We start from the raw sequence: 57,671 nt of genomic DNA on the forward strand, positions 1-57,671 counted from the left end.
CTAAGCAAAACAACTTTATTTAACATAAATGTTACTATTTTGTAATATTAAACCCTAAATCGCTGGATAGCAAGGAGAAAAATTTTAAACATTTGTTTGAGGGGTTGGGTTTGAGGGTTTGAGAGGGGGAGAGTTTGGGGATGAGAGGGGGTTTCATCAGTAATGAGTAATGAGTAATGAAAGGTATCCTATATATAAGAGGAGATCTCTTTCCAGAAAGATTCGTTTCTAAGTTGGGGAGCCAACAAGTTTTTTTTATTAAACGGGATCCATTCCTCTAAACTCAGGATTATAGACCGCTTCTATTGAATTGTCAGGTACAAATAACCACAGATCGCACGGATTTGCACAGAGGATAATGGATCTATATATAAGAGAGAAAGGTTGATAGTACAGAATACACTTATTCTATAGCCCAGACAGCATTGTCACTCAGTAGGAGTCTATACAAAGCCTTTTCCATACAATTAAAATAACAAAAAGGAATTTATCATAAGTAAAATAATTCGACTAAGCTCAGCATGACACTGCTAATACTAACGGCTAAAAAATCTTTGACATTATACTACTGTCATTTTGCTTCCTTTAAGATTATCATCAATAAGTCTGGATTCCTGCGGAATGACACAATGGGAATAGAGTGATGTATCTGTACACCGGTTATTGTATAGCAATTATAGATGTAAGAACTTCAGACTGATTATTCAAACCCCACAACCAGAAACTCGTAACTTTAAAACCCGAACCCCGAAGCTCATCATTCATCATTGGCCTCCCTACCCTAGCCCTGATAGAAATGGTTACCCCGCAGTATGGGTGGGAGCGTGAGAGGGTTTGGGTACGGGAGCGGCTGGTGCGAGGAGTATGAATGGATAGCAGGATAAAGCTCCTGAGAATGTTCGAGAGTGAGAGGGCCTGAGAGTTCGAGAGGGCAAGGGTGAGTAGGTTTGAGAATAAGACGGTGTGGGAGTGGAAAGGCTATAGCTGTTCCTTATATATGATGAATGTTGGGAGCCAATCTCATTATCAAATGATCATTAATATAGCAATGTTGAAAAAGGATTTTACTTATACTATATATAATATATGTAGAATCGCTTCATACATTATGATTAATCAAACAATCTCAATTGCTGATCACGGGTTCCGGTGAAATTGGAGGTAGAAAGTTTTGGAAATTCCTTCCCTTCAAAAAACTTCTTTTTTCCTATTTTAAAAGTTGTGTGAATCATTTCTGCGATATTCCCTTCTCCCCTTTGTCTTTCAAAATATCTTTTATCGCCTAGTTTCCCACCTCGCATAGATCTGATAAGATTTAAGACTTTCTGCGCTCTGTCCGGAAAGTGAGCTTCAATCCAGTTAACAAAAACCGGTTCAACAGTATCATTTAGCCGCACCAAGGTATATCCGAATCCTAAAGCTCCAGCATCTGAAATGGCTTTTAATATATTCAATGGTTCATCACTGTTGAGCCCGGGAATGATAGGTGCTACCATTACATGCACAGGGATATTGTTTTCGGAAAGGATTTCGACTGCTTTTAATTTATTTTTCGCAGAGCTTGTTCTTGGCTCCATTTTTCGCCGCAGCTCTTCATTGATGGTTGGAATACTTAGAGAGACTGATACCAGATTCTGTTCTGCCATAGGTTTTAAAATATCAAGGTCTCTTAAAACCAAGGCATTTTTTGTCAGAACATTGACAGGATGTCTGTAATCAAGACAAACCTGCAGTAATTTCCTGGTGATTTCAAATTGTCTTTCAGCGGGCTGATAGCAGTCTGTATTTCCGGATAACAGAATCGGGGCAGCTTTATAGCCACTTTTTTGAAAAAATTTCTCCAACAATTCGGGAGCATTCTTTTTTACCATGATTTTTCTTTCAAAATCAATTCCGGCACTATAGCCCCAATATTCATGGGTAGGTCTCGCAAAACAGTAAGAGCATCCGTGCTCACATCCCTGATAAGGATTCATGGAATATTCCATCGGCAGATCTTCACTTTTGACCTGATTAACAATGGTTTTGGGAAATACTTCAGTGAAAGAAGTCTTTACGGTTTCGAAATCTTCTTCTTCTGGCTCATAGGTATACTTGTCGAAACGATTGACAACGTTTCGCTGAGCTCCCTGACCTTTTATGAAATTTTCGTTTTGCATTCCGATGTAAAATTAGAATGGAATTTTTATAAAATAATGAGTTTTAACATTAAAGTTTTCCACAAAAAATCCAACACTTTCAAAAGTGTTGGATTTAAACATAATTAAATATATTTTTTTACTACTTCATTGCGTAAAATTCCACGCCGTGTGTTTCGTCGTCGTGGTTCTTTTCATCAAAGTGTCTGTGATAATCTGAATAGGAATCACTATATTTTTTATCTTTTTTCGTTAAAATTTTTTTAATACTAATTAAGCTTAATACTGCCAAAAGACCAACTCCCCCCGCCAGTAAAACTCCAACTTCTTTTTTCATATTTTCTCTGATTTATTATTGATACCATTGCAAAAAGCATACCTCTTTTATTTTTTCAAATTATAAATTTTGTTAACATTAAACTTTATTTTTAGGAAAATTACAATCTGCTATTTTTCTTATATTTAAAAATTGTAATGGTTTAATTATTGTACTTAACAACAAAAATATTATTATGGAAAATTCAGGAAATTTTGATGCAATGACCACCTTAAGCCAAGTCATGAAAACACTTTCTGAGAGAGGAATACAAAGGGAATTCAGGATGAATGAAAAATGCGAAATGAAGTTTGAAAATTCGGACAAAGTTTATCAGCCTGCAGAGTTGGTTATTTTAAAAACATATCGTTTCGAAGGAGACAGTAATCCTGATGATAATGCGGTACTTTATGTGGTAAAAGATAATGCGGGAAACCGTGGAATGATTATAGATTCTTACGGAGCAGACAGCAATTATCCCGGTGAAGAGTTTGATAAATTTCTGAGAGATATTCCTGTATTGGAAAGCGATGAATTTAATTTCTGAGTAAATTCTTCTTTATATTGATTTTTTAAACCATTAAGTTTATTTTAATTAAAACCGATTTACTTCTATAGACTCAATAATCGATGATTCGATCTGATCTTAATGGTTTAAAGAATTATTCTTCAGATTTTTCCTTTTTTCTGAATATATTGTTCAGGAAACCTTTCTTTTCTTTTTTTTCTTCTTTTGGTTTGGAGGTTTTATTTTTGATCTCCTGTTTTATTTCTTTTACAGACTGCTTCATTTCTTTCACAGAAGACACTGCATTTTTCACCTTCATTTCTGTTTTTTCTACATTAGCACCAATCAACGTTTTCTTTAATCCCTGCTCTATTCCTTTCCAGAAGAGATTGAAGAAAGACTTTGTGGGATCGCGTTCTACATTTTCTACAGCAACAGATTCCGGGTAGCTCCCTGAATCTGATTTTATAAAAATATTGGCTACAGCTGTCAGGAAGCCTTTTTTCTCGTTATTGTTTTTATTTAATACTGCAATTTTCAGGTCTTTATGCTTAAGATTAAAAGTTCCGTGTAATCCAGCAGGATTTCCCTTAAAATTAAAGAGCATTTCCTGAATTGTTCCTGCAGTAGCTGTCACATGAAGATAAGGTCTGATAAAAGGATTGATTCCACTGGCCGGAAGATTAGTGGTTTTTCCGGAGATGGCAAATGCGTCGTTCTGATCGGCCACATCAAAGTTCCAGTTGACAGAAAGCGGAGACAGGTTCATGAAAGAGCAATTGATTTTAATATCCACTTTTATGGGCTTTCCTTTTATTTTAGCGGAATTCAGGTTTTTGACCTTCATATTAAAATTACTGAAAGTGAGTTTTCCCGGCCCCATACTTTCCGGAGTATCTTCTTCGTATACCAGGACAGAATTTTTCAGATCGAGATTCTGAATTGTCATCGGAATTTTAATGGATCGCAGCATTTTGGAATACAAGGCCTTTATTTTGGGATCGTCTTTCGGGATTTTACTTCTGAAAATATTGGCGTTTGCCGACTCAATGCTTACGTGGGAAGCATTCACCATTTTATGTTGAGAAAACAGCTCCCACTCTCCTTCTGCTGTTATTTGCGCAGCTTTCAGATCATACAGATCCCTCTCAACGGGTATCATTTTGATAAACTGTGCTCTCGAAACGAGAGGTTTCATGACAAAATTACTAATCTGCACTTTATTCTTATTGAGCTTTAGAAGCCCCAGGCTCATGTTATAAAATTGTGTCTTATAAGCCAGGTTTCTGGTGGTAAGATAATAGTCTTTTACTTTAAAAGACAGCCCAGATTGATTGGGTTTAGGTGATAATTCAATATTATTTACGGTGGCATTCAAGTCATGAAACGCTAAAGGCTGTTTTCCGCTCTCATAAATTATATTTGAATTTTTCAAAGACATTTTTCTTACAATAAGTGACTGTATAATCTCTGATCCGGAAGTTTTATTTTGTTTCTTCTCCCCAGCTTTGATGGTTCCGTTTATATTATTTACAAGAATATCTTTGATGTCCAGATTGAGTTTTTTATCAACAAATTCGAGTTTATTGATATTAAAAGCAATATGATCTGTTTTTAGATCCATTGTTGTTTTTCCGATTGCAGAAGAGCCTGGTGTTAATACGGCATCCAGAATTTCACCGTTTGCAGGCTTCAAGGCAAGACTTCTGATCGCAATATTCTGATGGTTAGAATATAAAATATCCTTTCCGGAAAGCAGGAAATCTTTATATCCGAAAGGAATGATTTGTTCTGAAGTTTCCTTATTGAATATCAGCTGACTGATATTTAAACTCAATGCTCCGACAGACAAGAGTTTATTTCCATCCGGTTTGTTGATCTGTACTACAGCATTATTGAGTTTAAAATTATTTAAATCAATCTCAAAGTTTGATTCTTTGTTATTCTTTTTGGTTTTTATACCCGTATTATATATTGTAAAGATTGGATTTTGAAAATCTGCGTTGGTAAGTGAGACTTTATTTTTCTTCAGCACAACGTCTTTAAATTCCATTTTGGGAATATTACATGCAAATAGTTGAGATTTTTTAGGGTAAAACTTTTTAAACTGAGCAAAGGAAAGCAGCGGAGTCAATCTGAAATTCTCAACAGACATTTGTCCATCTGTAGTATTCACAGAATTTACGGTAATGGCATATGTTTCATTGGGACGTACAAAAAACTTTTCTCCCTTGATGCTATAGCTGTCAAATTCGATGGGTAATTTATCTTCTACAGATTCTTCTATCATCTGCAGGTTCTCTACCAACAAATTCAGCTTCTGTACGGATACAAATTTCTGTTTAGTATGCTTGAAAACGGCAAATTTACCATCGTGGATCCTTATATTTTCAAGTAAGAACGGATTTTTTTTCTTTCCGGTTTTGTGATCACGGGGTTTTGCAAGAACAATATTTAGCTCAGGTCTTGCCAGCAATACATCCGATGAGCTGATTCTTTTATTGAAAACAGCATCATAAATTCCAAAGCGGCTTATCTTCAAAGTGTCAACAGTTCCCTGTAAACCGATAACGTCTGTATTTTGCGGATCTTTGCTGTTTACTGAGATTCCAGTTGCGAAAATATTTCCTGTTCCCAGATCCACATCCAAGGTTTTGTAGGAAACTTTATAGTTTGTATTCTTTTTTATATATTCGGGAAGTTGGGTTTTAAGCCATATATTCAGTCCGAAATTCGCAGCAAGAAGAATTCCTGCCAGGATCCCGAAACTTATTAATAGTCTTTTAACCCATTTCCTCATATTCTGTGATTTGGTCTTTTGTATAAATTAATTCTTTATTTCAAGCTCAATTACATATCCTTCATGTCCTCTTATATTGATAAAGTTTCCTCCTTCAAATCCAAGATACTGTCCTTTGATTCCTGTAAGTTTCCCTGTAAATTCAGGTTTTTTATCTAAAGTAAATGAATTTACTTTCTCTGGTTTTTCAAAAGGATAATCGAATGCCCACAATTCTTCACCTTCACTGTAAAATTTCTGAAAATCTTCAGGGAAATATTCTTTTATCTTTTGTCTGAAGTCTGCAAGATCTATTTCTCCTTCAAAATCATCCTGCAGCATTTTTCTCCAGTTGGTTTTATCTGCCAGATGTTCTTTTAAAGCAACTTCTATCATTCCTGCTTCATAGCGGTTCTCTGTTCTTGCAATGGGTAATGCAAAAGTTGCACCCTGATCAATCCACCTTGTAGGAATCTGTGTATTTCTGGTCACTCCTACTTTTACATCTCCGGTATACGCCAGATAAACGGTGTGTGGCTGCAGCTGAATTTGTTTTTCCACTTCAAGATCACGTTCTGCAACTCCTAAATGTGCTGTAGAAAGTTCCGGACGTATAATGGTATCACTGGCATAAGGGCTTTCAAAAAAACAACTTTTGCAGAATCCCATTCTGTAAATAGGCTTATTGAGTCCACAATTTACACATTGGAACCCTGTATGTTTGATGCTTAACTCCTTCCCAAACAGCTCATTCATATGGATCAGATCTCCTGAAAGATTAAGATAATACTGAATGGGTTTTGCGTCGAAGCTTGTCATTTTTAAAATTTGCCCTTGAAACTGCATAATGATGTTTTTAAGTATAAGTAAATATAGAAATTTTATTTGATCTTTTTTTGCGCTTTAATCTGGTCCAGTTCCTTTTTCAGAGCAGTTATCTGGCTTTGAAGTTTTTGCAATTCCGGATTATTTATATTTTTTGACTGAGGCGAATACTGCCATATCAGATGAATATCCTTTACTAATTCATTATGCTCATCCAGTCTTTTTTTACTGATGGTAATACTGTCATTCAAAAGGGTGATTTTTAAAAAATTCTGTTTTTTTTCTTTAAATGACTCATGATTAATAATAGCCAGCTCAGGATGGCTTTCCTTGATAATTCTGATATATTTTTCCGACCTCTCTTTCAATGTTTCTTTCTCCCACTTTTTTTTGGTAAGCAGTATACTTGGAATCAAAATAATAACGGAAAGCAAGCTTATCCATACAGAAACTTTACGATTATTGCTGTTTTTTTCTCTGTAGTATTTTTGATATCCTAATACGAGACTTAGTATCCAGGTCCCCACCGCAATAAAAAAACAATTGATAAGATAAAAATAAAATCCCCCCCAAAAATATTCCCAGTTTCCATTGGCAATACCAAATCCTGCTGTACACAAAGGAGGTATACATGCTGTAGAAACGGCCACCCCTGCAATAACTTTGATTGCTTCTTTCCTTACAATCCCCAAGAACCATGCAAGCCCTCCAAGCAACGCTAAAAAACAGTCAAAAATAGTTGCCGCTTTAAAGCTTTCAAGCTGTGAAGTTTCTGAATGAAAAGGAGAAACCAGAAAATATAATGTGGAAGAACAGATGGCCACTACTATCATCAAAAGCCAGTTAAAAACACCCAGCCTTATAAGCCCATTGTTTCCTATAGAAAACCCAAATGCAATTCCAACAACCGGTCCCATTAATGGAGAAATAAGCATTGCACCAATTACCGCAGCCGGACTATTAACATTTAACCCAATACAGGCAATACCCATAGAAATTACCAGAAGCCAAAGATTGTGACCGCGGAAATAAATGCCTTCCTCTATCTCTCCAAATGTAAATTCTTCTTCTTCTTCTTTAGGAAGTACAAATAGCTTTTGAAGATTTATCATTAATTTATATTTTCTGACAAAAGTATAAAAACGTCATTCAAGTTTTATTAATAAATTTGTCAATTAAAATCAACAAATGAATTATCTTGTAACCGGAGGAAGCGGTTTTATTGGTTCCCACCTAATAGAGAAATTATTAAGAAATGGACATTCTGTCATAAACATTGACAATTTTGATGATTTCTATGACTATCAGGTAAAAATTAAAAATACTTTAGAGTCAATCGGTAAAAATTCGGATTTTGAATTCTCAGATAAAGAGACCGATATCCCGCATTTGGTTTCCCTTACTCATTCTGATCAATATTCCCTCTATTGGCAGGATATCCGGGACAAAAAAGGTTTAGAAAATATCTTTAAAAATCATCCTATTGATATGGTAGTTCATCTGGCAGCCCTTGCTGGTGTGCGCCCTTCTATTGAACGTCCTCTGGAGTACGAAGAAGTGAATGTACGCGGTACTATGAATCTTTGGGAACTTTGTAAGGATTTCAATATTAAAAAATTCATTTGCGCCTCCTCTTCAAGTGTTTACGGAAACAATGAAAAAATTCCTTTTTCAGAAACAGATAATGTTGATAATCCTATTTCCCCCTATGCGGCAACTAAAAAAAGCGGTGAGATCATAGGACATGTTTACCATTCATTATATAATATAGATATCATCCAGCTTAGATTCTTCACCGTATATGGGCCAAGACAGAGACCGGATCTTGCCATACACAAATTTGTAAAGCTTATTTCAGAAGATCAGGAAATTCCTTTCTATGGGGATGGAAGCACAGCCAGAGATTATACTTATATAGATGATATTATTGACGGCATTACCAAGTCTATCCTTTATCTGGAAAACAATTCCGGAGTTTATGAAATTCTTAATCTCGGAGAAAACCAGGTGATCACATTATCTGAGATGGTGACCACCATAGAAAATGCACTTGGAAAAACTGCCTCCAAAAAAATTCTGCCAATGCAGCCGGGAGATGTCACAAAAACAAATGCCGATATTACCAAAGCAATGAGTTTAATTGGCTATAAACCGGCCACAGACTTCCAAAATGGCATAAAAAAATTTGTGGAATGGTTTTTGAGAAAACGACATTAAGTAAATTGCTGACACAGCTGCCAGTCAGTTTGTGACAGCCATTTATAAGAAAAAATTATAAAAAGAATTGAAAATCAAGTATAAAAAAGTTTATTATACAACCTATTTTTATACTTTTGCAAAAAATTAGAAAATTATGTACTGGACATTAGAATTAGCTTCATATTTAAGTGACGCACCTTGGCCAATGACAAAAGCAGAGCTTATTGACTACGCAATCAGAACTGGTGCACCAATGGAAGTAGTAGAAAACCTTCAGGCAATTGAGGATGAAGGAGAAATTTATGAATCTATCGAAGAAGTATGGAGTGACTATCCTACCGACGAGGATTTCCTTTGGAACGAGGACGAATATTAATAAAGCGATAAGCTTTAGGCTGCGTGCTTAGAGCTTTTTTGCCCTTTTTATATATTAATTTACACGATAAGTGTTATTTAAAACGCTTAAAGCATTTTGCATTAAGCATAAAGCAAAAAATTTATGAGTTTTTTAAACAAAGTTCTTAAAGGGTTTTTGGGAGACAAGAAAGCGCAGGACCTAAAAGAAGTAAAAAAAGTTGTAACAAAAATCAGAGCTGTGGAACCTAACATTCAACAATTGTCAGATGATGGGTTGAGACAAAAAACGGCTGAGTTTAAAGAGAATATAAAATCTGCAACCAGCAAGATCACAGCTCAAATAGAACAGATAAAAGAGCAGATAAAAAATTCAACCAACGTTGACGAAAAAGAAGCTCTTTTTACCAAAATTGAGTCTCTTAAAAAAGAATCATACGAAATTGAAGAAAAAGTTCTGATTCAGGTTCTTCCCGAAGCTTTTGCATTGATCAAAGAAACGGCAAGAAGATGGGCTCAGAATGGGGAAATCCGTGTAACTGCAAGCGATTGGGACAGAGAACTTGCTGCTGCAGGAAAAGATTTCGTTAGCATTCAGGGAGACACAGCTGTTTGGAAAAACTCATGGGACGCTGCCGGAACTCCTGTAGTTTGGGATATGGTCCACTATGATGTTCAGTTTATCGGAGGGGTTATCCTTCACAGCGGTAAAATTGCTGAGATGGCAACCGGTGAAGGTAAAACTTTGGTAGGAACATTACCTATTTATTTAAATTCACTTCCGGAAAGAGGAGTACACGTTGTAACCGTGAACGACTATCTTGCAAAAAGAGACTCCGCTTGGATGGGTCCTCTTTATCAGTTCCACGGAATGTCTATCGATTGTATCGATAACCACCAGCCGAACTCAGACGGAAGAAGAAAAGCATACAACTCAGATATTACTTACGGAACGAACAACGAATTCGGTTTCGATTATCTGAGAGACAACATGGTGACATCACCTTCAGAATTGGTACAAAGAGAACTGAACTTTGCGATCGTGGATGAAGTGGACTCTGTATTGGTAGATGATGCAAGAACACCATTGATCATCTCTGGTCCGGTTCCTCAGGGAGACAGACAGGAGTTTGATGTTCTTAAGCCTTCTATCGACAGAATTGTTGAAGTACAAAAGAAGACCGTTTCTACTATTTTCAATGAAGCGAAAAAATTAATCGCTGCAGGAAATACAAAAGAAGGAGGTTTCAAATTACTTCAGGCGTACAGAGGTCTTCCAAAAAACAGACAATTAATTAAATTCTTATCGGAAAGCGGAAACAGAGCATTGCTTCAGAAAGTTGAAGCACAATATATGCAGGACAACAACCGTGATATGCCGATTGTAGATAAAGATCTTTACTTCGTAATCGAGGAGAAAAACAATCAGGTAGATCTTACAGACAAAGGTGTTGAATACATGTCTCAGGGTAACTCTGATTCTAACTTCTTCGTACTTCCGGATATTGGAACTGAGATTGCTGAAGTAGAAGCTAAAAACCTTTCTAAAGAAGAAGAATTTGAAGCTAAAGAAAGACTTTTCTCTGATTTTGCTGAAAAATCTGAGCGTGTTCACACGATGAGTCAGCTCTTGAAAGCGTACACATTATTTGAAAAAGATGACGAGTATGTAGTCATTGATGGTGAAGTAAAAATCGTTGATGAGCAGACAGGTCGTATCATGGAGGGACGTCGTTATTCTGATGGTCTTCACCAGGCGATTGAAGCAAAAGAGAATGTAAAAATTGAGGCAGCGACTCAAACTTTTGCAACAATCACCCTTCAGAACTATTTCCGTATGTACAACAAACTTGCGGGGATGACCGGTACTGCTGAAACTGAAGCTGGTGAGCTTTGGGAAATCTACAAATTGGACGTTGTGGTAATTCCTACCAATCGTCCTATTTTAAGAAATGATAAACAAGATTTAGTTTTCAAAACGAACCGAGAAAAATATAATGCTGTAATTGAAGAAGTAGAAAAATTAACAGAAGCAAAAAGACCAGTATTGGTAGGGACTACTTCAGTTGAAATTTCTCAGTTGCTTTCAAAAGCACTTCAGTTAAGAAAAATTCCACACCAGGTACTAAACGCGAAGCTTCACAAGAAAGAAGCAGAGATTGTAGCTGGAGCAGGACAGCCGGGAGTTGTAACCATTGCAACCAATATGGCAGGTCGTGGTACGGATATTAAGCTTTCTAAAGAAGTAAAAGATGCAGGAGGTCTGGCGATCATCGGTACAGAAAGGCACGATTCAAGACGTGTTGACAGACAGTTAAGAGGTAGAGCGGGACGTCAGGGAGATCCGGGAAGTTCTCAGTTCTATGTATCTCTTGAAGATAACTTAATGCGTTTGTTCGGTTCTGAAAGAATTGCTAAAATGATGGACAGAATGGGTCATAAAGAAGGAGAAGTAATTCAGCACTCTATGATCAGTAAGTCTATTGAAAGAGCTCAGAAAAAAGTGGAAGAAAATAACTTCGGAACAAGAAAGAGACTTCTTGAGTATGATGACGTAATGAACAAACAACGTGACGTAATCTACAAGAGAAGAAAGAATGCTCTATTCGGAGACCACTTGAAATATGATATCACGAATATGATTTTTGATGTTGCCAATTCTATCGTTGCGAAAGGAAAAGCATCAGGAAATTATAAAGATTTTGAATACGAAATCATTAAAACATTCACAATGGAATCTCCGGTTTCTCAAAGTGATTTTAATAATAAAAACGTTCAGGATCTGACAAATATCTTATTCAAAGCAGCTCAGGAAGATTACAGAATGAAGCTGAACCTATTGAAAGAAAAATCATTCCCAATCATTGAGAATGTATACCAAAATCAAGGTTCAATGTTTAAAATGATCCAGGTTCCTTTCACAGACGGGCACAAAACAATGACGATCGTAGCAGATCTTAAAGAAGCTTATGATACTCAGTGTGAAAGCTTAGTGAACGATTTTGAAAAGAACATCACTTTATCAATTATCGATGAAAACTGGAAGCTTCACCTTCGTGAGATGGATGACTTAAGAAGATCTTCTCAAGGAGCTGTTTACGAGCAGAAAGATCCGTTGGTAATCTATAAGCAGGAATCTTTCCACTTATTCAGTGAAATGATCGATAAATTAAACAAAGAAATTATTTCTTTCTTATACAAAGGAGAAATCCCGGCTTAAGAAAATTTTAATAAAATAATATAAAAACCGCTCTGGCATTGACTAGAGCGGTTTTTTGTTATTCAATATATAATATTTCATGATAAATGTCAAGCTTATTATTTATTTAGAATACTTAAAAATAATATATTTGCAAAAAATTTGACTGCTTCATGAGGCTAAAAACTGCAAAGCGCTGGTTTAATTGGCATAAATGGACGAGCCTTATCTGTACCGTTTTTCTGCTGTATCTCTGTTTAACGGGGTTGCCGTTGATTTTTCATGAAGAAATAGAGCATCTTTTAGAAAACAATAAAGAAGCTATAGCTCAGAATACTCAGAAATTAAGCTTAGATAAACTTGCTCAGATAGCAGAGTCAAAATACCCGGGAGAAAAGGTAAGATATGTTTTTTGGGACGAAAATGAAAAAAATAAGGTCCTTTTTGATGTTGTTGACAAACCTAATGCTCCTTATGAAAAAAGCAAATATTTAGTTTTAAACGAATATACCGGTGAAATTTTAGGAGCTCCCAGAACGGATGGACTAATGAACATTATCCTCAAGCTTCATACAGATATGTTTCTCGGAATTCCGGGAAAACTTTTTCTAGGACTGATGGGAATGCTTTTCATGATTTCCATTGTATCAGGAATCGTTTTGTACGGCCCTATTATGAAGAAATATGATTTCGGAATGGTTCGTAAAAACAAATCAAAAAGACTTAAATGGCTGGATACGCACAATTTACTAGGTATTGCCATCACAGCCTGGATGGTTGTGGTAGGATTTACAGGGATCATTAATACCCTTTCCGATGTTATTGTAGGTCTTTGGCAGCAAGGACAGCTTGCAGAAATGACAGCTCCTTACAAAAATCAAAAACCATTGACAGGTGATTTCAGTTCATTGGAAGATGCCAAAAAGTCTGCGGAAAATACAATAAAAGATATGAAAGTATCTGTAATAGCCTTTCCCGGAACAGATTTTACAAGTAAGCACCATTACGCAGTTTTTATGCGTGGTAATACAGAACTCACCTCAAAACTTTTAAAACCCGTACTCATAGATGCCAAAACAGGAACCGTAACAGATTCCAGAGACATGCCATGGTATGTGAATGCACTTTTTATATCAGAACCTCTTCATTTTGGAAATTATGGAGGAATGATCCTGAAAATTGTATGGACGGTTTTTGACGTTTTTACCATTCTTGTTATGATCACAGGTCTGTATCTGTGGATTGCAAGAAGAAAAGCTGAAAAACAGCAAATGAGAATATTAACCCCAAAAGAGATTTAAAATGAAAAGAACATTTCTAAAACTTTGGGGAATGCCCATCCTATTGGCTCTCTTATCCATTTTTGGATTAATTGCAGCATTATTAGGTGACGGCATATGGGATATATTAGGATGGCTCACGCTTTCTGTCCCGCTATTTTTGATTATTAAACACTATTATAAATAATCCTATCCAATGAAAAAGATAATACTGAGTGTATCTATACTTTCAAGCGTAGTTGTTCTTGCACAGCAGAAAGATACTCTGAAAACGAAAAGCATTGATGAAGTAATCATCAACACTTATGTGAAAAAAGACAGTGAATACTCTAATAAGATGCCTTTGAAAGCAATAGAGGATCCACAGGTATATTCTTCCATTGACAAAGGAGTGTTGGAGAATCAATTGTTATTTACTGTAGATGATGCTTTCAGGAATGTGGCAGGTGCACAGAAAATGTGGAGTGCTACAAACAGAGCCGGAGACGGAGGTATTTATCTTAACTTAAGAGGTTTTGTAGCTGGAAACTCTATCAGAAATGGTATGGTTGCTCCTATCACTACTTCTATGGATGCTATTAACGTAGAAAGAATTGAAGTTTTAAAAGGTCCTTCTGCTACTTTGTTCGGAAGTAATGTGACTTCTTACGGAGGTGTTGTGAACAGAGTCACTAAAAAACCATTTGAAACTTTTGCAGGTGCTGTTTCTCTGGCAGGAGGAAGTTATAACTACTACAGAGTACAGGCAGATGTGAATGCACCACTTACAAAAGATAAAAAATTATTATTCAGATTAAATACAGCCTATACCAACCAGGGAACTTTCCAGAGAACCAATGCTAAGAACTCTTTCTACGCATTCACTCCATCTATTACTTATCGTCCTACGGATAATTTAGAGATTAATGCTGAGCTGGAGATGTTTGAAACCAATTCATATCCTGAAACAGCTTTTTTCTTCTATGTTCCGAGTGCACAGCTTGGTGCAGACAGTATGGACAAACTGGAAAAATTGGGTTATAACTATAAGCAATCTTACACAGGAGAAGGTCTTAAAACTATTGGTAGAGCCAGAAACTTCTTTGGACAGGTTAATTATAAGATTAATGAACACATCAAATCCTCTACTAATGTAAGTACTTCTTATTCTTACTCAGACGGATTTAATCCTTATTTCTATTTTGCTCCAAAAGGCATGGTAACAGGAATTCCTACAGATACAGAATTGGGAGTTGTAAGAGCGGACCAGTCAACTAAAGACAGCAAAAGAACGTATTTCCAGGTTCAGCAGAACTTCAATTTTGATTTTAATATCGGAAGCGTAAGAAACAGAACGGTTGCCGGTTTCGATTATATGAGACTGAATGACAACCAATACTTTATGTTCACTAATTTTGACTGGGTTCCTTTCACTGGTACAGACTATACCAATATGAACAGGCAGACATTAGGAGCAATGTACGACAACCTTAGAAGCCAACCTGATTTTGAAAAAAACAACACCTATATAAGCGCTGGTAAAAAAGACACTTATAGTGGTTATATTTCTAATGTTATTACACCTGTAACAGGGCTTAACATTCTTACTTCGGTACGATATGAAACGAATAACTACAAAGGCGGACAGGTAGGACAAAATAAAACAGCTGAATACAAGCAGGGAGCATGGTCTCCAAAATTTGGAGTTGTATACCAAATTCTTCCTGAAAAGTTATCCGTATTTGGAAATTACCAGAACAGCTTTACGGTCAATGGATATTATACTTCAGACAAAGCTGGAAATGTAACGCTTTCAACTCCTGAAAGAGCTAATCAGTTTGAAGGTGGTATCAAAACAAACCTTATTAAAGGAAGAGTTAGTACAACTTTAAGCTACTACAATATTCAGGTAAAAAATACCCTTCTTAATACGGGTGAAATGACAGGAACAGGACAGGCTGTACAAAACCAGGCCGGTTTATTGAGAAGCCAGGGAGTAGAACTGGAAGCAAACGCTTATCTGATCAAAGGATTCTCTGTAATTGCCGGAGTAAGCTACAACGATATGAAATATACAGAAGCTGATAATACGGTAATCGGAAGAAGACCTGCTACAGCATCATCTCCATGGTTGGTTAACTTCAATGCAAGCTACCAGTTCCTTGATGGAAAATTAAAAGGTCTTGGGTTCGGAGTCGGAGGAAACTATGCGAGTGACAACAAGATTGTGAACTCAACAACAATGGGAACTTTCATCCTTCCAAAATATCTGGTATTAAATGCTAACGCTTTTTACGATACCAAAAAATTCAGAATCGGGGTAAAAGTAGACAACTTTACCAACGAACATTACTGGAGCGGATATACAACTGCCAATGCTCAGGCTCTTGCCAATGTATTAGGAAGCTTCACTTATAAATTTTAAAACTGTTAGAATAAATTACTCCCTTTATAAACAATGAAAAGAATAACAATAGGAGCTGCATTATTAACTTCCATGTTAAATTTTGCACAGGAAAAAAAAGACACCATCAAATCCAACGATATTGAAGAAGTAGTTGTTAACGGAAGATACTATAAAAAATATGTAGAAAAACAGGGTTCTTCTTCTCTTCGATTGGATGAAGCTCTTATCAAAATACCTCAAAACATTTCAATTATTACTAACAAAGCTTTAGAGGATCAACAGGTAACAACATTAAGCGATGGAGTTCTAAGAAACGTTGCCGGAGCTCAGAGATTAGAACACTGGGGAGATATGTATACAAGAGTCAATATGAGAGGTGCGAGAGCAGCAGCTTTCATGAATGGAGTAAATGTAACTTCAAATTGGGGACCTTTAAGTGAAGACATGAGCTATGTGGATCACATTGAATTTATCAAAGGGCCTTCAGGATTCTTAATGTCAAACGGTGAACCAAGCGGTATTTATAATATTGTGACTAAAAAACCAACTGGAAATGCGTTGAATGGTACCGCAAGAGTAACATTCGGAAGCTTTAATATGTACCGCGGAGAGGCAGATGTTGATACTAAAATTACCGATAAAGTTGCTTTTAGATTAAATTTAATGGCTCAGAATAAAAACAGTTTCAGAGACTATGAATTCAATGACAGATATATTATCAATCCTTCATTAAAAGTAAAGCTAAGTGATAAAACAACTTTAACGGCTGAATATATTTATCAGAAAGCGAAAATGTCTGAGGTGGGTTCAGCATATGTATTCAGTTATCTGGGATATAAAGCAAAGCCTGTTGAATATACTCTTACAGATCCCGGCATTGATCCAACTAAAGTTGATAACAATACAGTAAATGTCAATTTACAGCATAATTTTAATGAAAACTGGAAATTAACCTCCCAGTTAACGTATGTAAACGAATATACGATGGGAAGCGACCTTTGGCCAAGTATGTTTGAAGGAAACTATATGATCCGTCGTTTAAATTATTGGGAAGCTGACAATACAATGAAATTTGGACAGGTTTTCTTAAACGGTCTTGTAAAAACCGGGCCTGTTTCACACAAAATATTAGCTGGACTTGACCTTGGAAGCAAAAAATATATGGCAGACTGGTCACAGGGATATAATTTGGATAAGTTTAATGCGAATGGAGATTTTGATGCCATCAATAATAATGTGGCTGATCACAGCTATTGGTATAACATTGATACCAATAATTATGATAGTAATGGAGAAGGTTCTTATTATGGGCCAAACAATACTGCAGCTTATAAAACATTTAACAAATCTACCCCACTTTCAGTAAGAGCAGGTGCTGGTAGTACAATCGATCAGAAATATACAGGGTTATACTTACAAGATGAACTAGGCTTCTTCAATGATGCATTAAGACTTACATTAGCAGCTCGTTACACCAATGTAAAAGAAGTAAACTATGGAACAAAGTCAGAAGCAAACAGAATTACTCCTCGTATTGGATTAAGCTACTCAATAGACGAAAATATGTCTGCTTATGCATTATATGATCAGTCATTTGTACCACAAGCAGGCCTGTTCAGAGATGGAACAACAGCATCACCACTTACCGGGAATAATATTGAGATAGGGTTCAAGAAAGATTGGTTTGCCGGTAAATGGAATACGGTCCTTTCATTATATAACATTAATAAAAATAATGAAATCACAGGTGATCCAGACTTTACAAATAATCCGAATGGCAAATATTCTATTCTTCTTGGAAAAACAAGAGTACAGGGAGTAGAATTTGACCTTAAGGGAGAAATTGTAAAAGGATTCAATGCTATCTTCAATTATGCCTTTACAGAAAATAAATTTACCGAAACAACAGCTACAAGAAAAGAAGGAGACAGAGTTCCCGGATATGCTAAACATACAGCAAATGGCTGGCTAAACTATACTTTCAGCAATAGTATTCTTGAAGGTTTCGGTTTAAGCTTCGGAGGAACCTATATGGCTGATAGAAGCAGCTGGGATTGGGGAAGCAAAAACACCTTACAAATGGATGATTATGTAAAATTTGATGCAGGGGCTTCTTGGGAAAATTCAAAATTCAGAGTGAACTTCAATGTATTCAATATCTTTAACAGGTATTTATATTCTGGTTCGCCGTATGCAGGATATTACTACTATCAAGCAGATGCTCCAAGAAATTTCAGATTATCAATCGGATATAAATTTTAAAAAAAATCAAAGGTTAGCCCCTCACGGGGTTAACTTTTTGCTATGACAAAAAAGCATCACCAGAAAAAGAAAGCTCCTTCAAAAAAATGGTCTGCCAAGCTGCATTTGTGGTTTGGTTTATCTGTTGGTTTGATTGTATTTATAGTCTCTCTTTCAGGGACTTTATATGTTTTTAAGGATGAAATACAGAATAGCTTACGCAAAGAAGCCATTTATCTGAAAAAAGAGGATATTGGGACAAAGCCTTTACCTATTAATCTGCTTCGTGAAAAAGTATCACTGGAACTTAATGAAAAGTATCCTGTAAGTGCTGTAGAAATTCCGTTGCACAAAAACAAATCCTATCAGTTTGAGTATTATGACAAAAGCAAAAAGGGATGGAATTATTTTCAGCAGGTACGTATCAACAAGCTGGTCTATGTGAATCCGTATACCGGACAAATTCTTGCTGTTTACAATGAAAAATATGATATCTTCAGTATTTTGAAATATCTTCACTGGGGACTTCTACTTAATTCAGAATGGGGACCGTATACCGTAGGAATTCCAACCGTTCTTTTTATCGTTATGCTGATTACAGGAATCATTTTATGGTGGCCTAAAAATAAAAACGCCAGAAAAGGACGTTTTTGGTTCAACTGGGAAAATGTAAAAAACTGGAAGCGTAAAAACTACGATCTTCATAATATCTTAGGATTCTATGCATCATTTATCGCATTGCTATTAAGTGTTACAGGGCTTTATTTTGCTTATCCCTATGTAAAAAACACTTTTACTTTTGCTTTATCCGGTTCATGGGAACTTCCAAAAGAAAAAGAAAGAAAATCTCCGGACTCCCTGATGGCAAAAAATGAAGCGGTTTTCGATCTTGCTGCAGCACAGACTGAAAAATTGTACGCAAAATCATCCAGCTTCAGAATTAATCTAAACGGAAAGAATAAAAAAGGAAAAGAGCTGAAAAACCTTCCGGTAACAGTTTACGGACTAGATGGAAGATACAGTGAAAGAAACATCCTGACATTCGACAAATACTCCGGAAAACTACTGGCCAACAAACCTCATCACAATCTCAGTACCGCCGAAAAATATTCCAACGCCAATTATGATATCCATACCGGATCCTACTTCGGAATCATTGGAAAAATCATCTGGTTTATGGCGGGCCTCACATGTACATCACTCCCTGTAACCGGATTTCTGGTTTGGTGGGGAAAAAGAAAGAAAAAAGGAAAGAAAATATAATGAAAAAAGCGCTTTTATCAGCTGCCTGCTTAGGAACTACTACCGTTTTTGCCCAGGTAAAAGATACCCTACAAACTAAAAATGTAGACGAGGTTGTCATGACGGCCTCCAGAAAAAAGGAAAACATCAAAGAAGTTCCAAGCTCAATCACTGTCGTAGGAGAAAAACAGATTCAGTCTCAGCTGACTGTGAACTCAGATATTACAAGCATCCTGCAGTATACCGTTCCCAGCTTAGGAACCAATTCAGGGCAGACCTCCAACTCGGGGCAGACGTTAAGAGGTCGTCAGGTTTTGGTTTTGATTGATGGTATTCCACAGTCTACCCCACTTCGTAACGGAGCAAGAGATTTAAGGACTATCGATCCTTCAGCTATCGAAAGAATCGAGGTGATTAAAGGAGCATCTTCCATTTATGGTAACGGTGCAGACGGAGGGATCATCAATTATATTACGAAAAGAAACAAATCAGATAAAAAGATCTCCGGAATTTCACAGATCGGTCTTACGGGACAGCCTTACGGCGGTACTTTAGGAGTAAGAGCCAGCCAGCTGTTATCCGGAAAGATCAATAAATTCGACTATACCCTTTCATTAGCCTACGAAAGAACAGGCTATACAAAAGACGGAGATGGAGTTTTGATAAGCCCAACCTACAGTATTGCGAAGATGGACAACTACAACGGATTGCTGAAAGTAGGGTATGACATCAACGAAAATCAAAGAATTGAAGCCTCTTACATCGGATATTCTTCAAGATCAGATCTGAATGTAGGATTAAAAACAGGGAAATACGGCATCACGCCCACCATTGGTGAAGGAATTGGAAAAGGATTGGAAACAACTCCTCAGGGAACTCCAAAAAACCATAACATCAGAGTGAGCTACGACAATAAAAACCTGTTTGCAGGAACGTCTTTGAATATCAACCTTTATTATCAGGATTTCAAAACCGTTTATGGATACAGTGACACCTTTTTCAATGGTGGACAGTCTAATGTGATTTCAAAAAAAGCAGGAGCAAGATTTAATTTTGATACCCAGCTTTGGAACTCGGCGAACTCTCAGGCAGAAATCATCTACGGAGCTGATATTCTGAATGATGAAACGGTTCAAAAGCTGGAAGACGGGCGTTTCTGGACTCCCAATATGAGCATGACCAATATTGCTCCCTTTGTATTGGCAAAAATTGATCTGTTTAAAAAGTTCACCATTAAAGGGGGACTTCGCTACGAAAACATCAAAGTAAATGTAGACGACTTCAATACGCTTTCCACGCTGAAAAGTGACGGAACTTTCACCAAAAGTATTCCTGTAGCCGGTGGAAAACTGAGTTATAATGCTTTAGTAGGAAATATTGGTCTCCGTTATAATATTGAGCCTTACATCAACCTTTTCGGAAGCTTCTCACAAGCCTACTCTATCAATGAGTTAGGAAGAATTTTAAGAACCTCAACTTCTGAAACCATCAATAGCCTGGAAACAAAACCAATTATCGTTAACAATTATGAATTGGGCGCCACAGGGCAGCTTTCAAGTTGGTTAAATTATGAATTAACTTCTTATGTGAGTACATCTAAATTAGGAGCCTCATTCGTACAAAGTCCAGACAGAGCATTAATGATTCAGAGATCACCGGAAATTGTATATGGTGTTGAAGGATTTTTACACTTTACTCCTACAAAATGGATTCAGTTTGGTGGAAGCTACAGCTGGATGGAAGGAATTACCTCTGTAAAAGATGATGGTGATTATTCTGCAAAGATCAACAACAGCAGAATTTCTGCACCTAAAGTATTGGCTTATGTTCAGGCAAGACCAGTTCCCGCTCTATCCGTTGGTCTTGATATGCTTCACTCTTTCCAGCAAAACAGATTTGAACCGAATGCTAAAACAGGATTGTATGCTTACGGTGAAGGATATGTTCCTGAATATACCATTTTTAACTTCAAATCTAGTTATGAAGTAAGCAATAACTGGAGACTGTCATTAGGGATTGAAAACCTATTTAACAAAGTATACCAGCCTGCAATTTCATGGTGGACTGCCAGAGACAGTGATTTCACGAATGCTCTTGGATTGAGAGGGACATTCATGATAGAATACAAGTTTTAATTAATCTAAATAAAAAGTAAAGCATATCTTTGCTTTACTTTTTACTGCTATATGAAGAAAAATCATCATAAAAAGAAACCCGGCTTTTTCAAAAAATGGTCTGCCAAACTGCACCTTTGGTTCGGATTGGGAATAGGTTTTCTGATCTTTATTATCTCTATTACCGGAGCATTATACGTTTTTAAAGATGAAGTGGAAAACATCACCCGAAAAGATGTTATATACCACCATGAACAAAATATCGAACAGAAACAGGTTCTTCCTATCCGAGTGATGGAAAAAGCTGTCGCAGAGCAGGTAAAAGAGAAATATCCCATCCATTGGGTAAATGTTCCTATTGACAAAACGCAGTCTTATATGTTCTTCTGGTATGAGCATAATACAGATGCCTGGAATTATTTTGATGAATTTCCCATCTACAAACAGGCCTATGTAAACCCATATACAGGGAAAGTACTGAGAGTATATGATGAGAAAAACGGTTTCTTCAATATTGTAAAAATGATCCACTGGAGCTACCTTTTGAAACAGGATTGGGGAACTTATGTCGTGGGGATTCCTGTTATCATTTTTATCATTATGCTGATTTCCGGGATTATTCTTTGGTGGCCTAAAAACAAAGCAGCAAGAAAACAACGTTTTGCCTTCAAGTGGAAAAACATTAAAAGCTGGAAACGAAAGAACTATGACCTTCATAATGTCTTAGGATTTTATGCCTCTATTTTTGCTTTAATATTCTCTATTACAGGACTGTTCTATGCATTTTTTGTAGTTCAGGCCATGATCTATGTGATATTTTCCGGTGGAGAAACCAAGTATCCGGACTTCTCACACATTAAAACAAAGGCTCCCATTGAACTGAGAACAGAAGGAACATTAGATAAAATCATTAATACGGTACAGACAAAATATCCGGATTCTTATGGTTTTGCTATAGATTTAGGTCATCCACACATGGATGATCATGAACATCCTAACTTTGAGGTATATGTGAAACATCTTTCCTATTCTTATCATAAAAGCAGCAGCTTAATCTTTGATGAAAACTCAGGAGAATTGCTTCATACTCATGATCCGAAAGATAAAAACTTTGGGGAAAAAGTTGTGAATGCCAATTATGATATTCACGTAGGAGCTATTCTAGGGCTTCCTACCAAGATTATTGCTTTTATTGTAAGTATTATCTGCGCCTCTCTTCCGGTAACCGGATTTATGATCTGGTGGGGAAGAAAAAAGAAAAAAACAGTAAAAACGGTTTAACATATTAAATAAAACGGAGTTAATAATCCATTAATACAATCTTTTTTATAATTTTAGCCCTTAGAATTTAATAATAGAAATGTCATTAATAGATTTATCAAAACAAGTTGCCCTTGGAGTTGACATCGGCGGAACCAATACTAAATTCGGAATCGTAAACCACCGTGGAGAAGTTCTGGATAAAGGAAATCTTAGAACTGATGCTTACGATAAAGTAGAAGATTTCATTGACGCTTTATATGAACATGTTCGTCCAATGATGGAAAAATATGGCGCAGAAGCACATTTTGACGGAATCGGAGTAGGCGCTCCCAATGCGAATTATTATAAAGGAACCATAGAACTTGCACCCAATCTACCTTGGAAAGGAGTAATTCCATTTGCTGAGCTGATGACTGCAAAATTCAATCTTCCTTGTACAGTAACCAATGATGCCAATGCTGCAGCCCTTGGAGAAATGCTTTTCGGAGCGGCAAGAGGAATGAAGGATTTCATCATGATCACACTGGGAACAGGAGTAGGAAGTGGAATCATTGCCAACGGAAGCTTAATCTATGGACATGACGGGTTTGCCGGAGAATTAGGACATACGATTGTAAAACCAGGTGGTAGAAAACACTGGAGTACAGGTTCTGAAGGAAGTCTGGAAGCGTACGCCTCTGCAACCGGAATTACCATTACAGCAAAAAAAATGAGAGCCGAATTCCCGGAATCTATGCTGAATCAGTACCCTGAAGATGCTATTAATTCTAAAACAGTATACGAGTGTGCTGTTAAAGAAGACCCTATTGCTATTGAGGTTTTCAGATATACAGGTCAGAAACTGGGTGAAGCATTAGCTAATTTTGTAATGTTTTCTTCACCGCAAGCTATTCTTCTTTTCGGAGGAGTGATCAAAGCTGGAGATTTTATTTTAAAACCTGCTAAGCTTCATATGGAAAGAAACCTTCTTCCAATTTTCAGAAATAAAGTAAAACTGGTATTCAGTGAACTTGACGAAGCAGATGCTGCTATTCTTGGAGCGAGTGCTTTGGTTTGGGAAAAATAACTGAACATCTTCTAAATAATACTGAGCATCCTTTTTTAGGGATGCTTTTGTTTTTCCCGCAGATTGCACAGATTTTCACAGATGATTGCGCTTTGTTTTCCTTGTGTTTATTTGTGAAAACATTGGTGATATTTGTGTTTAAAATTAAAATGGGAGAATATTATTCATCCTAATTGAGATGCTTCGACTACGCTCAGCATGACACCGCTAATACTACATGCTTTAAGAGACTTTTGACATTATTTCTGTCATCGTACATTTACAGATGAGTACGTTTTGTTTTCCTTGTGCTTATTTGTGAAAACATTGGTGATATTTGTGTTTAAAATTAAATGGGAGAATATTATTCATCCTAATTGAGATGCTTCGACTACGCTCAGCATGACACCGCTAATACTACATGCTTTGAAAGACTGTTGACATTATCTCTTTCATCTTAACCTCTTATATTCGTCTATAAAATGCTTCACAATCGAGTTGAAAACCATTTGTCACATCTATCATTGTAATTTGAGTTTAAGACATAAAATCCTGTTCAAATGAAAAAGTTTTTCATACTTTTGATCAGCTTTTTCCGGATCTGGAAAAGATAACACAACAATATAATTACCAAAAATGGACAACAATAATTTAGACCAGATAACTTTCGGTGGCGGATGCTTCTGGTGTGTAGAAAGCTGTTTCAATATGCTGAAAGGAGTACATTCTGCCATTTCAGGATATTCCGGAGGACATAAAGATAATCCGACATATCAGGAAGTTTGTACAGGAGAAACAGGACATGCAGAAGTGGTACAGATTACTTATGACCCTGCTGTTATTTCTTACGAACAGTTAATGGATGTATTTTTCTTCCTTCATGATCCTACTCAATTAAACAGACAAGGAAATGATATCGGGACTCAATACCGATCTGTAATTTATTATAAAGACGATGCTGAAAAAGCAAAAGCTGAAGAAGCCATCAAAGTGTCTCAGGAGTCAGGAAGATGGGCTGGAACTTATGTAACGGAATTAACTCAATTCGATACATTCTGGGCTGCAGAACAATATCATCAGGGATATTACAACGAAAACCCAACACAGCCTTATTGCAGCGCTGTGGTAGGTCCTAAAATCCAGAAATTCAAAAAACATTTCGGAGAGCTGGGAATGTTGAATGCAGAATAAAATGTGATATTTTAAGTTTCGGCTAAAGCCGAATTGATTGCATATATTTGGTTAAGAGAAATTGCATCAAAAGCTAAATAATTTGGCTTTTGTCATTCTGACAAAGGAAGAATCTTATTAAGAACCAAATCTATGAGATTCTTCACTACATTTCATTTCGTTTGGAATGACACTTTTGAGACAGCTTCACTCCTATTAATCTTTAATATCATTATCAAAATTTTAGCAGGATATTTACAAACCCATATAAAAATAACAGAAGCGAAGGGGAAATCTCTTCGCTTCTTGTTTGACGCAAAAAATAATTATTTATAAAAAGAAACTAATATCCTGGATTCTGGGTAAAATCTTTTGAGGCATCAATAGTTGCCTGAGTAATAGGGAAAATTCTTGTAGAATGTAATTGAGAATCCATCGCTCTCAGAATAGTAGGCTTTCCTGTTCCAGGATTCATAATTCCTTTAAAATTATGATCTGAAAAACTCCCGTACAAATCCTGAAAATGTACATCAGAAAGAAATGCGATTTGTACCGGTTTCTGTGCTGATAAAAATATAGATACAAAAATAAGACAGGAGAATATTATTTTATTCATCTTAAAATAAGACGAAAATACAGGAATAGAGAGAGAATTGTTTTAATTGAATTTTAAATAATTGTGAAGGAAATTCATTCCTGCTTTGTGATTTCTGGCTTTTCTCCGGAATATTTCCTGATGATGTATTCCGTTGCCCTTCTTAATTCTCTCTTATTCTCAGGATCAATTCCATCCATGGTAAAAAATTCGACCTTTCCATTCACTTTTGAATACCATGTTTTGCCAACAGAATTTTCAACATTCATGGTATCTTTTCTTGTTATTCTTTTAAAATACCTGATTTTATGTTCATTTCTGGCAACCACTTCAAAATCAGGACTTATATAGCTGCTATCCGTTTCCACAAATTCATCTCCGTTCCAATACATATAGCTCTTAGCCGGATTGATGAAAGACATTATTCCGAATGTCCTTTCTTTCCCGTTTTTATTATTGGATTTATTTGAGAAAACAAGACCTCCTGTAACCAGCAGAGCGATGAAAACAAATTCTATGACACCTAACCCGTTTTTTTTTACAAAATCCGGAACATTAAAATTGGAGTTATTCGATATTTTTATAATAATCTGCAAAATTTTCTCCGGCATAGAAACCTCTTCTCCATCTAAAAGAAACCTGACGGATGTGGTACTGTCTCCTTCCTTTTCCACTTTTTTTTCAAAAGTACAGTTAAAATATTTAAAACTTTCATAACCAATATATTGGCTAAGTTTATCAAGACGATCCGGATTAATATTCACTTCTTTATCATTTTCTAAAAAAGCCTCATAATATCTGATGAAAGTCTTGTCTGAAATAATATAATTCAGATGTTCTTCGAAATAAGTCCACAAATAGGATGCTATTCCGCTCTTTGTATCTCTCCCGGATTCTCTTTTAGCTTGTTCGAATACTGCCTGAATCAGTAGTTTTCTTTTAGACATAATTAGTTATTAAAAAGCGACTACAAAATAGGTGATTTTCTGCCGTGTCGCATTACGGGTTTCCGTAATCCGTTTCTGTCTATATCTTGTCTATCGATGTCCATGTTTTGTCTACCACTTACCTTTCTTTCCTCCCCATCTTTGCCATAACAAAATCAGTGATAAACAAAACATTAGAAAACAAATTCACAAAACTGATTTTATAATCGCCAGATAAAACGGAGGAGAACTCCGGGTTGGGAAGCAGATGTTTTTCCTCCGTTTTTGATGGTTCACTTCCCAAAAAAATAAGAAGCGCTTCGAAATTTTAATCGTGTACAGCCCGAGATAAAAATATCACGGGAGGAAGAAAACCAGTTTCAAACTTCAAAAATTTTAAGGAAATGATCCAAATTATATTGATGCTATTAGGTTTAGCATTCCCAAACGATAATGCCAATACAGCAAATGATAATACACCTCCCACAACGATAACGACACTATCTGCAGAAAGCGGAACGGATAGTGATACAGGCGGAGAAACGGGAACAACTCTTCCCCCAAAAAATAAATATTTTGACCACTCTTTTAGGGTGGTTTTTTTTATTTTAGTAAAATGTTACGAAATCTATTCTTTTCCCTTCTCTCTTTTTATTTCATTGCATCATGCAAAGAAAAGGCTGAAACGAACATTAATATCGTAAAAGCAGATGAGTTATATAATGAAGGTATTAATCTTCTTGAAAAAAACGATGTTAAAGCGTATCTAAAATTTCAAGAGGCAATAGGTTATTATAATAAGGAAGGGGACTTCTCTAATATCTCTAAAAGTTTGATATTGCAGGCAAACGCCCAAAAAACAGAGGTGATTTTTTAGGTGCTGAATCAACATTAGTAGAGGCCCTAAAAATGATGAAAGAAAATGATGAAAGTCTTTACGCCTTGTATGATACAATGGCTAATCTAAAATTAAGTCAAAATCAATATTCTCAAGCGATTGAATGGTATGATATGGCTTTATCCGTTAAAATTGAATCGGAACAAAAAAGGATAAGCATATTAAACAACAAATCTGTAGCAGAATACAAATTGAAAAGATATAAGCATGCTCTTAATATTTTACAAAATATTAATTTATCAACTCTTTCAGATTTAAATTTAAAAAATAGAATCCAAGACAATATTGAATACATACAATGGCTTGATGAAAACAATGCCGAGGCACAAGTGAATATAGAAAATATAGTAAAACTTAAATTAAAAAATAATGATTTTTGGGGAGCTAATTCAAGTTATTCTCATTTGGCAGAAATAACAAAAAAAACGGATGCGAAAAAATCACTTTATTATGCTAAAAAAATGCTTGATATCGCTCAAATAAACAAAAGTCCTGAAGATAGACTGGAAGCTCTTGAAAGAATAATTTATGTTGACAATCCATTAGATATCAATAAGCATTTTCAAATATATAAGAATCTGTCTGACAGTATTCAAGCCACCCGTAACAATTACACAAATAAATTTGCTTTTATAAAATATGAAAACACAAAAGTTAAAGCAGAAAAAGCGGAAAAAGAAAATCAGATTTTATTGCTTTCTTTAGTTCTTGCAGTAGTTGTTGCATTATTAATTATTATTGTTATTCTTTATAAAAAAAGACAAAGAAAACTTCAACAAGAAAAAGAAATAGAGATAAAAGAACACCAGCTCCATCTTTCCAAAAAAGTTCATGACGTTGTTGCCAACGGGATCTACCAAGTGATGACCAAAATAGAAAATCAGGAAAATTTTGATAAAGAAAAAGCGCTGGACGAACTAGAATTTGTGTATGAAAAATCAAGAGATATTTCCTACGAAAAATCAGAGTCAAAAATTATTGTAGAATTTGATGAGAAAATATCCGGTCTTATTGGCTCATTCAAAAATGATGAAATAAATACATTCCTTGCCGGAAATGAAAAAAATATCTGGAGTGGAATAAACGAATCTGTTAAAGATAATATCTATCAAATCATCCGCGAGCTGCTTGTTAATATGAAGAAACACAGCCATGCAAGCCTTGTTGCATTCAAATTTGAAAGAAATAATAATAGGGTAAAAATCCAATATACAGACAATGGAATTGGGGTTCCTGAAAACTTTTCGTATAAAAATGGATTGAGAAATACGGTTTCCCGTATTGAAACAATCTCAGGAGAAATTATTTTTGACAACACAACAGAAAAAGGGTTGAAGATTTACATTTCATTCCCAACATCGTAAAAACAAAAAAATGTTCAAAAAAATTTTAATAGCTGAAGATCACGAAAGCATCAGCATTTCAGTACAGAAAACCCTTAATGACCTTGCTATTTCCAATACAGATTATGTCTATTATTGTGATGATGCATTAGCAAAAGTACAAAAGTCTATTCGGGAAAATGACCTTTACGATTTGTTAATTACGGATCTTTCTTTTGAAGAAGATCATAATATACAAAAGCTTAAAGATGGAAAAGAATTGATACAAGCCGTTAAAAAACTGCAGCCATCTTTGAAAATAATTGTCTTTTCAGCAGAGCATAGATCCGGAGTAATCGACAATCTTTTTAATGAGTACGGTATTAATGGTTTTGTTCGTAAAGCCCGTAATGATTCGAAAGAGCTTAAAAAAGCCATTGCTTCCATCTATGTGGATGAAAATTATCTGTCTCTCGATCTTCAGCAGGAAGTAAAACAACTCAATAATTATGAGTTTTCCAATTATGACATTACACTAGTCTCTCTTTTATCCCAAGGTGTTTTACAGAAAAACATCCCTGTTTATCTTCAAAACAATGATATTAAACCCAATAGTTTAAGCAGTATAGAAAAAAAGCTAAACATCATGAAAGAAAATCTCCAGATAACAAACAATGAGCAGCTTGTTTCCTTTTGCAAAGATTTGGGAATTATTTAAATCTTGCCAGAATAATCTATATAAACCTTTCAAAAAATGAAAGGTTTTTCTGTTTACGGTTTTCCGTAAGGATTTTACTTTAATACAATATACTTTTGAGCTGAAAAACAATTAAAATATCAAATAATGGAAAATCAGACCCAGAATGAAACAATATTCTACCATGACAGTTCTATAAAAGTTACACAGTCAAGGTTTATAACATATTCAAAAACATACACCATGAGGAATATCTCTTCTGTTTATATTTTTGAGATTATTAAAAGTAAAACCAAAGCCATATTACTGATCATTTTAGGAGTTCTACTTCTTTTCTCAAAAGAATTTTTTTGGTTGGGAATAATAATTTTAATTCTAGGCTTTTGGTGGATCTATACTATTAAAAATGAATATGCAGTCCGAATAAGCACTAATGCCGGAGAAGTTAATAGTATTGTTTCAAAAGACAGAGATTATATTCAGAAAATTGTAAATGCTTTAAATGAAGCAATTATTCATCGAGGATAAACAAAATTAAACAAACACCATGAAAAAACTACTGTTTACAGGACTCTTAGGTTTAGGGCTATTACTCCCTCACAACTTCTCTGCTTCTAACTCAGTAAATATCTCTGCAAAAGAGTTTTCTGGCAAAAAGCCAAGAAAAAGCAAAACGAGTAAAAAAAGCAGGTCTAAAAGTTCATCTTCTTCAAGAACATTCACATCAAGCAAAGGCTGTAGCTATAATGGAAACCAATTGTATGTAGGATCCAGAGGAGGATGCTATTATTATTCAGGAAGCAGCAAACAATATGTAGACAGATCGTATTGTGCTGGTTGCAATTAATAGATTTATTTGTATAAATTTCAAAATTATTCCGTCAATTACGGAAACCCGTAAGGTTAATTCTTTTAATACACTTACTTTTGATCTCAGAAATAAGAAACACTAACAACAACCCAATATAATTTTATACAACAGTTCGAAAAAGAAGGTATCTCAAATGAGATACCTTCTTTTATTTTCTTATCATTTCCGTATGCGGAATATCATCTTCAAGATATTTATAACCAGTATCTTCAAATCCGAATCCACTGTAAAATCTTAACAGATAATCCTGTGCTGATATTTTAATTTCAGAAGTATGAAAACGGTTTTCGATAGTTTCTATAGCATATTGTACCAGCTGTTTTCCCAGACTTTTTCCTCTCCCCTGCTCCGTAGTCAGAACTCTGCCGAAAGAAGTTTCATCATACTTTATCCCTTGGTCAAATACACGGCAGTAAGCCAGTACCTGTCCATCTTCTTCCGCCCAGATATGAATTCCCTTCTGATCATAATTATCCAGATCAGGATAAGGACAGTTCTGTTCAATAACGAAGACATCAATACGCGCCTTCAGGACTGCATACAATTCAGGAACGGTGAACTCATCAAAAGTCTTAATTTTCCAGACCATATTACTCATCGAAGCTGATATTATTATTTGTTAAAAACTCATTGGTCTTTTGAATAAAATCAAGAATTTTATCTCCACCCTCTTTCTTTTCCGCTGAAGTAATATACAATTCAGGAAGATCTTCCCACGTTTTATGAAGCTCGGTTTTATAATCTTCAACATTTTTGATCACAACATTTGGCTTTAGCTTATCCGCTTTTGTGAAAACAATTGAAAATGGAATTCCACTTTCCCCACACCATTGGATAAATTCCAGGTCAATTTTCTGTGGATTATGTCTCGAATCTACCAATACAAATAGGTTCACCAGATTTCTTCTGTTCAGAATATAATTGGTGATCAGCTTTTCAAAATCCTTTCGCTGAACTTTCGAAACTTTTGCATAACCATATCCTGGTAAATCAGTAAGATACCAGTTTTCATTTACCAAAAAATGATTGATCAGCTGGGTTTTACCCGGAGTTCCCGAAGTTTTAGCCAAATCTTTATGATTCATCATGGCATTGATCAACGATGATTTTCCTACGTTCGACCTTCCGATAAAAGCATATTCGGGAATATTTGGTTCAGGACATTCCTGCCATTTTCCACTACTCTTTACAAACTCTGCTGTCTTGATAATCATTTTTGAATGTATTTTAGAAAAATAAACCACTAAGAAAAGCTCTTAATGGTCATTTATATGTTTTTAAACTTTATCTTTTATCCAGTTGTACAGGATTTCATTGAATTCATCTGGCTTTTCCATCATGGCAGCATGGCCACATTTATCAATCCAGAATAATTCGGAATTAGGAATAAACTTGTGCATATCTTCTGCCACTTCCGGAGGAGTCACATTATCCTGTTTACCCCAGATCAGACACGTAGGGGTCACAATCTTCGGAAGATCATTCAGCATATTGTGTTTGATGGCACTTCTTGCCAGCATTACTGTTTTTATTCCTTTCATTCTGTCATTTACCACTCCGAAAACTTCATCTACAAGATCCTCGGTTGCAATCTTTGGATCATAAAAAACTTCTTCAGTCTTCTTTCTGATATAAGATCGGTCATTCTTTCTCGGAAAACTGTCTCCGAAAGTTCTTTCATACAATCCGGAACTTCCTGTAAGAACAAGATTCTTTACCAGATCCGGTCTCGCCAAAGTCATGATAAGCCCTACATGCCCTCCCATTGAGTTTCCTACAATAGTAACCGGACCAGAAATATGACTTTCTATAAACTTGATGATATATTTTGCAATAGTGGTAAGATTGGTATTGAGTACCGGCAGATCATAGATCGGCAACTGAGGAACATATACTTTGAAGCCTCTATCCGAAAAAAAATCTACCATTTTATCGAAATTACTCAAACCACCCATTAACCCGTGCAACAGCACTAATGGATGTCCTTCTCCCGCTTCTACATAGGAATATTTCTTTTCTTTTTTTGTACTAAATATCATAAAACGCCTTAATAAAGCCCTGCAAAAATACAAATTAAACCTCAAAAAAATTTTGATTATCCTAATTTAAGATAAAAATAATATAATATTCTCCTTTTTAACCTTTTTTTCAAACCCGCTTTATTATGGACTAAATAACACTTTTAGCAAATGTCTTCATATCAGCATTTTACATTATTGAAATTCAATCTTTAATAAAACTTATTAACATTGAGTCAAAAAGTGGGAAAAAGTGGGAAATTTTGGAAATTATTATATAAATTTGTCCCAAATGAAAAATTTCATTGGGACATATGAGTGCAAAATTGACGACAAAGGCCGCTTGAAAGTTCCTTCATCTTTAATCAAACAGATGGAAAACTTCGACGATAAGGCGTTTGTAGTCAAAAGATCTGTGTTCCAACCTTGTCTGGAAGTCTATCCTATGAATGCATGGGACAAACTAATGGGCAAAATTAATAAACTGAACAGATTCATAAAAAAGAATGCTGATTTCATACGAATGTTTACGGCAGGCGTAAAAACAGTAGAATTGGATAATGCAGGAAGATTACAGATCTCCAAAGACCTGACGATTTTTGCAAATCTTCAAAAAGATATTGTGATTACCAGCGCAGGAGAGCTCTTCGAGATTTGGGACAAAGATGCCTATGAAAAGGTAATCGCCACCAATGAAGCTGATTTTGCAAGCCTTGCCGAAGATGTGATGGGCTCTTTCGATGAAGAATAACTGTAGGTTATTAATTGATTATAGTATTAAATAAAAAACACAATTAAGCATGTATCATAACCCCGTTTTGTTGAAGCAGAGTGTTGATGATTTGGTGACGAATCCTGACGGAATATATGTGGACTGCACCTTTGGAGGCGGAGGCCATTCAAGAGAAATCTTGAGCAGACTTTCCGACAAAGGGAGATTGTTCAGTTTTGATCAGGACCTGAATGCACTTAAAAATACAATTGATGATTCCAGATTTACATTGGTTAATCAGAATTTCAGATTTCTGGAAAACTCATTGCTGATGTACGGAGTTTCTCAGGTGGATGGTGTTTTGGCTGACCTTGGTGTTTCTTCACATCAGTTTGATGAAGCAGACAGAGGTTTTTCAACGAGAAGCAATGCTCCTTTGGATATGAGAATGAATGTAATGCAGAATCTGGATGCCAAAAGAGTAATTAATGAATATGAAGAAAGTGAACTTGCAGATCTTTTCTACCATTACGGAGAATTAAGAGAAGCAAGAAAACTGGCAAGAGAAATCGTTCACCACAGAAAAACTAAAAGTATAGATACTACGGAAGATCTGAAAAAATTGTTCAGCTATATTCCGCCTCACAAAGTGAACAAGTTCTATGCTCAGCTTTTTCAGGCAATAAGAATAGAAGTAAACCAGGAACTTGAAGTATTAAAAGAAATGCTGGTTCAGGCTTACAATGTTTTAAAACCGGAAGGAAGATTAGTCGTTATTTCTTACCACTCTCTGGAAGACCGTCTGGTAAAAAGATTCCTGAAAAACGGAATGTTTGAGGGAGAACCGGAAAGAGATATCTACGGAAATTATAAAAAGGCATTTGAATTGATAAAGAGTAAAGCAATCATTCCTGATGATCAGGAAATCGAAGAAAACTCAAGAGCAAGAAGTGCCAAGATGAGAACAGGAATTAAAGTATAAAAAATGTGAATGAGTGAATCGTCAATAGTGAATTATTTAAAAAAATAAAATTGACCATTGACACGAAGTAAATTCACTGTGAAGCAAATTGACATCATAAATTGGCTAAAAGAACAACAAATCGTCCCCAGAAAAGACTCACTTTTATAGATATTATAAAAGGAAACTTTCTGAATCGTGATGAGATCAAAATACATTACAGGTATTTTCTACTCTTGTTTGTTCTGATGATGGCCATGATTTATACCAACCACCTCGTCAATAAAAAAATAAAAATTGTAAACGCCTTAAAGGAAGAAACAGAAGAATACAAATCACGAAACGCTTACGCCCAGAGTAAGCTGATCAAAGTTAAAATGGAATCAGAGCTGGGGAAAGAGGTCGCCCGGGATTCATTAATGACCCTGGAAAACCACCCTCACAAATTGCTAATAAAACTGGACAGTACAGATGCAAAAGCAAAATGAATACGACAATAAACGTAAGAAAGCGTTACGATGGGGCTACCTCTTTGCAGTGGTAGCTTTGTGCGTGTTTGTCATGTTCCTGGCAAGAATTGTCATCCTACAGAACACCAATGTCCAGGAAATAAAAGATGATTACATTAATAAAAACTATCGTGAAGCTACTTTAAAAGCTGCCCGCGGGAACCTTTTTGCTTCCGACGGCTCTATTCTCGCTACAACAGTGATGCGATATGACATCTATCTTGATTTCAAGACAATGAAAGATACGGTGTACTCCAACAATATCGGAGCACTGACTGATTCTTTGAGCAAAATGTTCGGAAAATCAAGAGGAGAATTCAGACAGAAGTTTGACGAGCAGAAAAAAAAGAAAAACCAGTACTACACCTTGGTGAAAGGGCTGGATTTCGATCAATACGACAGAATCCGAAAATTCCCGATCTTCAAAAGAGGAAAAAATAAGGGAGGATTTATTGTTGACAGAAACTATAAAAGAGAATTGGCCACCTCAGAAATCGGAGCCGGAACCATCGGTATGGATAATGGAGAGCTTAGATCAGGACTGGAAGGTGCTTTCTCAAAATATTTAACCGGAACAGACGGAAAAAGGCTAGAACAGAGAATCAACTCTTCTCAATGGAAACCTATTGACTTCTGGAAAGTTCAGGAACCTGTAGATGGAGAAGATGTATATACTACCTTAGACCTTAGAATTCAAGACATTGCACACTCCGCACTTGAGAAGCAGCTGATTAATTTCGAAGCTAAACACGGAACCGTAATCGTCATGGAAGTGGAAACCGGAAAAGTACGTGCCCTTGTTAATTTAAGAAGAACAGAAGAAGGAGAATACGAAGACTCTTACAACTATGCCCTGAAAGATAATATTGAGCCCGGATCTACCTTTAAAACCATTTCGCTTCTGGCAGCAATGGACGATGGATTCATTGATGAAAACACAACAGTAAACGTAGGAAACGGAGTTTGGGTCTATGCAAAACAGAGAATCTCAGACGGCCACGGAGGAGGAACATATGATATCAGTGATGTATTGGCAAAGTCCAGTAACGTAGGAACTTCAAAGCTGATCACAAAATATTATGCAGAAAAGCCACAGATTTTCCTTGACCACCTGAAACGTTGGAAATTATTTGACAAAATGGACATCGAGCTTCCGGGAATCACAAAACCAAAGATCGTAACGCCACAAAATAAAAGATGGAACGCTGCAACACTCGCTTCTATCTCTTACGGATACTCTTCCAACATCAACCTGCTGCAATTAACAACCTTCTATAACGGAGTTGCCAATGGAGGTAAAATGCTTAAGCCTTTATTCATTGATAAAATCATGAAAGACGGAAAGGTTATGTACAGCGCCAAACCTGAAGTAATGGTGAACAAAATGGCCTCTGAAAAAGCCATTAAAATGATGACCAGTGCTTTAACCAAAGCGGTAGAAAAAGGAACAGGACGAAGCATCTTCACGCCCAATCTTAAAATGGCAGGAAAAACCGGAACCGCAAGATTTGAATACTGGCTGCCAGGTCCAATGAAGTACAGAGCATCTTTTGCAGGATTTTATCCCGCCGACGCTCCAAAATATACATGCTACGTGATGATTAGTGAGCCTAATACCGCAAAAGGATTTTATGGAGGTTCCGTTTCAGCACCGGTATTTAAGGAAATTGCAGGAAAAACCTTCCTGAAAACACCTCAGAATATTGAAAAAGAAATGCTGGTAGACAGAAAGGTAAACCTAAGTAAAATGGTTGAACCTAATGTTAAAGTAGCTGTCAATGATAAGCAAATGCCCAATGTGGTAGGATTAATCGGGAAAAATGTAATCCCGCAGTTGGAAAACTTAGGCTACCGTGTCGATTATAAAGGAGTAGGAAGAATTAAAGAACAATTCCCTCTGGAAGGCACAACGATCAGTAAGAACCAGAGAATTTATTTGTCTCTGCAGAATTAAAACAAGGACTTAAAACAAAATAAGGCAAGCCTTATTGATAAAGATGATAATAACAGAATTAGTAAACAGAATCCCAGTATTGGAAATCCACGGTGACAACAACCGTGAAGTGACTGAATTGGTGATCGACAGCAGAAAAGTTACAGAAAACTCTCTTTACATTGCGATGAGAGGAACAGTGGTGGATGGTCATTCATTCATTGCATCTGCTATTGAAAAAGGTGCTGCCGCAATTGTTTGCGAAGAATTCCCAGAGACATTGGTGGAAAATGTAACCTATGTTCAGGTAAAAGACTCATCTAAAGCCTTAGGTCACCTTGCCTCTAATTTCTATGGAAACCCTTCTCAAAAGCTGAAGCTGATAGGAGTTACCGGAACCAACGGAAAGACCTCTGTTTCTACTCTCCTTTTTGATGTTTTCACAAATTTGGGGTATTCAGCAGCTTTACTTTCTACTGTTGAGATCAGAATTGGTGAAGAGATTATTCCGGCAACACACACGACTCCTGATGTAATTACGATCAACAGGATTTTAGCTGATGCATTAGAAAAAGGATGTGAATTTGCTTTCATGGAAGTAAGCTCACACGGAATTGCCCAAAACAGAATTGAAGGATTACATTTCAAAATAGCAGGCTTTACCAATCTTACTCATGATCATTTAGATTATCATAAAACATTCGAAGAATATTTAAAAACAAAGAAAAGATTCTTCGACCAGTTAGAAGATACAGCCATTGCCATCACCAATGTAGATGACAAAAATGGAAACATCATGCTTCAGAACACGAAGGCTAAAAAGAAGTCTTATGCTTTGAAAACCATGGCCGACTATCACGGAAAATTATTGGAGGTGGATTTCAACGGAATGCTGTTGAATTTCAACGGAAAAGAATTCTGGACGACATTGACAGGAAAATTCAACGTATACAATCTGTTGCTTGTATTCGGGATTGCTGAAGAATTAGGTTTCGGGCAGGATGAAATTCTTCAGGCCATCAGCAAATTAAAAAGAGTTTCCGGAAGATTTGAAACCTTCAAATCCGATGGTGGAATTTTCTTTATCGTAGACTATGCACATACTCCGGATGCTTTGGAAAACATTCTGGACAGCATCAACGATATCAGAACCAAAAACGAAAGATTAATCACCGTATTTGGCTGCGGAGGAGACAGAGATCACTCCAAAAGACCTGAAATGGGAAATATTGCCACCAAAAAATCAACGCTGGCAATCATCACTTCAGATAATCCGAGAACAGAAGATCCTGCACAGATCATCAAAGAAATTGAAGCAGGTGTTGAACCTCAGAACTTCAGCAAATACACTTCAATTCCGGACAGAAAAGAAGCCATAAAAATGGCCATAAAGTTTGCAGAACCTAAAGATATTGTTTTAGTTGCCGGAAAAGGCCACGAAACATATCAAGATATAAATGGTGTAAAACATCATTTTGATGACAAAGAAGTAATTAATGAACTTTGGAAATTAATGAGCAAATAAATTATAAACGATAATTGATCAATAATAAACGATTTATCATTCATCAATTATCAATGATCATTTATTAACAATTGAAACTATGCTATACTATCTATACGAATATCTAACCGACCATGGAATTCACGTTCCGGGATTAGGAATGTTGAAATACATCTCCTTCCGTGCCGGAATGGCCGTCTTATTCTCACTCATTATTGCTCTTGTCTACGGAAAAAGAGTAATCAATTACCTGAGAACAAAACAGATGGGTGAATTGGTACGTGATCTTGGATTGGATGGCCAAAAACAAAAAGAAGGAACTCCTACCATGGGAGGGCTTATCATTATTTTGGCAACCATCATTCCGGTATTGCTGTTTACAAGAATTACCAATGTGTATATTGTACTGCTGCTGGTTTCTATGTTTTGGATGGGTGCTATTGGTTTCCTTGATGATTATTTAAAGAAAATCAAAAAAAATAAAGACGGTTTAAGTGGTAAATTCAAAATTGTAGGACAGGTCGGATTAGGGCTAATTGTCGGAATTACAATGTATTTCCACCCGGATATTACGGTTAAAAGAAAATATGCCGATGCTAAAGTGGTGAACAGAAACAATGTAGAACAGAACTTTATGCCTACAGAAAAAATTACTGTTTCCACCGTACCTTTTGCAAAAAATAATGAGTTCGACTATAGCGGAATTCTATTTTGGATGAATGATAAAGATGCCCATGAGTGGGCATGGATTGTCTTTATTCCTATTGTGATCTTCATTGTAACAGCCGTTTCAAACGGAGCCAATATCACAGACGGAATTGATGGTCTCGCGGCAGGAACAAGTGCCATTATATTGCTTACACTGGCTCTTTTCGCTTATCTTTCAGGGAACATCATCTTTGCAGATTATCTCAATATCATGTTCCTTCCCAATATGGGAGAAACCACCATTTTTGCCGTGGCAATGGTAGGCGCCGTGATCGGATTCTTCTGGTACAATACGTATCCTGCACAGGTTTTCATGGGCGATACCGGAAGTTTGATGCTTGGAGGAGTCATTGCCGTTTTAGCCATTATTTTAAGAAAAGAATTGCTGATTCCTGTATTATGTGGAATCTTCTTAATTGAAAACGTATCTGTAATGCTTCAGGTCGTAGTTTTCAAATACAGAAAAAGAAAATTCGGGTTGGAATATGCCCAAAACAATAGACTGTTCAAAATGTCACCGTTACACCACCATTATCAGAAAGAAGGATTTCACGAAAGTAAAATCGTAAACAGAATGATCATCATCGGAGTAATACTGGCTATTGTATGTCTGATCACATTAAAAATGAGATAAAAATTAAAAGCTGTAAGCAATAAGCGTAAAGCTTAAAGCCTATAGCATAAAGCTTTTATAATATGAAAATAGTTGTTTTAGGAGGTGGAGAAAGCGGATGCGGAGCTGCTTATTTGGCTAAAAAGAAAGGTCTGGAAGTATTTCTTTCAGATAAAGGAGCCATTAAGGATAACTATAAGCAGTTTCTTACCGAAAATGAAATTGAATTTGAAGAAGGAAACCACGATGAAGAAAGGATTTTAAATGCAGACTGGATCGTAAAAAGCCCGGGAATTCCGAAAAAGGCAGACATCATCAATAAAATTCATGAAAAGGGAATCAGACTTTCCTCTGAAATTGAATTTGCTTCTGAATTTACAGACGCAAAGATCATTGCAATTACCGGAAGCAACGGAAAAACAACCACTACTTCCCTGATCTATTATATTCTGAAAAACGACGGATTGAATGTAGGTTTAGGAGGAAATATCGGATACAGCTTTGCCAAGCAGGTTGCAGATGAAAACCATGAATATTATGTACTGGAAGTAAGCTCTTTCCAGCTGGATGATATTCAGAATTTCAGACCTTATATCTCATTATTGTTGAATCTGTCTCAGGATCACCTGGATCAGTACAACTACAATTATGAGGAATATGCTTTGGCTAAATTCAGAATCACTGAAAATCAGGAGAATGATAACTTCTTCATCTATAACAAAGATGATGAAATGAGTAAAAATCTTCTTGAAAAGCTTGAAATAAAAGCTAAAATGATTCCTTTCTCCATTAAAGAGAAGTTACCGGAAGGAGGTTTTATCAATGACGATGAAATTGTGGTAAAAATGAAAGACGAATTCGCCATGAAAGTGGATGAATTGTCTCTACTGGGAAATCACAATGTAGCCAACAGCCTTGCGGCATCTATTGCCGGTAAAATATTAAAAATCAACAATGAAAGCATCAGACATTCATTGATGACCTTCCAGGCTGTAGAGCACAGATTGGAGTTTGTTACTGAAATTGACAATGTAAAATACATCAATGATAGTAAAGCAACCAATGTAAATGCTACTTATTACGCCTTAGAAAGTATGAAAACACCCACCGTATGGATTGTTGGTGGATTAGATAAAGGAAATGACTATACCGAAATTGAAGATTTAGTCAAAAGAAAAGTAAAGGCAATTGTTTGCCTTGGAGTAGATAACAAGAAGATCATCGATTTCTTTAAAGATAAAAAAGAACTTATTTATGATACTTCAAGCATGGAAGAAGCCGTGAGAATTTCAAAATCACTGGCTAAAAAGGGCGATACGGTCTTATTATCCCCATGCTGCGCAAGCTTTGATTTATTCAAAAGCTATGAAGACAGAGGACGCCAGTTTAAAGAACAGGTATTAAAAGCCAATGGCCATTAGCCAGAATAGCATTAAATATGGACGAACAGAACACAGAAAGCAGATTTGAATTTCTAAAGGGCGATAAAGTACTTTGGATGGTCATCCTTGTGATCTCCATTTTCTCTATTTTCCCTGTATACTCTGCGAGTTCAAATCTGGAATACATTGTCAATAACGGGACTACAACAGGTCACGTTATCAAACATATGTTCTTTGTAGTCTTGGGATTAGCCATTATGAGACTGGTAGGAACCATAAAATATGAATACATCGGAAAGCTCAGCAGCATTCTGCTCGGCCTTATGATTGTTCTGTTGATTGTTACCATGTTTACCGGACAGACCATTGATGGAGCCAGTGCTTCCAGATGGCTGAAAATCCCGGGAACACCAATATCATTCCAGCCTTCATCATTTGCATTTTTAATGCTCATCATCTATCTGTGCAGATATTTGACCAAAAAGATCACCAGAGAAAGGCTTCCGATAGAGAATATCATGTATATTTTCGGACCTATCCTGCTTGTTTTTGTATTGGTAGCCAAAGATAACGGATCTACAGCGTTAATGATTTTAATGGTTTCCGTAGTGGTTCTTATCATAGGGCAGCTTCACTGGAAATACATTGCTGGATTTATCTCCGCATCATTTGTAGCCATTGTGTTATTTTTATTAATAGCCCTGAATACGAATATGATTGGTGGAAACCGTGTACATACATGGATGAGCCGTGTAGAAACATTTACCTCAAGCAAAGCAAAATCAGCAGATGTAGATGATGAAAGCGTAAAAGCAAAAAATTATCAGGTAATGCAGGCCAAAGCAGCCATTGTTCACGGCGGAATTACCGGAATGGGGCCAGGAAAAAGTGCCTTGAAACAAATGCTTCCACAATCCGCCTCCGACTTTATTTTCGCAGTTATTGTAGAAGAATACGGAGTGATAGGAGCCGCTTTTCTGATCAGTTTATATTTGATTATGATGATAAGGATTGTAATGATTGCCAGTAAAATGCCCGCGTTCTTCGGATCGTTGCTTGTGCTCAGTCTCGGAGTAATGATCTTTATCCAGCTTTCGGTTAACATAGCCGTTGCTGTGAATCTGATTCCGGTAACAGGGCAGCCGCTTCCTTTGATAAGTTATGGAGGAACCTCAATGCTGGTCACCTATTTGCAGTTAGGCATTATTTTAAATATAAGCTCAAGAATCCAGATTTATGATGAAGAAGGAATGGGCAAAAAACAAAGTATAGCAGAAATAAACGATATCGCTTAAAATGGACAAAAAATTAAAAATATTATTATCAGGCGGCGGAACAGGAGGTCATATCTTCCCGGCCATTGCCATTGCTGATGAGATCAGAAAAAGATTTTCTGATGCAGAATTTTTGTTCATTGGTGCCAACGGAAAAATGGAAATGGAAAAAGTTCCCCAGGCAGGCTATAAAATTGAAGGAATTGATATTGCAGGAATCGACAGAGGAAATTTGTTATCCAACCTGAGACTGCCTTTCAAGATTCTGAAAAGTTTATCAAAATCTAAAAGGATTATCAAAAGCTTTGCTCCAGATTTTGCCGTAGGAACAGGAGGATTTGCGAGTGGTCCTGCTCTTTATGAAGCCAGTAAAATGGGAATCCCGATTTTCATACAGGAGCAGAACGCTCATGCTGGGGTAACCAATAAAATTTTAAGCAAGAAAGCCAAAGCCGTTTTCACAGCATATCCAAAAGTAGAAGACTTTCCGGCAGAGAAAATAAAATTTCTGGGAAATCCGATCCGTGAGAACATTATTTCAGGAATGCAGGATACCGCTCAGGCAAAAGAAAAAATGGGACTAGATAAAGACAAACTTACAATTCTGTCTGTAGGAGGTTCTTTAGGCTCCAGAACATTGAATAATGCATGGAAGTCTCATTTGCAGCAAATTGTAGATCAAGATTATCAGCTGATCTGGCAGACAGGAAAGCTTGATTATAAAGATATTTTAGAAGAAACAAAAGATACAGATACCAGAAATATTCAGATTCTTGAATTTATCAAAGATATGGAACTGGCTTATTCTGCAGCGGATATCATTGTTTCCAGAGCCGGAGCTATTGCCATTTCAGAGTTGGCTGTAGCACAAAAACCAGTGCTTTTGGTACCTTTCCCTTTTGCAGCGGAAGATCATCAAACCAAAAATGCCATGAACCTGGTTGAAAAAAATGCGGCCAGAATGGTAAAAGACTCTGAAATGCAGGAAAAATTCTGGAATACATTATCAGAAATCTGCGAAAATGAAAGCGTAAGAAAAGAAATGTCAGACAATCTCACCTATTTTGCTAAGCCAAACGCTGCAAAAGAGATTGTAGATGAGATTTTTAAAGTAATAAAATAATTTAGAAAAGGCTTCGACAAGCTCAGCCTGATATACATAAAATAAAACAGTTAGTATTAGAACTGTCACCCTGAGCTTGTCGAAGGGCCAGTAAGCAAACACAAATGAATGAAAATATATTATGTATACATTGTAAAATGTTCTGATAATTCTTATTATACAGGCTTTACCAATGATTTGGAAAGAAGAATTAATGAACATAATGACGGATTAAATCCTGAAAGTTACACGTATACAAGAAAACCCGTAGAACTTGTTTTCTACCTTGAATTTAATGATGCTGCTCAAGCGATAAGCTTTGAAAAACAAATTAAAGGCTGGAGTAGAAAAAAGAAGGAAGCAATAATAAATGATAACTGGGATTTATTACCAATGTTATCAAAAAATATGATGAAAGATTAGAAGGCTTCGACAAGCTCAGCCTGACACCGTTAAAATTTAATTTATTAACGAGTCATGGATGTTAGTTGATTAATGCCTTAAAAATATTAGTAATAAAAACTCTGAATTGGTTAAAGAGTTATTAAAGATTAAAATATAAATGAACATTTTACAAACATATCAAACTTTTTACTTCGTCGGAATCGGAGGTATCGGAATGAGTGCATTGGCACGTTATTTCAATGCGTCCGGAAAAAAAGTATTGGGCTACGATAAAACCAATACAAAATTGACACAGAACCTGATGAATGAAGGTATTGACATTGTTTTTGAAGACCTTATTGATGAAAGGATCACCTCCCTTCAGAAAGAAGATACTTTGGTGATCTACACTCCGGCGATCAAAACGCTTGGAATACTGGATTACTTTAACCAAAATCAGTTTGAAGTACTAAAACGTGCTAAAGTTTTAGGCTTAATTACTGAAAATACAGACTGTATCGCTGTTGCAGGAACTCATGGAAAAACCACCACGTCTACCCTTGTAGCCCATTTATGCAAAGAAACAGATCTTCCTTTCTCATGCTTTTTGGGTGGAATTTCTGAAAACTTTAAATCCAACTTCCTATATAATGGTTCCACTTATTCTGTGGTAGAGGCAGATGAATATGACAGAAGCTTCCTGAACCTCTCTCCGGACTGGGCAGTTGTGACTTCTACCGATGCAGATCACCTGGATATTTATGGAGATAAAAGCCATATTGAAGAAGGATTCAGACAGTTTGCGGCTTTGGTTCCTAATGATCAGCAGCTTTTTGTAAGAAAAGGGTTAGAAATAGGCAGAGGACATCAAACTTATGCAGTAAACGAGCCTGCAGATTATTATTCGGACAATCTGCGTATGGAGCATGATAAAATTTACTTTGACTTCCATACCCCAACTGAAAAGATTGAGGATTTTGTCTGGGAAATTCCTGGGATCCATAATGTCGAGAATGCCACTGTAGCACTGGCTATTCTGCATAATTTAGGCGCAGATTTTGATACGCTGAAAAAGGCAATTGCCAATTTTAAAGGAATTAAAAGAAGATATACTAAACATATTTATCAAAACGGTAAAATTTATATTGATGATTATGCCCACCATCCTACAGAAATTAATGCTGTAATGGACTCAATCAAAACATTTTATCCTGACAAAAAACTATTGGTAGCCTTCCAGCCGCATCTTTTCAGCAGAACAAGAGATTTCGCAGACGGGTTTGCAGAAAGTTTAGGCAAAGCAGATGAACTTATCCTTCTTGATATTTATCCCGCAAGAGAACTTCAGGAGAATTTTGAAGGAATTACTTCAAGCTGGCTGCTGGATAAAGTAACATTAGATAAAAAAGAAGTATCAACATTATCCGATGCTTTTGAAAAAATAAAAGAAAAAGATTTTGATATCCTTCTAACAGTAGGCGCAGGAAACATTGATACCCTGTATGATCCTATTTGTGAATGGATAGAGAAAATTTGAGTATAATAAGTGTAAACGCAGTGTACGCAAAGAGTGAATGAAAATTTGTTCGCAAAGGCGTTTCACTCAGCAAAACAGATTTCTGTTAAAACAAATTATTCAAATGATAGCCGTAGCTGAGTGAAACGCCCTCGCGAACGGAAAGAAATAAAAAGGTTGCTTTGCGATCATAGCGTTAAAACTAAAAACACAAAATGTATGATAGAAAATGAAATTTCAGAGATTGTTTTCGATGCTGGAATGAAGATACATCGTACGCTTGGAATTGGACTTTATGAAAATGTATATGAAGAATGCTTAGTTTATGAACTGAAAAGTAGGGGATTAAACGTAGAATGTCAAAAAAATATCGACATTGAATATGAAGAGTTAAAGATATCTAAAGCGTTCAGAGTAGATTTATTAATTGAAAACAAAGTAATAATTGAAATAAAAGCAGTTCAGGAAATTAATGATTATCATTTTTTCAGCTTTTAAATTATTTAAGAATAACAAACATAAAACTCGGAATGATTTTGAATTTCCATTCAACACTATTCAAAAACGGAGTAAAACGAGTTGTAAATAAATTGTAAAAAAAGTAATAATGTATTTACGTATTCATGAATACATTTTACACAAATAGATGAATACAAAAGATGTATGAAAAATAAATACAGAATATTAAAAATTGCTGTCACCGTAATCATCCTTGGATTGTTACTGAGTTTCTCGTTGAAGAGATTCAGCCGCCAACAGATTACGGACAATAAGATTTCTGTAAAAATGAGTGAGAAAACTCCCGTTTATTTCGTCGATGAAAAAGACATCAGGGAGATCGTAAAAAAAGAAAATCCATCAGGAAATGTAGGTGATCTTAATATTCCTTCATTAGAAAAAAAGATCAACGCTCTTCCGGCCGTTGACAGTGCCAATGTCTACTTGAATCTGAATGGAAAGCTCAATCTGGATATCAAGCAGAGAGTTCCTGTATTCAGACTCAATAAAGATGGAAAGGACTTTTATGTAGATGAAAAAGGAATTGAATTCCCTATCTCGAGAACCTATTCGCATCCATGTATGCTGGTGACCGGAAATGTAAAACCGGATGAATATGAAAAGCTGGCAGAGCTGGTAGAGAAAATTGACAAAGATGATTTCAGTAAAAAATATTTTATCGGAATCTCAAAAAATAAAGACAGCTACAGTCTCCTTACAAGCGAGGGAAACTACAGAGTAGAGATTGGAGATCTTGATAATATTGATTTTAAAGTAAAAGGATTTAAAACTTTCGTAGAAAAATACCTTGTATATCAGGACCCTCAGAAATACAGCATGGTCTCTGTAAAATACCAGAATCAGATTGTCACTACTTTAAACCCTTATTTTAAAGAAAATGACAGTATTTTAAAAGCAGGAAAAATGGAATTGGCAAAAGCTCCTACAATAGCCGCCAAAAAGACGGAGACTAAGCCAAAAATAGCGGAAGCAAAAAAACAAATTCTACACCGGCCAAGCCGAAGGAGCCTACAAAGACAAAAACACATACAAAAGAAGCGAAAAAAACAGAAAAAAACCCACTGCCCCGGCAAAACCCAAGCCCAAGGCAAAAGTAAAAATAGAATAAGTCCTTCAGGACATTTAATACACAAATAGGATAATATCCTTACAGAAAAAAGGAAAAAAGTAGAAAAAATCAAATCGATATAAAAATGGAAAATCAAGAGTATTCAGTAGGTCTGGACATCGGGACAACGAAGATAGTCGCGATTGTCGGAAGAAGGAATGCACACGGGAAAATAGAAGTTCTCGGTGTAGGAAAAGCTAAAAGTCTTGGTGTTCATAAAGGGATTGTGAATAATATTTCACAAACCATCAATTCAATCAAGGCTGCAGTATCCGAAGCACAGTCCAGTGCTGGCGTTCCTATCCGCAAAGTCACGGTAGGTATTGCAGGAAAACACATACGTTCTCTGCAGCACTCCGATTATATTATGCGTGAACATCCGGATAAATTTATTACAGACGATGACATCGAAGCATTAAAAGATCAGGTAAAAAAGCTGGTCATGCTTCCTGGAGAAGAAATTATCCACGTACTTCCTCAAGAATATAAAGTGGATTCCGAGGGGGAAATTCAAGAGCCCGTCGGGATGCACGGAAAGCGTTTAGAAGCTAACTTCCATGTTGTAGTAGGCCAAATGGGAAGCATCAGAAATATTGCAAGATGCGTTCGTGAAGCCGGATTAGAAATGGAAGCTCTTACATTAGAGCCATTAGCGTCTTCAGAAGCTGTCCTTACAAAAGAAGAAAAAGAAGCCGGTGTAGCCATTGTTGACATTGGTGGTGGTACTACAGATATTGCTATATTTAAAGATAATATCATCCGTCATACCTGTGTGATCCCATACGGTGGCGGAATTATTACCGAAGATATCAAAGAAGGATGTTCTATTATTGAGAAACATGCAGAACAACTGAAAGTAAAATTCGGTTCGGCTGTTCCCGAATTAGAAAAAGACAGTACTTTTGTAACCATTCCGGGGCTTCACGGAAGACCTGATAAAGAAATTTCTTTAAAAACTTTAGCACAAATTATCAATGCGAGAGTAGAAGAAGTTTTGGAAATGGTCAATACAGAACTGAAGGCTTACGGTGCTTTTGAACAAAAGAAAAAACTGATTGCTGGAATCGTTCTTACGGGTGGTGGTTCAAACCTGAAACATCTTCGTCAGCTGGCCAATTATACTACAGGTTTCGACAGTAGAATCGGTTTTGCCAATGAATATATTGCCAATGATAAAAATCAGTACCTGAAAGGCCCTGAATTTGCTACCTCTATCGGGTTACTGATGGAGAGTTTAAAGATCAGAGACAAAAAACAGACTGCTGATGAAATCATAGAAGTTGTTGCAGAGCAGCCAAAGCAGGAAACTACTGCAGCACAAACAGAAACGGTTCAACCTGTTCAACAGGCAGCGCCAGTTCAGGAGCAGCATTCTTTTGAAAATGAAAAGCAAGAGAACAGAAAAGCGAAACTCACCTTCGGGCAGTCGCTTATGGAAAAAGTAAAAAAATTCTTTGAAGAAGTAGAGTAAATTATAAATGATGAATGATAAGCGATAAACGATCTTTTCCTTATCAATTATCATTGATCAATTATCAATTATAATTATTAAAAATATAGTTATGGAAAATATAGGTACACAAGGATTTTCATTTGATTTGCCAAAAGGAAATTCATCCATCATAAAAGTAATCGGTGTAGGGGGCGGTGGAAACAACGCGCTGAAGCACATGTACGAAAAAGGAATTCACGGGGTTGACTTCGTGATCTGTAATACGGATGCTCAAACTCTAGATAATAACCCTGTTGCCAATAAAGTACAATTGGGAACTACCATTACCGAAGGTCTTGGAGCAGGAGCTGATCCTGAAGTAGGAGAAAAATCTGCCATCGAAAGTATTGAAGACATCAAGGCTGCTATGGGCCAAAACACCAAAATGGTGTTCATCACTGCCGGAATGGGTGGTGGTACAGGTACCGGAGCCGCTCCAGTCATTGCTAAAGTAGCAAAAGACATGGGAATTTTAACAGTAGGTATTGTTACCGTTCCTTTTAGCTTTGAAGGGAAAAGAAGATTAGATCAGGCCGAAAACGGACTTGACAAACTAAAAAATAATGTTGACTCATTAATTGTTATCAATAACGATAAATTAAGACAACAATTCGGAAACCTTGGATTTAAACAGGGATTCTCAAAAGCTGATGAAGTTCTAGCCAATGCGGCAAAAGGTATGGCAGAAGTTATTACGGGTTACTTTGATGTAAACATTGACTTTAGAGATGCTAAATCTGTACTTCAGAATTCTGGTACAGCATTGATGTCTACTGGGACGGCTTCAGGTGAAAATAAAGCTGAAGAAGCAGTAAGAAAAGCTCTTGATTCCCCATTATTGAATGATAATAAGATTACAGGTGCTAAAAACGTTCTATTGTTGATCAGAAGTGGTGCTGAAGAAGTTACGATGGACGAAATCGGTATCATTATGGACCACATCCAGAAAGAAGCAGGAAACACTGCAGATATTATCTTTGGGGTGGGTGCAGATGAAGAATTAGGAGATGCAGTAAGCGTTCTTGTTATTGCTACAGGATTCTCAAACGAGAATAAGAAATTTGCAGGTCCTACAGAAAAAATCAGAATCAGCCTTAACGATAGTTTTGAAGCTCAGAAAAACTCTCCTTTCAAAACAAGAGAGGAAAGAGAATCAGCTCCTGAAACAACACATGATTTTGGCGGTAAAAACCTTTTCAGACTAGATGACGAAGACCATAGCACTCCCTTCAATGCAGCATCTACGGAAAAAAAATGATTATTGAAGAAGAGCAGCCAAGAGCTGAAATAAAATTCTTTGATAAAGAGGAAGATACCGTAAATACTCCTGAACAAAACTGGAGAAATGAAGAGGAAGAACAGGAATACAGCTTGCTTTCAATTGATGAAGAGAATGAAGATCCAAATGATCTTGAAATCCAGTCTTTTTCATTTGATTTTGAAAATAAAAAAGATGAGCCACAGTCCGGAACAACCTTCAACAACTCTTTTTCTGAGGAAAAACCTGTTGAATTCAGTTTCTTTGTAAACGAGCCTGTAAGAAATGAGCCTAATACTGATTTCGGACAGCCAAAAGCGGAGTTTAATACGCCCACCAATGCTGCGGTAGCAGAGCCTGCTCAAAAAATAGAAACATTCTACCAAAAGCAGGAAGAGCCAAAAGCAGAAACAAAACCTGCATTTGAAAACAAAACAGAAATTGAAACTCCAAAAACTGAAGAATCAGAATTCACGTTTGTGAATAAAACGATGGATCAGGAAAGAGTCATTGAAAGAAGAAATAAATTAAAAGAATTCAACTCACGCTACCAAAGTTTTGACAGCACAAGTGAGTTTGAATCTATTCCTGCTTTCAAAAGAAAAAATATCTCGATTGACGGAAACAATGCTTCAGATCAGAACATCAATACGTATCTGTCTGACAACAATGGATCTATGCAGATCAGAGAAAACAGATTTTTAAATAAAGACGTAGACTAAATTTCTATTGGCAGCTGGCTACTAGCGAATGGCTTTCGAGACCATATAAAAGCTATCAGCCAACTGCCAGAAGCCAAAAGCAAACAACCATGAGTTTAGAAAATACAATAAGCGAAGCTATAAAAACAGCCATGAGAGAAAAAGACAGAGTAGCTCTGGATTCTCTTCGTGCTGTAAAATCTCAGATTCTTCTTTTAAAAACAGAAGCAAGAGGCGCTGAAGTTTCTGCAGAGCAGGAAATTGCCATTCTGCAGAGAATGATCAAGCAGCGTAAAGACTCTTTTGAGCAGTTCACCGCTCAGGGCAGACAGGACCTTGCAGAAGTAGAAGAAGCTCAAAGTAAAGTCATTGAAAAGTTTTTACCTCAACAACTTTCTGCTGAAGAATTAGAAACAGAAATTAAGAATATTATTTCAGAAACCGGAGCTGAATCTATCAAAGATTTAGGGAAGGTAATGGGAGCCGCTTCAAAAGCATTAGCCGGAAAATCAGATGGAAAAAGCATTTCCGAGATGGCTAAAAAGCTCCTTTCATAATGTGATTCATATTCGGGTTTTTGGGATTAATCTCAAATTCCGGAATAATGCATCTCATTCCATAACTAAGGATATACAACCTTTGCATATCGATTTGATTAGAAGCCCGGAACTCTTCAGTTCCGGGCTTCACTTTGTTTGGATATTAAAGTTTGTTAATCAGTTTGATTCTAAACTGAAAAAAGAATTAAGATACTACCATATTTCAGAAAGTATTTAAGTGATTGATTGCTTGAGGGAAAGCGTTTAAATGTTTTTTCACGGTCGTTTGTTTTTCAGAATCATTTCAAATTTAATAATAATATTTTATTATTCCTAGTATTATTTCATGTTTTTTAGAATATTATTGCAATATTAATATTTGATTAATTTTTTATGACTAAACGATTGATAGTTTTTATATATTGAAGAAAAGCAAAGAATTGCTTAACTTTGTACAGATAAAAAACAATAATATATGTATCCAACAGATTTGGTAATGCCTATGAAGGCAGAGCTTACAGATAAAGGTTTCCAAGATTTAACAACTCCAACTCAGGTAGAAGATGCTTTAAAGCAATCAGGAACTACGTTATTGGTCATCAATTCTGTATGTGGTTGCGCTGCAGGAGCTGCAAGACCAGGAGTAGTATACTCTTTAACAGGAGATAAGAAACCTGATCACTTAACAACTGTATTTGCAGGATTTGATACTGAGGCTGTAGTAGAAGCAAGAAAACACCTTGCTCCATTTCCTCCAAGTTCTCCATGTGTAGCCCTTTTCAAAGATGGTGAATTGGTTCACATGCTGGAAAGACACCACATCGAAGGAAACCCTGCAGGAGCTATTGCAGCAAACCTTCAGGCTGCTTACGATGAGTACTGCTAGTAAACAATGAACTAAATATCAAACCGTTACATATTTTGTAACGGTTTTTTTATTTAATCAGTTAAAAAATTTTCTGAAAATTCAAATATCATTATATTTGTTGGAATGGCAACCAAAGCACTTTTCAACACCGTAGTCAACTGGTTCATCCGACAAAGAATAGACCAGATACAGAATTTCATGGATCATCCCATTGAAACACAGAAAGGTATACTCTTTTCTCAGCTGTTTCATGCAGAGGACACGGAATATGGCAAGCTATACGGATTCAATTCTATATCAAGTTATCAGGATTTTAAAAACAAGGTTCCGATTGTTACCTATGAAGAAATGGAGCCTTATATTGAAAAAGCAAGACAGGGACAGAAAGATGTAAGCTGGCCCGGTCTGATTAAGCATTTTGCCAAATCATCAGGAACCACCAACGCCAAGAGCAAATTTATCCCCATCTCGACTGAAAGTCTTGAATACTGTCATATGAAGGCAGGAAAAGATATGGTTTCCATTTATGCCAATAATCACCCCGAAAATCAGCTTTTTAATTATAAAAATTTACGACTTGGGGGGAGTTCAGAATTATATGCCGATTTCAATACAAAATTCGGAGACTTATCGGCTATTTTAATTGACAATCTTCCGTTTTGGGTAGAAATTACCACTACTCCCAGCAAGAAGGTTTCTTTAATGGGGGAATGGGAAAGCAAACTGAAAGCCATTACCTCTGAAGTAAAAAACGAAGATGTGGGCAGCATCCTTGGGGTACCAAGCTGGATGATGGTTCTCCTGCAAAGAGTAGTAAAGGAATCCAATATTGAAAGTATTTCGGAGCTCTGGCCTAATCTGGAGGTATTTTTTCACGGTGGAATCAGTTTTAAGCCCTACAGGGAACAATTCAGACAGATCATCGGAAAAAACATCAATTACTACGAAATTTACAATGCTTCTGAAGGCTTCTTCGGTATACAGGACAGATCAGACAGTGATGAGATGCTTCTGATGCTGGATTATGGTATTTTTATGAATTCATTCCTATGGATCAGTTCCATTTTTCAAATCCAAAAGTTGTGAGCCTGGAAGATGTAGAAGTCGGGAAAAACTATGCAATGGTGATCACAACTAATGGGGGACTTTGGAGATACCTGATTGGAGATACTGTCGTATTTACTTCAACCAATCCGTTCAGGATAAAAATAACGGGAAGAACAAAACATTATATCAACGCTTTTGGGGAAGAACTGATGATTACCAATGTGGAATCTGCTCTTTCAAAAGCCTGCGAAGCAACGGGAGCACAAGTCACAGATTTTACGGGAGCACCGGTTTTCATGAAAGGAAATGAAGGCGGCGCTCATGAATGGATCTTTGAATTCAGCCAGCATCCTGATAATCTGGACAGCTTTATTGATGCTTTTGATAAGCATTTAAAGACCATCAACTCAGATTATGAAGCTAAGAGATACAACAATATAACGCTTAAAAGACCTATTGTACATATTGCTAAAAACAACCTGTTTTATCATTGGCTGGAGGCCAAAGGAAAGCTTGGCGGGCAAAATAAAGTACCGAGATTAAGCAATGACAGGGAATATATAGACCCATTGCTGGAGATGAATAAATAAAGATTATTTCTTAAAGGCAAAGGTTTCAGCGGTGTGCTGTAATTTTTGAGAGAGCATGAGAGAGCAAAAGATTACGACTTTGTCGTTGGTGAAGCGAGAAGACAGCCAACACGCTTAGAAAGAATCAATTTCATTGATCCCATACTTTGCCTCCTTAAAAGTAAAAGCTTCAATAATAAAAACTTTGCGTTAAAAAAATCTATTCACAGATAACAAATAAAAAGCCGCAATTCTGATTGAATTACGGCTTTTATTTTATTTGCTTAAGTCTTCTTTTACTTTTTTAGCAGCTTCCTCTACTTTTGAAGCTCCCTTTTTAGCGGCTTCTTTAGCATCTTTCCCAACTTCCTGTGCTCCGGTTTTAATATCTTTTCCTACTTTATTAGCCTCTGTTTTGATATCTTGTCCTGCTTTATGAAGATCTTGTTTCGTTTTATCTGCAGTGGCATCAATTTTATCTTTAGCCTTCTGAGCAGCATCGTCTATCTTATTTCCAGCGGCATCTACTTTAGCCTTCACATCTTCTTTAGCATCGTTGATCTTCGCCGTATCAACAGTGTTTGGGGTTTCTGTAACGGTAGTTGTTGTAGTGGTAACGGATCCATCAGCATTTTCTACCTGTTCTGTTTTTGTTGTTGATTTTGTACATGCTACAGTGAATACTGAGATCACTGCTGCGGCAAGAATTGTTTTTTTCATATTGTATATTGTTTTAATGATGTTTATTGTGTTTTAGTTTCTGAGGATGGTGGTGTTTCTGAAGTTTTCTGTTTCTTTTCTGCTTCAGCTTTTTTCTTCTCCTCTTCCTGTTTTGCTTTATTTTCTTTTTCCAGCTCCGCTTTTATCTTATTCTCTTCCTCCTGAAGCTTTTTAGCCTGCTTTACCGAATCAAGATATTGAGGAGAAGACATTCTTATCTTTCTTGCAATATCTACTGAAACAGCTCCTGTGGAAAAGGAATCAACAGCTGCTGTATCATACTTGATCATCACTTCCTGTTCGGCACCAAATCCCGGAGATTCTTTCTTCGAGCAGGCAGTAAAGAGAAGTATAAAGACGAAAATCGCAGACAATATATTTTTCATGGAACTAATTTAGCAGAAATTCTGCAATTACGGGATAGTGATCCGATAATTTCACAGTCTGATCTACTTTATAGCTAAGAGGAATAATGGATTTTGAACTGAAGATATAATCAATTCTCAAAGGAACTTTATAGTCATGAAAACTGCTTGCACTTCCTTTTCCCGCTACCAGAAAGGCATCCTGAAGATCCTTACCAAGATTATAATATTCATAAGAATTAGGTACAGAATTAAAATCTCCTGCCAGGATAACTGGGTAAGGGGATAAATCTACCATTTTCTGATTCTTTTTACCTGATCTTCATGCGCCTGAAATGTTGGAGTCATGTGAGAAAGGAGTGTTGAAACATTTCCAAAACCTAAAGCATCCAGCTTCGTAAACATGGATTTATGAAGTCTGAAAGGTTCAAGATAAACATTGATGATTCTGATTACTTTTCCATTGATATCAATATCAGCATAGAATGAATTTCCTCGTGCTTTCTCATCAATCAGCTCTGCCTGTCTTACAATTTTATGTTTTGTTTTCAGAATAACGGATGGATATTTTATAAGATCTCTCTTTATAGCGCGGTTCGTATCTTTTTCCTGCACAAGAATAATATCAGCATCCTGTTCTTTGATATAATTTTTTACTTTATCCCAACCGTACTCTCCATATTTAACATTAAATGTCAATACTTTAATATCCCGTATTGTTTTTCCATTTTCTGTTTTAGGAGAAAAGTTGATCCATCGTCTGATGGGGTTATAGAAAATAAGTGTCCCTAATGCAAAAGCAATCGCTATTTTTTGTTTTTTAAAGATCCAGATCAGTGTAAAAATTATATGCGTCAATATCAGATAGGGAAAACCAAGCGAGAGCAGATTTAGGTTGCCCAAAAGATTAGGCGGAATCCATGCATTCCCTAATGTGCATAACAGCAAAACAGCAACAACGATATGTAAAAATAGTAATATCTGATTCGACTTCATGAAAAAACGGTCTTGGTACGGTTTTCTTTCAACAAAAATCCTACCAAGCAGATAATTTTAACTCTTTTTATGATTACTTGCTCTCCTTAGAAAACTTCACAATGACAGGATAATGATCTGAAATATGTATAGAACGGTCAACTTCGTAAGATATTGCCTTTAATGATTTTGAAGAAAAAGTGTAATCAATTCTGATAGGAAATTTATAGTCGTGAAAACTGGTTGCACTTCCTTTTCCGGCTGTTAAAAAAGCATCCTCAAGTCCTTCTGAAAGATGATAATATTCATAAGAATTGGGAACAGAATTGAAATCTCCGGCGAGGATAACAGGATAGGGTGAATTTTCAATAGCCTGTCGAATCAAATCAACTTGTTCCTGATGTTTTTTAAAGGTAGGAATCAGTCTTTTAACAACATCTTTTATTTTTTGTTCGTTGGCATCGGTATTTCCATTAAGCCTTACCATATCCTTATCAAAGCGGAATGGATGAAGATATACATCAATAAAACGATACACTCTGCCATTGATTTCTATGTCAGCCTGCAATCCGGGCACTCTTACACTTTCGTCCTGTGGATCTATTGTTTTCTGGCTGATGATTTTATGTTGGGTTAAAATAGCAAAACCTCCAGCAGGATTTGTTTTTTGATATCCTTCAAACTCATAGGATGCTCCGGAATCTTCCTGCAAAAAATAACGTCTGCATTCTGAGATTTAAGGTAAGTTCCAATCTCTTCAACTCTACCGCTATTAGCTCTGGTATTGAAGGAAACCACTTTTATATCAGAATCCTGATTTTTAGGAGAAGAATAATTTACCCATCTTTTCACCGGATTAATAAAAGCCAGCCCTATAAACATGAATACAAAAGCTCTCTTTTTCCAGCTGAATATCCAAAATATTGTAAGGATGATATAAGCAATCATCAACACCGGAAAACCTAAAGAAAGTAAATTAAACCACGGAAAAACCTTAGGTGGAATATAGGCATTCAGTAATGTACCCAGCAGCAGAAACAGAATTCCAAGATGCAGGATGAATAATATAAGTCGGAAAATTTTCACAAAATTATTTTAATTGAATCTGTACAAATGTCTTTTCCAAATTCGTGCCAACAGCCAACCCACCAGCGCTCCTCCTACGTGAGCAAGATGAGCAATACCTCCTCCGTTACCGGAAACACCAAGGTATATAGACCCAACCACAATAATAGGCAACAAATATTTTACTTTAATCGGAACCGGAATAAACATAATTCCAATTTTAGAATCAGGATATAATGTTGCAAATGCTGCTACCACTCCGAAAATAGCTCCGGAAGCTCCAACCATTGGAGTTGTTAAAATATCTGTTAAGCTTTTCAGCAATTCTTTTTGTTTGAGAACTGAACCTGTATTTCCCGTAAACTCAACGCTTGCCCCGGACAGATATGCATTTACATTAAATCCTAGTTGCTCCAATTCCCGGGAGAACTGCTGAACTTCCACAAAATTCCATGCATTAAAAAGAAAAAACGCCCCAAGGCCACTTGCAAAGTACAAAATCAAATATTTTTTATCTCCTAATGTCTGTTCCAGAATAGGTCCAAAGCTAAAGAGCGTCATCATATTAAATAAAATATGAATAATACTTCCATGCATAAACATATGGGTAATAATCTGCCATGAATGGAAAAAGGGAGAAAAAGGATAAAAGGCAGCAAGATACTCGACCATCTTGTTTCCAATTAGATAAGTTATAATGAAAATTATAACATTGATTATTATAATATTCCTGGTAATTGGCGGTATATTGTTAAACATATTTTTTTAAAATTTGTTTTTAAAGTCATTAAACGGAACTTCATAAAAACATCGTTTGCCGTCCGGTAAAAATTCCGGGAAGCCTAATGCTGTAAAGTCTTTAATCAACTGTTCCGCATCTTTTTTATAAATAAAGTCAAATCTTGACTTCGACTGCATTTTATTCCATTGGTTATGGTAATACTGCAAAAATTCTTCTTCTGTCTTGTAATCGAGGATCTCAAAAAGGTTTTCTAAGAACTTCATAGCCTGAGTTTCTTTCAGTCCTTCGGGCAGTGAATCTATTCGAAGTACACTTTCATGAGCAATTTTCATGTCAAACCCTAATTCCGGAAGATATTTTTTTATCGAATTGTATTTTGCCTTTTCGATTTCATTCATATGATACTCCAGAGAAAAAAGAAGGGCATGACTGTTTGTATTTGATTTTCTGGTGGATTTATTTCCTTCAGAAACCAAAAGCCTGTGCATTCTTCCCAGATCCAGCATCAGGGTGACATCTCCTTTATTGAAAAGCCAGTAGCCATTGGGAAGTCTCATCAGATCTTCATCAAAATCTTCATCTTCGAAGAGGTTAATCTTTGAAGGTTCTGCCGTAATATTTTGATGATACATCTCCGTAAGATTCTGAATTTCCTCAGGATGTACTACATTTTTTTCTTCCAGAAACGGATTATAGTCTTTATCTACAATGATTTCCGG

The 57,671-nt window shown here is 36.2% G+C and carries 52 protein-coding genes and 2 pseudogenes (1 of these 54 running past the window's edge); 36 read left to right on the forward strand and 18 right to left on the reverse strand.

Annotation, left to right across the window (positions count from 1 at the left end):
* Positions 1-1,112: 1,112 nt before the first annotated feature.
* Together BOQ62_RS15700 and BOQ62_RS15705 are read right to left on the reverse strand one after the other, a co-directional pair.
* Entirely contained in the window at positions 1,113-2,159 is a 1,047-nt protein-coding gene (locus BOQ62_RS15700; RefSeq protein WP_129040955.1) for a PA0069 family radical SAM protein, read from the reverse strand.
* Positions 2,160-2,280: 121 nt separating this feature from the next.
* Positions 2,281-2,475, reverse strand: coding sequence for a hypothetical protein (locus tag BOQ62_RS15705; RefSeq protein ID WP_121486877.1), 195 nt, complete (start codon positions 2,473-2,475; stop codon positions 2,281-2,283).
* 175 nt (positions 2,476-2,650) lie between these two features.
* Here BOQ62_RS15705 and BOQ62_RS15710 point away from each other — a divergent pair, with 175 nt between their 5' ends.
* Positions 2,651-3,001, forward strand: coding sequence for a hypothetical protein (locus BOQ62_RS15710; protein WP_129040957.1), 351 nt, complete (start codon positions 2,651-2,653; stop codon positions 2,999-3,001).
* Positions 3,002-3,116: 115 nt separating this feature from the next.
* Here BOQ62_RS15710 and BOQ62_RS15715 read toward each other — a convergent pair whose 3' ends face one another.
* Genes BOQ62_RS15715 through BOQ62_RS15725 form a run of 3 tightly spaced genes read right to left on the reverse strand, consistent with a single transcriptional unit; the run spans position 3,117 to position 7,678 of the window.
* The gene (locus BOQ62_RS15715; RefSeq protein ID WP_129040959.1) at positions 3,117-5,762 is read right to left on the reverse strand and encodes a hypothetical protein; all 2,646 of its coding nucleotides are present in this window, start codon (positions 5,760-5,762) and stop codon (positions 3,117-3,119) included.
* A gap of 27 nt (positions 5,763-5,789) precedes the next feature.
* The gene (locus BOQ62_RS15720; protein ID WP_129040961.1) at positions 5,790-6,587 is read right to left on the reverse strand and encodes a DUF2797 domain-containing protein; all 798 of its coding nucleotides are present in this window, start codon (positions 6,585-6,587) and stop codon (positions 5,790-5,792) included.
* Between the two features lie 35 nt (positions 6,588-6,622).
* Entirely contained in the window at positions 6,623-7,678 is a 1,056-nt protein-coding gene (locus BOQ62_RS15725; RefSeq protein ID WP_129040963.1) for a DUF389 domain-containing protein, read from the reverse strand.
* A gap of 76 nt (positions 7,679-7,754) precedes the next feature.
* Between BOQ62_RS15725 and BOQ62_RS15730 the strand changes: the two genes are divergently transcribed.
* The 11 genes from BOQ62_RS15730 to msrA all read left to right on the forward strand — a co-directional run bounded on the left by BOQ62_RS15730 (position 7,755) and on the right by msrA (position 25,080).
* The gene (locus BOQ62_RS15730; RefSeq protein ID WP_129040965.1) at positions 7,755-8,783 is read left to right on the forward strand and encodes a GDP-mannose 4,6-dehydratase; all 1,029 of its coding nucleotides are present in this window, start codon (positions 7,755-7,757) and stop codon (positions 8,781-8,783) included.
* A gap of 136 nt (positions 8,784-8,919) precedes the next feature.
* Positions 8,920-9,141: a DUF2795 domain-containing protein gene (locus tag BOQ62_RS15735; RefSeq protein ID WP_002662059.1), complete on the forward strand. Its 222-nt coding sequence runs from the start codon at positions 8,920-8,922 to the stop codon at positions 9,139-9,141.
* A gap of 123 nt (positions 9,142-9,264) precedes the next feature.
* On the forward strand, positions 9,265-12,339 hold the full coding sequence (gene secA / locus BOQ62_RS15740) for a preprotein translocase subunit SecA (RefSeq protein WP_129040967.1): 3,075 nt from the start codon (positions 9,265-9,267) through the stop codon (positions 12,337-12,339).
* A 152-nt stretch (positions 12,340-12,491) separates the two neighbouring features.
* Positions 12,492-13,619, forward strand: a complete 1,128-nt coding sequence (locus BOQ62_RS15745) for a PepSY-associated TM helix domain-containing protein (protein ID WP_129040968.1) — start codon at positions 12,492-12,494, stop codon at positions 13,617-13,619.
* Positions 13,620-13,794: 175 nt separating this feature from the next.
* Positions 13,795-16,002, forward strand: a complete 2,208-nt coding sequence (locus BOQ62_RS15750; protein WP_129040970.1) for a TonB-dependent siderophore receptor — start codon at positions 13,795-13,797, stop codon at positions 16,000-16,002.
* Positions 16,003-16,035: 33 nt separating this feature from the next.
* Positions 16,036-18,246, forward strand: a complete 2,211-nt coding sequence (locus BOQ62_RS15755; protein ID WP_129040972.1) for a TonB-dependent siderophore receptor — start codon at positions 16,036-16,038, stop codon at positions 18,244-18,246.
* Positions 18,247-18,288: 42 nt separating this feature from the next.
* Complete coding sequence (locus tag BOQ62_RS15760) at positions 18,289-19,488, forward strand: PepSY-associated TM helix domain-containing protein (RefSeq protein ID WP_129040974.1); 1,200 nt, start codon at positions 18,289-18,291, stop codon at positions 19,486-19,488.
* The gene (locus tag BOQ62_RS15765; protein ID WP_129040976.1) at positions 19,488-21,602 is read left to right on the forward strand and encodes a TonB-dependent receptor; all 2,115 of its coding nucleotides are present in this window, start codon (positions 19,488-19,490) and stop codon (positions 21,600-21,602) included. Before BOQ62_RS15760 ends, BOQ62_RS15765 begins: the two co-directional genes overlap by 1 nt.
* 51 nt (positions 21,603-21,653) lie before the next feature.
* Complete coding sequence (locus BOQ62_RS15770) at positions 21,654-22,862, forward strand: PepSY-associated TM helix domain-containing protein (RefSeq protein WP_129040978.1); 1,209 nt, start codon at positions 21,654-21,656, stop codon at positions 22,860-22,862.
* Between the two features lie 79 nt (positions 22,863-22,941).
* Entirely contained in the window at positions 22,942-23,910 is a 969-nt protein-coding gene (locus BOQ62_RS15775; protein ID WP_129040980.1) for an ROK family protein, read from the forward strand.
* 615 nt (positions 23,911-24,525) lie between these two features.
* Positions 24,526-25,080, forward strand: a complete 555-nt coding sequence (msrA, locus tag BOQ62_RS15780; protein WP_129040982.1) for a peptide-methionine (S)-S-oxide reductase MsrA — start codon at positions 24,526-24,528, stop codon at positions 25,078-25,080.
* 322 nt (positions 25,081-25,402) lie between these two features.
* On the opposite strand, the gene BOQ62_RS15785 is transcribed toward msrA, so the two are convergent.
* Together BOQ62_RS15785 and BOQ62_RS15790 are read right to left on the reverse strand one after the other, a co-directional pair.
* Positions 25,403-25,675: a hypothetical protein gene (locus BOQ62_RS15785; protein WP_228414205.1), complete on the reverse strand. Its 273-nt coding sequence runs from the start codon at positions 25,673-25,675 to the stop codon at positions 25,403-25,405.
* Between the two features lie 74 nt (positions 25,676-25,749).
* Positions 25,750-26,601, reverse strand: a complete 852-nt coding sequence (locus BOQ62_RS15790) for a hypothetical protein (protein ID WP_129040984.1) — start codon at positions 26,599-26,601, stop codon at positions 25,750-25,752.
* 383 nt (positions 26,602-26,984) lie between these two features.
* Between BOQ62_RS15790 and BOQ62_RS15795 the strand changes: the two genes are divergently transcribed.
* From BOQ62_RS15795 to BOQ62_RS15815, 5 genes are all read left to right on the forward strand, one after another.
* Positions 26,985-27,284, forward strand: a complete 300-nt coding sequence (locus BOQ62_RS15795; RefSeq protein WP_129040985.1) for a hypothetical protein — start codon at positions 26,985-26,987, stop codon at positions 27,282-27,284.
* A gap of 205 nt (positions 27,285-27,489) precedes the next feature.
* Positions 27,490-28,842 carry a sensor histidine kinase gene (locus BOQ62_RS15800; RefSeq protein WP_129040987.1) on the forward strand — a complete coding sequence of 451 codons (1,353 nt, stop codon included), beginning with the start codon at positions 27,490-27,492 and terminating at the stop codon, positions 28,840-28,842.
* 10 nt (positions 28,843-28,852) lie between these two features.
* Positions 28,853-29,518 carry a response regulator gene (locus BOQ62_RS15805; RefSeq protein WP_129040989.1) on the forward strand — a complete coding sequence of 222 codons (666 nt, stop codon included), beginning with the start codon at positions 28,853-28,855 and terminating at the stop codon, positions 29,516-29,518.
* Between the two features lie 126 nt (positions 29,519-29,644).
* On the forward strand, positions 29,645-30,025 hold the full coding sequence (locus BOQ62_RS15810; protein WP_129040991.1) for a DUF6232 family protein: 381 nt from the start codon (positions 29,645-29,647) through the stop codon (positions 30,023-30,025).
* Positions 30,026-30,044: 19 nt separating this feature from the next.
* On the forward strand, positions 30,045-30,344 hold the full coding sequence (locus tag BOQ62_RS15815) for a hypothetical protein (RefSeq protein ID WP_129040993.1): 300 nt from the start codon (positions 30,045-30,047) through the stop codon (positions 30,342-30,344).
* Between the two features lie 172 nt (positions 30,345-30,516).
* Here the strand turns inward: BOQ62_RS15815 and BOQ62_RS15820 are convergent, their stop codons facing one another.
* The 3 genes from BOQ62_RS15820 to BOQ62_RS15830 form a co-directional block, all read right to left on the reverse strand.
* On the reverse strand, positions 30,517-30,966 hold the full coding sequence (locus BOQ62_RS15820) for a GNAT family N-acetyltransferase (RefSeq protein WP_129040995.1): 450 nt from the start codon (positions 30,964-30,966) through the stop codon (positions 30,517-30,519).
* On the reverse strand, positions 30,959-31,582 hold the full coding sequence (gene yihA / locus BOQ62_RS15825; protein ID WP_129040996.1) for a ribosome biogenesis GTP-binding protein YihA/YsxC: 624 nt from the start codon (positions 31,580-31,582) through the stop codon (positions 30,959-30,961). Before yihA ends, BOQ62_RS15820 begins: the two co-directional genes overlap by 8 nt.
* A gap of 63 nt (positions 31,583-31,645) precedes the next feature.
* Complete coding sequence (locus tag BOQ62_RS15830; protein WP_129040998.1) at positions 31,646-32,407, reverse strand: alpha/beta fold hydrolase; 762 nt, start codon at positions 32,405-32,407, stop codon at positions 31,646-31,648.
* 271 nt (positions 32,408-32,678) lie between these two features.
* Here BOQ62_RS15830 and mraZ point away from each other — a divergent pair, with 271 nt between their 5' ends.
* From mraZ to BOQ62_RS15920, 19 genes and pseudogenes are all read left to right on the forward strand, one after another.
* Positions 32,679-33,137 (forward strand): division/cell wall cluster transcriptional repressor MraZ, encoded by a 459-nt coding sequence (mraZ, locus tag BOQ62_RS15835; protein WP_129041000.1) that lies wholly within the window; start codon positions 32,679-32,681, stop codon positions 33,135-33,137.
* Positions 33,138-33,186: 49 nt separating this feature from the next.
* Positions 33,187-34,080 (forward strand): 16S rRNA (cytosine(1402)-N(4))-methyltransferase RsmH, encoded by an 894-nt coding sequence (gene rsmH / locus BOQ62_RS15840; RefSeq protein ID WP_129041002.1) that lies wholly within the window; start codon positions 33,187-33,189, stop codon positions 34,078-34,080.
* 101 nt (positions 34,081-34,181) lie between these two features.
* The gene (locus BOQ62_RS15845; protein ID WP_034693891.1) at positions 34,182-34,547 is read left to right on the forward strand and encodes an FtsL-like putative cell division protein; all 366 of its coding nucleotides are present in this window, start codon (positions 34,182-34,184) and stop codon (positions 34,545-34,547) included.
* Positions 34,531-36,522, forward strand: a complete 1,992-nt coding sequence (locus tag BOQ62_RS15850; protein ID WP_129041003.1) for a penicillin-binding transpeptidase domain-containing protein — start codon at positions 34,531-34,533, stop codon at positions 36,520-36,522. The genes BOQ62_RS15845 and BOQ62_RS15850 overlap by 17 nt, the downstream gene beginning before the upstream one ends.
* A 43-nt stretch (positions 36,523-36,565) precedes the next feature.
* The gene (locus BOQ62_RS15855; protein WP_129041005.1) at positions 36,566-38,026 is read left to right on the forward strand and encodes a UDP-N-acetylmuramoyl-L-alanyl-D-glutamate--2,6-diaminopimelate ligase; all 1,461 of its coding nucleotides are present in this window, start codon (positions 36,566-36,568) and stop codon (positions 38,024-38,026) included.
* 79 nt (positions 38,027-38,105) lie between these two features.
* Positions 38,106-39,347 (forward strand): phospho-N-acetylmuramoyl-pentapeptide-transferase, encoded by a 1,242-nt coding sequence (mraY, locus tag BOQ62_RS15860; RefSeq protein WP_105702237.1) that lies wholly within the window; start codon positions 38,106-38,108, stop codon positions 39,345-39,347.
* 62 nt (positions 39,348-39,409) lie between these two features.
* On the forward strand, positions 39,410-40,747 hold the full coding sequence (gene murD, locus BOQ62_RS15865) for a UDP-N-acetylmuramoyl-L-alanine--D-glutamate ligase (protein ID WP_129041007.1): 1,338 nt from the start codon (positions 39,410-39,412) through the stop codon (positions 40,745-40,747).
* 17 nt (positions 40,748-40,764) lie between these two features.
* Positions 40,765-42,003, forward strand: a complete 1,239-nt coding sequence (locus tag BOQ62_RS15870; protein WP_034694212.1) for an FtsW/RodA/SpoVE family cell cycle protein — start codon at positions 40,765-40,767, stop codon at positions 42,001-42,003.
* A gap of 1 nt (position 42,004) precedes the next feature.
* Positions 42,005-43,105, forward strand: coding sequence for an undecaprenyldiphospho-muramoylpentapeptide beta-N-acetylglucosaminyltransferase (gene murG, locus BOQ62_RS15875; RefSeq protein WP_129041009.1), 1,101 nt, complete (start codon positions 42,005-42,007; stop codon positions 43,103-43,105).
* Between the two features lie 108 nt (positions 43,106-43,213).
* A complete protein-coding gene (locus BOQ62_RS15880; RefSeq protein ID WP_129041011.1) occupies positions 43,214-43,507 on the forward strand; it encodes a GIY-YIG nuclease family protein in 294 nt (97 codons plus the stop codon).
* A gap of 139 nt (positions 43,508-43,646) precedes the next feature.
* Positions 43,647-45,005 (forward strand): UDP-N-acetylmuramate--L-alanine ligase, encoded by a 1,359-nt coding sequence (gene murC / locus BOQ62_RS15885; RefSeq protein WP_129041012.1) that lies wholly within the window; start codon positions 43,647-43,649, stop codon positions 45,003-45,005.
* A 198-nt stretch (positions 45,006-45,203) separates the two neighbouring features.
* Positions 45,204-45,482, forward strand: coding sequence for a GxxExxY protein (locus BOQ62_RS15890; protein ID WP_317127385.1), 279 nt, complete (start codon positions 45,204-45,206; stop codon positions 45,480-45,482).
* A gap of 20 nt (positions 45,483-45,502) precedes the next feature.
* Entirely contained in the window at positions 45,503-45,580 is a 78-nt protein-coding gene (locus BOQ62_RS24110) for a hypothetical protein (protein ID WP_410494212.1), read from the forward strand.
* A gap of 67 nt (positions 45,581-45,647) precedes the next feature.
* Positions 45,648-46,640: a cell division protein FtsQ/DivIB gene (locus BOQ62_RS15895; protein ID WP_228414207.1), complete on the forward strand. Its 993-nt coding sequence runs from the start codon at positions 45,648-45,650 to the stop codon at positions 46,638-46,640.
* A 56-nt stretch (positions 46,641-46,696) separates the two neighbouring features.
* A complete protein-coding gene (ftsA, locus tag BOQ62_RS15900; RefSeq protein WP_129041014.1) occupies positions 46,697-48,082 on the forward strand; it encodes a cell division protein FtsA in 1,386 nt (461 codons plus the stop codon).
* A gap of 91 nt (positions 48,083-48,173) precedes the next feature.
* Positions 48,174-50,083 (forward strand): annotated as a pseudogene (gene ftsZ / locus BOQ62_RS24305) (cell division protein FtsZ).
* Between the two features lie 89 nt (positions 50,084-50,172).
* Positions 50,173-50,619, forward strand: a complete 447-nt coding sequence (locus tag BOQ62_RS15910) for a GatB/YqeY domain-containing protein (protein ID WP_129041016.1) — start codon at positions 50,173-50,175, stop codon at positions 50,617-50,619.
* A gap of 457 nt (positions 50,620-51,076) precedes the next feature.
* A complete protein-coding gene (locus tag BOQ62_RS15915) occupies positions 51,077-51,487 on the forward strand; it encodes a BrxA/BrxB family bacilliredoxin (protein ID WP_079243608.1) in 411 nt (136 codons plus the stop codon).
* Between the two features lie 105 nt (positions 51,488-51,592).
* A pseudogene (locus BOQ62_RS15920) lies at positions 51,593-53,106 on the forward strand (GH3 auxin-responsive promoter family protein).
* A gap of 255 nt (positions 53,107-53,361) precedes the next feature.
* Here BOQ62_RS15920 and BOQ62_RS15925 read toward each other — a convergent pair.
* The 8 genes from BOQ62_RS15925 to mutL all read right to left on the reverse strand — a co-directional run.
* Positions 53,362-53,805: a hypothetical protein gene (locus BOQ62_RS15925; protein WP_129041018.1), complete on the reverse strand. Its 444-nt coding sequence runs from the start codon at positions 53,803-53,805 to the stop codon at positions 53,362-53,364.
* 23 nt (positions 53,806-53,828) lie between these two features.
* Positions 53,829-54,191, reverse strand: a complete 363-nt coding sequence (locus tag BOQ62_RS15930; RefSeq protein WP_129041020.1) for a hypothetical protein — start codon at positions 54,189-54,191, stop codon at positions 53,829-53,831.
* A gap of 4 nt (positions 54,192-54,195) precedes the next feature.
* Positions 54,196-54,468, reverse strand: a complete 273-nt coding sequence (locus BOQ62_RS23425; RefSeq protein WP_228414210.1) for an endonuclease/exonuclease/phosphatase family protein — start codon at positions 54,466-54,468, stop codon at positions 54,196-54,198.
* Positions 54,462-55,166: a metal-dependent hydrolase gene (locus BOQ62_RS15935; protein WP_228414212.1), complete on the reverse strand. Its 705-nt coding sequence runs from the start codon at positions 55,164-55,166 to the stop codon at positions 54,462-54,464. The genes BOQ62_RS23425 and BOQ62_RS15935 overlap by 7 nt, the downstream gene beginning before the upstream one ends.
* Before the next feature lie 73 nt (positions 55,167-55,239).
* The gene (locus BOQ62_RS22725; RefSeq protein ID WP_228414214.1) at positions 55,240-55,857 is read right to left on the reverse strand and encodes an endonuclease/exonuclease/phosphatase family protein; all 618 of its coding nucleotides are present in this window, start codon (positions 55,855-55,857) and stop codon (positions 55,240-55,242) included.
* Positions 55,779-56,231 carry a hypothetical protein gene (locus BOQ62_RS23430; RefSeq protein WP_129041024.1) on the reverse strand — a complete coding sequence of 151 codons (453 nt, stop codon included), beginning with the start codon at positions 56,229-56,231 and terminating at the stop codon, positions 55,779-55,781. The genes BOQ62_RS22725 and BOQ62_RS23430 overlap by 79 nt, the downstream gene beginning before the upstream one ends.
* A gap of 9 nt (positions 56,232-56,240) precedes the next feature.
* Positions 56,241-56,969 carry a rhomboid family intramembrane serine protease gene (locus BOQ62_RS15950; RefSeq protein ID WP_129041026.1) on the reverse strand — a complete coding sequence of 243 codons (729 nt, stop codon included), beginning with the start codon at positions 56,967-56,969 and terminating at the stop codon, positions 56,241-56,243.
* Positions 56,970-56,975: 6 nt separating this feature from the next.
* A protein-coding gene (gene mutL / locus BOQ62_RS15955) for a DNA mismatch repair endonuclease MutL (RefSeq protein ID WP_129041028.1) crosses the window boundary here: on the reverse strand, positions 56,976-57,671 show its 3' portion. It continues 1,101 nt past the right edge of the window; 696 of the gene's 1,797 nt are visible here — the last part of the coding sequence; its start codon lies off the right edge, out of view — the gene reads right to left on this strand; it ends in the stop codon at positions 56,976-56,978.

The sequence above is a fragment of the Chryseobacterium sp. CH21 genome (assembly GCF_004119445.1).
Lineage (GTDB): Bacteria > Bacteroidota > Bacteroidia > Flavobacteriales > Weeksellaceae > Chryseobacterium.

Coding starts and splice junctions, on each gene's coding strand:
- BOQ62_RS15700 (WP_129040955.1), bottom strand. CDS start 2,159: ATGCAAAACGAAAATTTCATAAAAGGTCAGGGAGCTCAGCGAAACGTT.
- BOQ62_RS15705 (WP_121486877.1), bottom strand. CDS start 2,475: ATGAAAAAAGAAGTTGGAGTTTTACTGGCGGGGGGAGTTGGTCTTTTG.
- BOQ62_RS15710 (WP_129040957.1), top strand. CDS start 2,651: ATGGAAAATTCAGGAAATTTTGATGCAATGACCACCTTAAGCCAAGTC.
- BOQ62_RS15715 (WP_129040959.1), bottom strand. CDS start 5,762: ATGAGGAAATGGGTTAAAAGACTATTAATAAGTTTCGGGATCCTGGCA.
- BOQ62_RS15720 (WP_129040961.1), bottom strand. CDS start 6,587: ATGCAGTTTCAAGGGCAAATTTTAAAAATGACAAGCTTCGACGCAAAA.
- BOQ62_RS15725 (WP_129040963.1), bottom strand. CDS start 7,678: ATGATAAATCTTCAAAAGCTATTTGTACTTCCTAAAGAAGAAGAAGAA.
- BOQ62_RS15730 (WP_129040965.1), top strand. CDS start 7,755: ATGAATTATCTTGTAACCGGAGGAAGCGGTTTTATTGGTTCCCACCTA.
- BOQ62_RS15735 (WP_002662059.1), top strand. CDS start 8,920: ATGTACTGGACATTAGAATTAGCTTCATATTTAAGTGACGCACCTTGG.
- secA (WP_129040967.1), top strand. CDS start 9,265: ATGAGTTTTTTAAACAAAGTTCTTAAAGGGTTTTTGGGAGACAAGAAA.
- BOQ62_RS15745 (WP_129040968.1), top strand. CDS start 12,492: ATGAGGCTAAAAACTGCAAAGCGCTGGTTTAATTGGCATAAATGGACG.
- BOQ62_RS15750 (WP_129040970.1), top strand. CDS start 13,795: ATGAAAAAGATAATACTGAGTGTATCTATACTTTCAAGCGTAGTTGTT.
- BOQ62_RS15755 (WP_129040972.1), top strand. CDS start 16,036: ATGAAAAGAATAACAATAGGAGCTGCATTATTAACTTCCATGTTAAAT.
- BOQ62_RS15760 (WP_129040974.1), top strand. CDS start 18,289: ATGACAAAAAAGCATCACCAGAAAAAGAAAGCTCCTTCAAAAAAATGG.
- BOQ62_RS15765 (WP_129040976.1), top strand. CDS start 19,488: ATGAAAAAAGCGCTTTTATCAGCTGCCTGCTTAGGAACTACTACCGTT.
- BOQ62_RS15770 (WP_129040978.1), top strand. CDS start 21,654: ATGAAGAAAAATCATCATAAAAAGAAACCCGGCTTTTTCAAAAAATGG.
- BOQ62_RS15775 (WP_129040980.1), top strand. CDS start 22,942: ATGTCATTAATAGATTTATCAAAACAAGTTGCCCTTGGAGTTGACATC.
- msrA (WP_129040982.1), top strand. CDS start 24,526: ATGGACAACAATAATTTAGACCAGATAACTTTCGGTGGCGGATGCTTC.
- BOQ62_RS15785 (WP_228414205.1), bottom strand. CDS start 25,675: ATGAATAAAATAATATTCTCCTGTCTTATTTTTGTATCTATATTTTTA.
- BOQ62_RS15790 (WP_129040984.1), bottom strand. CDS start 26,601: ATGTCTAAAAGAAAACTACTGATTCAGGCAGTATTCGAACAAGCTAAA.
- BOQ62_RS15795 (WP_129040985.1), top strand. CDS start 26,985: ATGATCCAAATTATATTGATGCTATTAGGTTTAGCATTCCCAAACGAT.
- BOQ62_RS15800 (WP_129040987.1), top strand. CDS start 27,490: ATGATGAAAGAAAATGATGAAAGTCTTTACGCCTTGTATGATACAATG.
- BOQ62_RS15805 (WP_129040989.1), top strand. CDS start 28,853: ATGTTCAAAAAAATTTTAATAGCTGAAGATCACGAAAGCATCAGCATT.
- BOQ62_RS15810 (WP_129040991.1), top strand. CDS start 29,645: ATGGAAAATCAGACCCAGAATGAAACAATATTCTACCATGACAGTTCT.
- BOQ62_RS15815 (WP_129040993.1), top strand. CDS start 30,045: ATGAAAAAACTACTGTTTACAGGACTCTTAGGTTTAGGGCTATTACTC.
- BOQ62_RS15820 (WP_129040995.1), bottom strand. CDS start 30,966: ATGAGTAATATGGTCTGGAAAATTAAGACTTTTGATGAGTTCACCGTT.
- yihA (WP_129040996.1), bottom strand. CDS start 31,582: ATGATTATCAAGACAGCAGAGTTTGTAAAGAGTAGTGGAAAATGGCAG.
- BOQ62_RS15830 (WP_129040998.1), bottom strand. CDS start 32,407: ATGATATTTAGTACAAAAAAAGAAAAGAAATATTCCTATGTAGAAGCG.
- mraZ (WP_129041000.1), top strand. CDS start 32,679: ATGAAAAATTTCATTGGGACATATGAGTGCAAAATTGACGACAAAGGC.
- rsmH (WP_129041002.1), top strand. CDS start 33,187: ATGTATCATAACCCCGTTTTGTTGAAGCAGAGTGTTGATGATTTGGTG.
- BOQ62_RS15850 (WP_129041003.1), top strand. CDS start 34,531: ATGCAAAAGCAAAATGAATACGACAATAAACGTAAGAAAGCGTTACGA.
- BOQ62_RS15855 (WP_129041005.1), top strand. CDS start 36,566: ATGATAATAACAGAATTAGTAAACAGAATCCCAGTATTGGAAATCCAC.
- mraY (WP_105702237.1), top strand. CDS start 38,106: ATGCTATACTATCTATACGAATATCTAACCGACCATGGAATTCACGTT.
- murD (WP_129041007.1), top strand. CDS start 39,410: ATGAAAATAGTTGTTTTAGGAGGTGGAGAAAGCGGATGCGGAGCTGCT.
- BOQ62_RS15870 (WP_034694212.1), top strand. CDS start 40,765: ATGGACGAACAGAACACAGAAAGCAGATTTGAATTTCTAAAGGGCGAT.
- murG (WP_129041009.1), top strand. CDS start 42,005: ATGGACAAAAAATTAAAAATATTATTATCAGGCGGCGGAACAGGAGGT.
- BOQ62_RS15880 (WP_129041011.1), top strand. CDS start 43,214: ATGAAAATATATTATGTATACATTGTAAAATGTTCTGATAATTCTTAT.
- murC (WP_129041012.1), top strand. CDS start 43,647: ATGAACATTTTACAAACATATCAAACTTTTTACTTCGTCGGAATCGGA.
- BOQ62_RS15890 (WP_317127385.1), top strand. CDS start 45,204: ATGATAGAAAATGAAATTTCAGAGATTGTTTTCGATGCTGGAATGAAG.
- BOQ62_RS15895 (WP_228414207.1), top strand. CDS start 45,648: ATGAAAAATAAATACAGAATATTAAAAATTGCTGTCACCGTAATCATC.
- ftsA (WP_129041014.1), top strand. CDS start 46,697: ATGGAAAATCAAGAGTATTCAGTAGGTCTGGACATCGGGACAACGAAG.
- BOQ62_RS15910 (WP_129041016.1), top strand. CDS start 50,173: ATGAGTTTAGAAAATACAATAAGCGAAGCTATAAAAACAGCCATGAGA.
- BOQ62_RS15915 (WP_079243608.1), top strand. CDS start 51,077: ATGTATCCAACAGATTTGGTAATGCCTATGAAGGCAGAGCTTACAGAT.
- BOQ62_RS15925 (WP_129041018.1), bottom strand. CDS start 53,805: ATGAAAAAAACAATTCTTGCCGCAGCAGTGATCTCAGTATTCACTGTA.
- BOQ62_RS15930 (WP_129041020.1), bottom strand. CDS start 54,191: ATGAAAAATATATTGTCTGCGATTTTCGTCTTTATACTTCTCTTTACT.
- BOQ62_RS23425 (WP_228414210.1), bottom strand. CDS start 54,468: ATGGTAGATTTATCCCCTTACCCAGTTATCCTGGCAGGAGATTTTAAT.
- BOQ62_RS15935 (WP_228414212.1), bottom strand. CDS start 55,166: ATGAAGTCGAATCAGATATTACTATTTTTACATATCGTTGTTGCTGTT.
- BOQ62_RS15950 (WP_129041026.1), bottom strand. CDS start 56,969: ATGTTTAACAATATACCGCCAATTACCAGGAATATTATAATAATCAAT.